Here is a 57,671-nt window from a genome sequence, read left to right as displayed (position 1 = left end):
TTCCGTGATCAACGCCGCCGTCTGGCGCGGGTATGTCAAATATTTGGCCGGTATGTCTATATTATCTACGCTTTGATTTTGCATGGATCTGTATTTTTGCTCGGTATCGCGGGTGTTTTTCTTGTCTGGATGCGGCGCAGGGCGCGCATCTCAGGTGGGTGTAGCCGCCTTGTCCATTTGCCCGCCATGGCAAAAACGGCAATCATGTCATGCTGCTGCAAGGCAGGGTGTGGCCGGGCGTCGCATGGGTGAGAGCGCATGGCGCCATGGAGCCGGCCGCCGCCGACAAAAGAACGTCAGGGAAGAAATACACATGGCTGCATTGCTGATTATTATTCTTCTTGGGGCGCTATCCGTCGTTTACGGCGCCGTCACCATCCGTTCCGTCATGGCTGCTGACGCGGGCAACGCCCGCATGCAGGAGATCGCAGACGCCATCAGGGAGGGCGCGCAGGCCTATCTGCGTCGCCAGTATCTGACCATCGCCGTGGTCGGCGTCATCCTGTTCGCCATTTTATGGTGGTTGCTGGGGCTGCCCGTCGCCATCGGCTTTGTCATTGGCGCGGTGCTGTCAGGCGTCGCCGGCTTCATCGGCATGAATGTCTCGGTGCGCGCCAACGTCCGCACCGCCCAGGCGGCGTCACGCTCGCTGGCAGACGGCCTCGACATCGCCTTCAAATCCGGCGCGGTCACCGGCATGCTGGTCGCCGGTCTCGCGCTGCTCGGGGTCGCCGGCTATTACGCGGTGCTGACCGGGCCGATGGGCGTCGCCCCTGGCGACCGCGTCATCATCGACGCATTGGTGGCGCTGGGCTTTGGCGCCTCGCTGATTTCGATTTTCGCCCGCCTTGGCGGCGGCATTTTCACCAAGGGCGCGGATGTGGGCGGCGACCTTGTCGGCAAGGTCGAGGCGGGAATCCCGGAGGATGATCCGCGTAACCCGGCCACCATCGCCGACAATGTCGGCGACAATGTCGGCGACTGCGCCGGCATGGCGGCAGACCTGTTCGAGACTTATGCGGTGACCGTGGTGGCCACCATGGTGCTTGCGGCGATCTTCTTCGCCGCGACCCCGGCGCTGGCCGCCATGATGCTGTATCCGCTGGCCATCTGCGGCGCCTGCATCGTCACCTCCATCGTCGGCGCCTATTTCGTCAAGCTGGGCGCCAATCAGTCGATCATGGGGGCGCTGTACAAGGGCCTGATCGCCACCTCGCTGCTATCCGTCGTGGGGCTCGCCATCGCCACCCATTTGCTGGTCGGCTGGGGCGACGTGGCCGGGGCCAATGGCCTGGTGCTGAATGGCGGCAAGCTGTTCATCTGCGGCGTGGTTGGCCTTGCGGTCACCGGGCTGATCGTCTGGATCACTGAATATTACACCGGCACCGGCTTCCGCCCGGTGACCTCGATCGCCCAGGCCTCGGTCACCGGTCATGGCACCAACGTCATCCAGGGCCTCGCCGTGTCGCTGGAGGCGACGGCGCTGCCGACCATCGTCATCGTCGCGGGCATCATCGTCACCTTCCAGCTGGCGGGCCTGTTCGGCATCGCCATCGCCGTCACCACCATGCTCGGCGTCGCCGGCATGATCGTGGCGCTCGACGCCTTCGGTCCGGTCACTGACAACGCCGGCGGCATCGCCGAAATGGCGGGCCTGCCGCCAGAGGTGCGCCGCTCGACCGACGCGCTGGACGCGGTGGGCAACACCACCAAGGCGGTGACCAAGGGCTACGCCATCGGCTCCGCCGGTCTTGGCGCGCTGGTGCTGTTCGCGGCCTATAATGAGGACCTGAAATACTTCACCGCCAACGCCGAGCGCTTCCCCTATTTCAAGGGCGTGGCGGTCGATTTCTCGCTGGCCAATCCCTATGTGGTCGTCGGCCTGTTGCTCGGCGGCCTGATCCCCTTCCTGTTCGGCGGCATCGCCATGACGGCGGTGGGTCGCGCGGCGGGCGCGGTGGTGGAAGAGGTGCGGCGGCAGTTCCGTGAGAAGCCCGGCATCATGGAAGGCCGCGACCGGCCGGACTACGCCCGCGCCGTCGACATGCTGACCAAGGCGGCGATCCGCGAAATGGTCGTGCCGTCGCTGCTGCCGGTGCTGGCGCCGGTGGTGCTGTACGTGGTCATCAACGCCGTGGCTGGCAAAAGCCAGGCCTTCGCCGCCGTGGGCGCCATGTTGCTGGGCGTTATCGTCACCGGGCTGTTCGTGGCGATCTCGATGACCTCGGGCGGCGGCGCCTGGGACAACGCCAAGAAGTCGTTTGAGGATGGCTTCACCGACAGTTCCGGCGTGACCCATCACAAGGGCTCGGAGGCCCATAAGGCGTCGGTGACCGGCGACACCGTCGGCGATCCCTACAAGGACACCGCGGGCCCCGCCGTCAATCCGGCGATCAAGATCACCAATATCGTGGCGCTGCTGCTGCTGGCGGTGCTGTCACACATGGCCTGAGGCCGTGGCGGGGCGTCTGGCCCCGCCCTGGCGCTTGCCGCTGCGCCTCCGTTCGCAAGGACGGGGGCGTTTTTTGTTTTGAGGATGTGGGGGCGGCGAAGGTCTGGGTGGGTTGTTGAACGCGTGGATGCCCGTGACGAGCACGGGCATGACGGCGGAAGGGGGGGGCTGGCTGGAGCGACATGGCTGGAGGGGGGCGGCGTCGCAGAGGACGGGACGGCGTTTGTGGGCAGGCTGCAAGCTCGAAATTCGCTTGGGGATACGGCGACGGACGCGCTTCTGGCCTCAACCGTCATGCCCGTGCTTGTCACGGGCATCCACGCGTTTGATGCGGCAGGCGGATGGTCTCGGCCCGATCGGCCAGGCTCGGGGGTGCGGCGTGGAAGACGTGGATGCCCGTGACGAGCACGGGCATGACGGCGGAAGGGGGGGCTGGCCGGAGCGACATGGCTGGAGGTGTGGCGGCGTCCCAGAGGACGGGACGGCTTTCGCGGGCAGGCTGCAAGCTCGAAATAGGCGGGCGCGCTTCTGGCCTCAACCGTCATGCCCGTGCTTGTCACGGGCACCCACGCGTTTGATGCGGCAGGCGGCTGGTCTCGGCCCGATCGGCCAGGCTCGGGGGCGCGGCGTGGAAGACGTGGATGCCCGTGACGAGCACGGGCATGACGGCAGAAGGGGGGCTGGCGTGAGCGACATGGCTGGAGGGGTGGCGGCGTCCCAGAGGACGGGACGGCTTTCGCGGGCAGGCTGCAAGCTCGAAATACGCTTGGGGATACGGCGGCGGGCGCGCTTCTGGCCTCAACCGTCATGCCCGTGCTCGTCACGGGCATCCACGCGTTTGATGCGGCAGGCGGATGGTCTCGGCCCGTTCGGCCAGGCTCGGGGGCGCGACGTGGAAGACGTGGATGCCCGTGACGAGCACGGGCATGACGGTGGGGTGGGGGCGAAGGGGGGTGGGGATGAAGGGGGGAGGGCCTATCGGCTGGCGTTGAGACGGTCAGCGGGTCGGGGCGCCATGGTTGGCGCGGCGTAATGAGACGGCGCATGGCGTGGCGCGGGAGAGTGGCCTTGGCCAGGCTTTAGGCGGTCGGCGTGTCGGGCGGCCATGAAAAAAGCCCGCGGTGGCCGCGGGCTTTGGCTGCTGTCGATGCTGAGTGCGGATCAGGTCGAGAACGGGTTCAGGTTGGAGGCGCCCAGGCCCTTGAACATCTGGCGGACGAAGGACCGTTCCTGGCCGCTGGTCGGGGTCGAGCGGGAGATGAAGTCGAAGACTTCGCCATCCTTCAGGCCATAGAGGGCGACGCGCTCAACCTTGAAAGCGTTGTTGAAATAGACGGCGGCGACGCGCTGGTCGGTGATCGACGGGTTCATGAACTGCACCCGGCGCTCACGCACCTGCGAGATATAATAGAACGTCTTGTTGCCGACGGTCGAGGTGGTGGTCGGCGTGCCCATCTCGGTCAGCACCGTCTCGACGCTCGTGCCCGGCCGGATCTTGGCCAGCGCGGTTTCGTCGATCATATGACCGTGAACAATGACCTCCTTGGCGCAGCCAGCGAGGACGATCGATGCGGTCGCGATGGCGGCGGCGGTCATGACGTTGCGGAGTATGGCCTTCGCCATTCTGTCACCCTTTGTCTTCTCGGCCTGCCAGGCCTGTCGCCATGTTATGGCGCAGGACGCGCAGGCGAGGCGCTGTCGTTCACCCAGAGCCGGCCCCCAGCACTTGAAGCCGCCATGCTTCCCCAGCGGGAAACCGGCGCCAGCGCTGACTGGCCACGCAACGACCTTGCATCATTGCTGCGGGAGGCGTACCCCGCACAAGTGTATTTGGCAAGAACGCGCCCCGCAACTGCGGCGGCGCTCCGTTGCGTTGACGCGCCGCGCGTGGCACCAGGCGAAGGCGCTGCGTCACAGCGCTCGCATGGCGCGGGCCTCGCCGCCGCAGGCCGCGAGCGCGTCGGGCGGGGGCGGCGCCAGGCGTATCTTGCAGGCGGCAGGCGTGGGTCCCAGTGTCCGTTGGGGCGCGCCGGGCGCACCATGCCGCTATGGCCGCAGCTTGGCCGGGAGTTGGATGAGATGGTCTTCAGTTTCCTCAGGAAGGATCCCTACCGACCGGTGATCGACCATCTGTTCGGTCGGGTGAACCAGGCCGCCCGCCAGCCTGAGTTTTATGAGCATTATGGCGTCGCCGACACCACCCAGGGGCGTCTGGAGTTGCTGGAGCTGCACGCCATCCTGACCATGCGGCGGCTGCGCGACCTGCCGGCTCCGGCCGAAGAAGTGTCGCAGCGATTCGTCGACACGGTGTTCGAGCAGATCGAGCACGCCCTGCGTGAAATCGGCATGGGCGACACCACCGTGCCCAAACGCATGAAGCAGATCGCCAAGGGCTATTACGGCCGCGCTGGCGCCTATGACGCGGCGCTCACCGCCGTCGGCGACGCGGATCTGGCCACAGCCGTGGCGCGTAACGTGCTCGATTCGGATATTCCCTCGCCCCTGCTCGCCCGCTATGTGCGCGCCGCCGAGGCCAGACTGGCCAGCCTGTCGCTGGCCGATATTGCGCCTGAGCCAGACGCCGCCGCCCCGGAGCTGTTTCCGGATGCGCGCGCCGTGCGTCTGGCGGCCTCAGGGAGGACCGAGCATGACTGATCGCAACGCAGCCCCGTTTCTCAGCCATGTGGTGCGGGTGTCGGATATGCCGCGTAGCGGGCTCCGGGTGAAGATCGAGGCAGATGAGGACGCGCGCGCGCGCATGGCCAGCGCCTATGATCTGCGCGCCATGCCGCGCATGACGGCGTCTTTCGCTTTGAGCGGCGACGCCCGCCGCCTCAAGCTGAAGGGCGAGGTGCGGGCCAGTATCCGCCAGACCTGCGTGGTGACGCTGGAGCCATTTGATTCCGAGGTGCATGAAAGCTTCGAGCTGACCTTCTCCGAAGATGTGCCAGAGGAGGGGGCCGCCATGCAGCATGAGGACGACGGCTTCAGCAAGCGCGAGGACCCGGAGCCGCTGATCAATGATCGCATCGATCTCGGCGAGCTGGCGGCGGAATATCTGTCGCTGGCTATCGATCCGTGGCCGCGCAAGCCCGACGCGGAATTCACCTGGAAAGACCCCAATGATGAGGTCTCGCCCTTCGCCAAACTGCGGGCGCTGCGCGGCGATACCGAAAGCTGAGGACGTCACGGGGGTGAGGCGAGCGGTTGGCGCGACGGTCCGGCCATGGCGGGGGCGCGATGGGGCCGACATGTTGGGCGCGAGGCCGCTGCAGGGGGGCAGGGGTGGGTGAGAGGCGGGTTAATGCCGCCCGCGCCTTGTTCCGGCCCTTTCTGAGCTGTTGGATGTCGCGTCGTCCCCCGATCCGCGCTTGCACAACCCAGGCCATGTTGTTTACAGCCTGAACACAGAGGTTACGGGGCGCAGGGCCGTGGTTGTGGCCCGCGAACACTGGACCGCCGGACCTGATCCCGGTCCACAACACAGGATACAAGCGCACTCCATGTCACGTACTGTTCGCATTGCGATTGACGCCATGGGCGGTGATCAGGGTCCCAGCGTGACCGTTCCAGGCGCCGCGCTGGCGCTGGAGCGTCGCCCGGACTTGCGCTTTGTCATGACTGGCGATGAGGCCGTGCTCGGCCCGTTGCTGGATCAGCATCCGGCGCTGAAGGCCGCGACCACGGTCCGCCACACCAATGTGGCGGTGGCCATGGACGCCAAGCCGAGCCAGGCCTTGCGCCAGGGCCGCTACCATTCGTCGATGTGGATGGCGCTGGAAGCGGTGAAAAAAGGCGAGGCTGACATTACCGTGTCCGCCGGTAATACCGGCGCGCTGATGGCCATGTCGAAATTTTGCCTGCGCACCCTGGGCGGCGTCGACCGCCCGGCCATCGCCGGCCTGTGGCCAACCCTGCGCGGCGAGAGCGTGGTGCTCGATGTCGGCGCCACCATCGGCGCTGACGCTGCGCATCTGGTCGACCTCGCCATCATGGGCGCGGCCATGGCGCAGATCGTGCTCGACATCGAACGCCCGACGGTCGGGCTGCTCAATGTCGGCGTCGAGGAGGTCAAGGGCCTCGAGGTGGTGAAGGAAGCCGGGCGCATGCTGCGCGAAGGCCAGTTCGCCCAGCTCGACTATCGCGGCTTTGTCGAAGGCGACGACATCGGCAAGGGCACGGTGGATGTGGTGGTCACCGAAGGCTTCACCGGCAATATCGCGCTGAAGACCGCCGAGGGCACCGCCAAACAGTTCGCCAGCCTGCTCAAGGACGCCATGTCGAGCTCGTGGATGAGCAAGCTGGGCTATCTGTTCGCCAAAAGCGCCTTTGACGCGCTGAAAGAGAAAATGGATCCGCGCCGCTCCAATGGCGGCGTGTTCCTGGGTCTTGAAGGAATCGTCATCAAGAGCCATGGGGGAACGGACGCGCTCGGGTTCGCCAGCGCGATCGAACTGGGATACGACATGGCGCGGTTCGACCTGCTGTCGAATATCCGCGGCATGGTGCTGGGAAAAGACGGGCCGTTAGCGGCTGACGGGCAAGCCTGAGGAGTATGGGCGCGTGACACGTTTGCGTTCGGTGGTACGTGGTTGCGGCGCTTATCTGCCCCCGCGTGTGGTGACTAACGCGGATCTGGCCGGTGTGGTCGATACGTCGGATGAGTGGATCGTGCAGCGCACTGGCATCAGCCAGCGCCATATCGCGGCTGATGACGAGACCACCTCGGTGCTCGGCCTGCGCGCCGCCGAGGCGGCGCTGGCCGACGCCGGCCTGACCGCGGCCGACATCGATCTGGTGATCTGCGCCACCGCCACACCGGATTTCACCTTTCCGGCGGTCGCCACGCAGATTCAGGCGGGTCTGGGCATGACCCATGGCGTCGCCTTTGACGTGGCCGCTGTGTGCTCGGGCTTCGTGTTTGGCGTCGCGACGGCTGACAAGTTTCTCACCTCCGGCTCGCACCGGCGCGCTTTGGTGATCGGCGCGGAGACCTTCTCGCGCCTGCTCGACTGGGAAGACCGCACCACGTGCGTGCTGTTCGGCGACGGCGCAGGGGCCATCGTGCTCGAAGCGCAGGAGCAGCCCGGCGAGGCCAGCGATCGCGGCGTGCTCACCTCGCACATCCGCTCCGATGGCCGACATCGCCAGAAGCTCTATGTGGACGGCGGACCAGGCTCGACCAAAACCGTCGGCCATTTGCGCATGGAGGGCAAGGAGGTGTTCCGCCATGCCGTCGGCATGATCACCGACGTGATCGAGGACGCCTTCGCCGCGACAGCGACAACGGCTGACGATCTCGACTGGTTCGTGCCGCACCAGGCCAACCGGCGCATCATTAACGCCAGCGCCGACAAGCTGGGCATCGCCCGCGACAAGGTGGTGGTGACCGTGGACCGCCATGGCAACACCTCCGCCGCCTCGATCCCGCTGGCGCTGGCCGAGGCCCGCGCCGATGGCCGCATCAAACAGGGCGATCTGGTGATGATTGAGGCCATGGGCGGCGGCTTCACCTGGGGCAGCGCGCTTATCCGCTGGTGATCGTCATGCGAGGGCGCGCCTGGGCTGTTGACCAGCACAGTTTGACGGTTTACGCGTAATTACAAAGAGATAGAGCAGTTTTTCAGAGGTGGGGCGAATATGGCGGGGCGCACGGTTACGCGCGCAGATCTTTGCGAAGCGGTTTACCAGAAGGTTGGACTGTCACGGACTGAGTCTGCAGAACTTGTCGAACAGGTTCTGAAAGAGATGTGTGATTGCCTGGCGGGCGGCGAAACAGTGAAACTGTCGTCGTTTGGATCATTCGTGGTGCGCGAAAAGGGTGAGCGGATCGGACGAAATCCAAAGACTGGCGTTGAGGTGCCAATCGAGCCGCGACGTGTCATGGTGTTCAAACCATCGAATGTGCTGAAGGCACGAATCAATGGCCAGGACGTTGCAGACGAGGATTGAGGTCGCCCTGAATTGAAGCGGCATCGGATTTGCGTGGCCAAAGATTCAGATTGGCAATGGTTTAGGTAGCCAAGGGTTTAGGTAGTCCAACGCCGGGCCCCTTGTCGGTTGATATCCGAGTTTGGCGCGGCCCAGCATCAGGGCCCCAACGTTGGGGGGGCTGATCCTTGCGGGCGCCAGGTTACGGGGCGTAGGGCTCGGGGAGCCCCGGCTGCTGAACCGGGCATGCGCCGTGGCGCGCGTGGTCTGGCGTGAGTGTGGGGCTGGCGTGCGTTTCCACTGTGCGACTTGCGCCATCGGCCGTGCGTTCAGACGTCGCGCGGCATGAGCAATGCGACGCCCCATTAACCCGACGAGGTTAATGTTGAGGGCGAGCGGCGGCAAAAAAAATTGGCCCCGGCGTCAGGTGCAGGCGATTTGCTCAGGCCTGTCGCCTGGGTCGAGGCGGCGGACGGGCTGCGCCGGCTCTGTCGGGGCGGCCAGTTTTCGCCAGGTCACCAACAGCAGGGACGCGGGCCATCGCTTTGACAGACCGGCAGATCATGGACAAGGAGCCTGGGGCTTTCAGGACCATCAGCGAAGTGGCTGATGAGCTTGATGTGCCACAACATGTCCTGCGCTTCTGGGAAACCCGCTTCAGCCAGATCAAGCCGCTAAAACGCGGCGGCGGCCGACGGTTTTACCGGCCTGAGGACGTGTTGCTCATCCGCGGCATCCGCCATCTGCTGTATGGCGAGGGCTACACCATCAAGGGCGTGCAGCGCATCCTCAAGGAAGAGGGCGTGCGCCATGTGCAGGAGATCGGCTTTGGCGCTGGTCCCCAGCAGCCTGCGCCGCCGTCAACGCCGCAGGTCGCCTGGCGCGAGCAGGCCGGCGATCCCGAAGAATTTCCAGCCATCGCCCGCCCCCAGCCTTACGCCGCGCCTTACCCAGGCGACCGGGTGGCGTCGCCGCCTGTTGCTTCCTGGTCGGAGGCGATGGGACAGCCGCAGGCGGATGCGTATCAGGACGATCATGCGACCGACGATGGCCAGTCCGGGGCCCAGGGTGCGCCTGGCGAACACGCTGTGCATGGCGGATACGACGCCTATGTCAATGAACCTGGGCCTGGTCGGTCAATGCCGGTGTCTCAGGCGACGTATGAGCCGTTAGCGCCGGGGCAAATGGCGGCTGGTCAAACAGCGCCGGGGCAGGGGGCGGGTGGACTGGACCACCCGGGCGCCGATGCAGACCAGCAGGGCTGGGCGCGCGATGATGCGTGGCCGTCGCATCAGCCCGGCGAAGCCGCTGGGGCTCATGCGGTATCCGGAACGATGGCTGCGAGCGAACCAGCGGACTGGCGTGAGGGAGCGGCAGCGAGCGGTCTGGCGGACGATTGGCGCCAGGGCGCCGGATTTGACGCGCCGCCACAAGCGCCGCTCCATGGTGATCTGCCCGGCGCGATCGGCAATTCCGCCCCTGCGGTGCAGGGGGCTGGCGCAGCGGGTGGCCGCTTGAGCGCCGCCCGGCGCCGGCAGCTGGAAGAGGCGCTGGCCGAATTGCACGAATGCCGTCGCCTGCTTTTGCTGGCGCGCGGCGAGGGTGTTGACGCGGCCTGAGGCGCGCCGCCACAGGCTGCGCGGCATGGTCGTCGCCCGGTGCGGTTCGCCCGGCGCCGCCGGGCTGTCCTCGCGGCGCCATCGGCACTGGCGATGACCGCTGCGCCGCTACCCACAGCTTGCACTTTGCGGGGCGTTGCTTTCGCCACGACGCTTCACTATAAGGCCAACAACGTCAGGTTTTACCTGCCGTTTGCGGGTTCGCCCGCGACGGTAACTGGCGGGCAGTAGCGCAGCCCGGTTAGCGCACTAGTCTGGGGGACTAGGGGTCGTGGGTTCGAATCCCGCCTGCCCGACCATTTCCGTTGGTGTTCGCACCGCAAAAAAGGCGCCGCAAGGCGTCTTTTTGCGTTTCTGGTGCGTTGCTGGAGCAGCTGCGGCGAGCGGCATCGGTATTTGGCCGGTCACTTCGTCGCCCGTCACGCGCTAGGCCTTGCCTGCGCCCTGATCTCCGGGCGTCTGGTCGCGACGCGCTGGCGCGGCAGGCGCTCCGGCGCGGGTGGACGTCCGTGATGGCCTCCGCGGGCGATTGGACGCGTCGCGCCACGCCCCGTCGCGGCGCGCTGGCGATCAATCTGGCGGCGCTGCAATATTTTCATGACTCGCGAATACCGGCGTGCGTGCGCGGCCGCGCTTGAGGCGTTGATGCGCGCCATGCGCCCATCCTCATGCGCGCATGATCTGTCGCCCGCACCCTTACGCTGCTACGGCGCGCCTGCGGCAGACGCGCGCACGGGGCTTGTTTCGGTATTCGGTAGACATGTCGTAGCGGCAAGTAAGGCGCATAAGGAATGAGTTGACCAAATGACAACGAGATGTCTATATGAATAAATTGGAATTTCATGTATTGTTAAAAATGGTTGTCTGATGACTCAAATTTCAAAGGAAGTTATGCGCTGTGCCGTGGATATCATCTGCGCCTATGTGTCAAACAATACACTGCAGCCCGCTGAACTGGCGGGGGTGATCGCTGAGGTGCACGGCGCGCTGGGGCGGATGGCGGCGGGCGAGGGCGCTGCCGCCCAGACCCAGGCGACGGCGCCGGCCCCGCTGACGGCGGCGCAGATCCGCAAGAGCATTACGCCCGATTACATTGTCTGTTTTGAGAACGGGCGGTCCTATCGGTCGCTGACCCGACACTTGCGGGCGGCTTACAATCTCTCCCCGGCCGAGTATCGCCTCAAATGGGGACTGGCGCCGGACTATCCGATGGTGGCGCCGAACTACGCCGCCATGCGCTCCGACCTGGCCCGCAAGATTGGTCTGGGTTCCGGGCGACCTGGCCCCGGAGGGGCCGCCAGCGCGCGTGGCCCCTGGAGGGAGCAGACGCGCGGGAGCGACATGGCCAGTGGCTGGCCCATGGCGCGCCGCAGGCTCTCGACGCCTGGCGACAAGGTCGCGATTTTGCTGTCGGCGCTCGTCACGGGGACGTTTGCGCGGCTGCCAGGACGTGTCAGGGGCGGCTGAACAGCCAGGCGTCGCCCTGGGCGCCGCTGGCGATGCGCGCAGGATCGGGTTGGGCCGCAACGGCGCCCGTCTCAGTAATCATCGCTGCGCCCCAGCCTGCAAGCGGCGCAAGAGCCGTGGCGATGGCGGCGGTGATCGCCGGCTCGCTGGCCCCGGTCTCGCGCAGGATGCCGGGGTGAAACGACGCCAGCAGCCGCGTGGCGACGGACGGCGCAGTTGGCCGCTGCAGCAGCGGCTGCATCTGCGGCAGCAGGGCGAATTCCCCGCCCTCGATATCCAGCTTGATGAACAGGTTGCGGTCGGGGTCAAGGTTATGGGCCAGCATCGCAGGGGTGATGGCGGCGCTACGCCAGACGGCGCCGGACCCGGCGCCGGTGGTGTCGCCCGTAGTCGAGGCCCCTGAAGCTTCGCCGGCCCGCTGTTCTGGTTCGTTGGGCTCCGCCTGCGCAGTCTGGCGACGGGCGGCGGCCAGCAGCACGCTCGACATTGAATCGCCAGGCTTGCGCCGGGCGGCCATCTCCACCGGGCTGGCGTCGGGGCTGACGGCGCGGTCGATCACCTGAACGCGGCTGGCCAGCGCGGGGTTGGCGGCCAGATTGGCGCGCAGCTCGCGCAACGCCTGCGGGTCGGCTTCGACGGCGGTGCAATCGGCGCCGAGCAAAGCGGCGAGCAGGGTGGTGGGCCCGACCCATGCGCCGAGATCGAGGAACTGGTCGCCCGGCCGCACATGAGCGCTGATGGCGGCGATGGCGCCGGGCTCCCAGCTGCCGGCGCTGACCCGCGCCCAGAACGTCGGCTTGTCATCGCGCACATGGATTGTCCGCCCGGCCAGCTTGACCTTGCGGTCGGGGGTTGCGATTGGAGCCGTCGGAACCTGCATTGTCACTCCGGTGCGGATGAGGATGGAGGCGGCGCTCGCGTCCGGGCGCCTGTGAAGCAAATATTCAGGGGAACACCAATGGACCTTGGCGCGCTCGTCAGCAACAAACATGTGTTCATCACCGGCGCCTCCGGCGGGCTGGGCGCACATTTCGCCAGGCTCTACGCCTCCTGTGGTTCCTCGGTGACCGTTGCGGCGCGCCGCGCTGACAAGCTGGCCGAGCTGGTGGGCGAATTGCAGGCCATGGGCGTCAAGGCCAACGCCGTGTCGCTGGACGTGACCGATGAGCAGTCAGTGGCCAAGGCGTTCGAGGCTGCGGAATCTGCGCTCGGGCCGATCGACATCGTCATCAACAACGCCGGCATCTCCCGCCCGGCCATGGCCATGGAGCTGACCGCGGCGGATTTCGACGAGGTCATCAACACCAATCTGCGCGGCGCCTGGCTGGTGTGCGCCCAAGCAGGTCGTAACTGGATGCAGGCGCAGCGCGGCGGCGCCATCGTCAATGTGGCGTCGATCCTCGGCTTCCGCGTCGCCCAGGCCATCGTGCCTTACGTCGCCTCCAAGGCCGCCGTGGTGCAGATGACCAAGGCGCTGGCGCTGGAGTGGGCGCGCTATGGCATCCGCGTCAACGCTCTGGCCCCGGGCTATATCCTGACCGACATCAACCGCGATTTCTTCGAGACCGAGCCGGGCCAGGCGATGATCCGCCGCGTGCCGATGCGGCGTCTCGGCAAGGAATCTGACCTCGACGGCGCCCTGCTGCTGATGTCGTCGGACGCCGGCAGCTGGATGACTGGCGAAACCATCGCCGTCGACGGCGGCCATCTGGTGTCGTCGCTGTAAGGCGCGTCAGGCCTGTCTGGCTTTGGGTGATGGGAAGGGTGGGGCATGGCCCCGCCCTTTGTCGTTTTTGGGGTGGTATGGCGGAGATGGGCGCAGCAGGTGTCGTCAGGATGACATCTGGGCCGTATAGGGGCGTGGCTTTCGCAAGATCAGGATGGATGTTTTCCAGTGTGATGTGTCATTTTACTTGATGAGTTTCGTAAAATACTGATCTGAGCTTTATTGACATGATGTGCGCCACGCGGCGCCGGGCCTGATGCCAGAACCCGATGAGCGTGATAGATCGGGTTCGGGACAAGCCATTGCGGCGCCTGAGCATTTCAGGATGCGGATGCGTCAGCATCTTCGCATCCTGGTATGGATGGTCGGGGGGTGAGGATGACGTGGCTGAAATGGATGGTCGCAGGGGTAGCGGGCGTCGCGGTGGCGGTCGTGCTGGTGCATTGGCATGCTCTCGCTGGGCGGGCCGAAGCAGCCAGCGGTGTTTCCCGGCCTGACGGAGGCGTTTCGCGGGGTTGATTACAGCGGCCTGCCGCCGCTGTCGCACTACAACGGCGATCGCGGCGCGCGGTTGGCCTATCGTTATTACCCGGCGGCGCCAGGCGCTGCGGGGCAGGGCGCCGGACAGGCGGCTCCGCGCGGCGCGGTGGTGCTGGCGCACGGGTCATCGGCGATGAGCGCCAGCATGCATCCTCTGGCCAGGGCGCTCGCGGCGGCTGGGCATCCGGCTTACACGCTCGACATCCGGGGCCATGGCGATAGCGGGTCGCGCGGGCACATCGACTATATCGGTCAGCTGGAGGCCGATCTCGTGGCCTTTATGGCCGAGGCGCGGCCCGTTGGACCGGCGACGCTGATCGGCTATTCATCTGGCGGCGGCTTCGCCCTGCGCGTGGCGGCCGGGCCGCAGGCCAGCCTGTTCCAGAGCTATCTGCTATTGGCGCCGTTCATCTCCAGCATGGCGCCGACCCAGCGCCCCGATGGCGGCGGCTGGGTCAGCGTCGGCGTGCCGCGCATCATCGCCCTCACCATGCTGAACAATCTTGGGGTGACGGCGGCCAATGGCCTGCCGGTGGCGCGCTTCGCCATCCACCCGGATAACCGCGCCCGTCTGACCGAGACCTATGACTACAATCTGCTGCGCAACTACAGCCCGGAATGGCGCTGGGAGGAGAGCATCAGGGCGCTGCGGCGGCCAGTGATGGTGCTGGCGGGCGTCGATGAAGACATTCTTATCGCCTCAGCCTATGACGCCGTGTTCAAGGAGGCGCCTGGCCTGCGCGGCGTCAAACTGCTGCCCGGGATCAACCACGCCATGTTGACGCTCGACCCCCGCGCCATCGCGGCGATCGTCGCCGCAACGGACAGCCTGCAGGCGCTTGCGCAGACCGGCACGGCCCGCTAGCGGGGAGTGCTGGCGGGAGGGGGCGCCTGGGCCTGCTGCGACGCCAGGAGGCCTCAGTTCAGGCCTGCGAGCTGGCAGATTTCCTCGGCGGCGACCGTCGCAGCCATTTCGCCGGCGCGGACCGAGCCTTCGATCTGCGGCACACGATCACGCACCATGGGGTCATTGCGCAGGCGGGCGTGCATGCGCTCCTCGACCAGCGTCCACATCCAGCGCACTTCCTGGGCCCGGCGCTTGGCGGTGAGTTCGCCGACCGCCTCCAGCCTGCGGCGATGGTCGAGCACGTTGTCCCACATCTTGTCGAGGCCGATATTGGCGAGGCCGGAAATCGTCACCACCGGCGGCGACCACACCTTGGAGGCCGGGGCGAGGATGTGCAACGCCGCCATATACTCGGCGGCGGCGGCGCGGGCGCGCGGCAGGCCGTCGCCTTCCGCCTTGTTGACGGCGATCATGTCGGCCAGTTCGATAATGCCCTTTTTGATGCCCTGCAGCTCATCGCCGGCGCCTGGCAGCATCAGCACCAGGAAGAAATCGGTGAGATCAGCCACCGTGGTCTCGGATTGGCCGACGCCGACGGTTTCGACGATCACCACGTCAAAGCCCGCCGCCTCGCACAGCAGCGTGGTCTCACGGGTTTTGGCGGCGACGCCGCCGAGCGTGCCGGCGCTGGGCGACGGACGGACGAAGGCGTGGGGATCGACCGCCAGCCGGGCCATGCGCGTCTTGTCGCCGAGGATCGAGCCGCCGGTGCGGGTCGAGGACGGATCAACCGCCAGCACCGCCACCTTGTGGCCAAGACCGGTCAGATTGGAACCAAGCGCGTCGATGGTGGTCGATTTGCCGACCCCGGGCACGCCGGTGACGCCGAGCCGGATGGAGCCGCCGGTCTTCGGCATCAGCAGCTGCAACATCTGGCGGGCGGCGGCGCGATGGTCCTCGCGGCGCGACTCAACGAGGGTGATGGCGCGGGCAAGCGCAGCGCGATCACCGGCAACCAGCCTCTCGGCAAGCTCCGCGACATTGGGAGCTTTGGGGCGCATGGCTGTCTGATCGGTCATCATCCGCAAATCCGGGCAGTGGCGCGGCCAGCGGGGCCGCTCCGCGCGCGGCGGGACACAATGTCTCGCCGCCACACTTAACTGACGCCAGCCATACCCTGCAGGAGTGATTCAGGCCAGCGAGGGCCGCCAGATGCGGCGCGGGAAGGGATTTGCTGACGCGTGCTGCGGGACAGGGGGGCAGAAGCTGCTGGGCGGGAGGGCGCTGGCGCGCCCTGGCTGGCGGGTGCGCGGGCCTCAAACCAGGATGCAAAGGTGCTGACACATCCGCATTGTGAAATGCTCAGGCGCCGCACGGGCTTGACCAGTCCCCGATGGGGCATGGTCATCGGGTTCTGGCGACAGCCTTTCGGCTTCGCCTTGTTGGCGCCCAGATGATGGCGCCATGTCGGCCGCGCCGGGCACAGCGCCCTTACGCCCAGTGAACCGATATGACCTCCACGCCCTTGATCAATCGCCGCTCAGTGTTGTCGCTGGCGGGCGGCCTTGTCGTCGCCGCCGCTGCGCCAGCCTTGCGCGCCCGCGCCACTGAAGCCGAGGCCCAGGCCACGCCCCAGGACGCTGCCCAGGGCCCTGCCCAGGCCACGCCCCAGGACGCCACAATAGACGGCACCCGGGGCGCCCCCCAGGCGCAGGCCGACGCTATCGTTTACGCATTGACCACGCGCAAGCCGGTGAATGGCGCGGCGAGCCGGCCATGGTTCAGCTCGGAGCGCTCTGGCGGCACCCGCGTCGTCCGGGCATTGCTGCGTGACGATGGCAAATCGCTGCTGGGCAAGGCGGTCTCAACCGTCGCCGGGCGCTGGACCATGACCGGCGTCGAGAGCCTTGGGCCCAATGATCCAGTGGCCTCGCTGACGGCGGCGGTGTCGGGCAAGGACGTGCTGTTTTATGTGCACGGCTACAAGACCTCGTTTGAGACCAGCGTGCTGGACGCGCACAAACTGGCCGATGGCATCGATTTTGACGGCGCGACGTTGGCCTTCTCCTGGCCGTCCAAGGATGCGCTGGTCGACTATGGCTACGACCGCGAGAGCGCCATGTGGTCGCGCGACGCCCTGCAGGATATTTTTGAGGCGCTGGCCCGCAACCCCTCCGGCGGCAAGCTCAACATCGTCGCCCATTCCATGGGCGGGCTGCTGACCATGGAGACGCTGCGGCAATTGTGGGCCTTGAGCGGGTCGATGGACATGGCCTCCCGCATCGGCGCCATTGTGCTGGCCTCGCCGGATATTGACGTCGATCTGTTCGCCACCTCGCTGAAGCGCATCGGCCCGCTGGCCACCCACATCACGGTGATCGGCTCGACCAAGGACCGGGCGCTCGCCATTTCGGAATCGGTGGCAGGCGGCGTGCCGCGCGTCGGGGCCGCGGTGCGCGAGCAGCTGGAGCCGCTGGGCGTCAAGGTGGTCGACGCCTCCGGTTATGGTTGGGGGGTGATCGGCCACGACACCTTCCTGTCGAACAAGGATGTGCGCGCCGTGGTGCGCAGGGCCATCGACCGCGGGGCCCGCGCCCAGGACTGAATATGACGCCAGGCTTCGCGTCTGCGCCGACCGGCGGCCATGGAGCGCCTTGTCATCCGGGCGTCGTGCGGCTGCGGCACATCGGCGGCATTCCAGGCCGCTGAGCCATTGGGGCGGCGGCGCAGAATGCAAGGTAATGGCCATGTTCAAGACATTTTCAGCCGCGCTCGCCCTGAGTGTGGCCGCCGCGCTGCCTGGGCTTGCCGCCGAGACCGGCAAGCCGGCCGCCGCCGCCGTGGACAATAGCGCCCTCGACAATGCGGACTTCCGCCCGCACCAGCGCACCTATGGTCTGGTGTTCGTGGTCCCCGACGACGTGCAGGCCGCCTTGCAGCGCACGGTCGCCGGCCCGATGAAGGAGGGGCTGCTCGGCCTGGGGCTGGAGACGGAGGCCATCCGTCAGAATATTCCGCACGTCACCTCGCTGCACATTCACAATCCGGACCCGGAGACCCCGCGCAAGATGCTGGCGGCGTTGCCCCAGACGCCAGGGCCAGTCACCGTGCAGCTGAAGGCTTTCACCCGGGTTGAGGCGGCCAAAGGCGCCGTGGCGCCGTGGTGGGCCGATGTGGGCGTCGTCAAGCAGGGCGAGGGCTACGAGACCCTGATGGCCTTTAACACCAAAGCCGTCGCCGCGCTGACGCCGCTGCGCGATGGGCCGTTGCCGCGCGTCACTGGCCCGGTCTACGCCTGCATGAATGACGCGCAGAAGCAACTGGTGCGTGACGTCGGCGTCAGCGGTCTGAATGTGGTGAAGGATGGCAAGGAGCTGCGCGCCCACAATCCGCATGTGACGCTGGTGTACAGCACCAGGCCAGCCACCGCCGACAGCAACCGCGGCATTGATGAGCTGATGGGCCATTTCAACGCCATCCTGCCAGACGGCGTGCCGATGACCTTCAACGACGTCTCAATTGTAGAGCTCGGCTTCGCCGGCAATGTGACCCGCGAAATCTATCGCATCAGTCTCAGGGATGGCTCGGTGCGTGATATCGCCAGCGGGGCGCTGATCAAGCGCTGACGCATGCCGGGCGAAGGGGGCAGGCGGTTGTAGCGCCTGCCGCCACTGCCTTGCGATCGCAAGCATGTACGCGGCGGCGGGCCCTGCGGCAGGCCAGCCGCTCGCACAATGGTTTATTTCGGCCGCGCGACGACTGCGTCGAGGCCGGCGGCGCGGCGCATGATGTGAAAGATCACGTGCTGGTCGATGACGCCCTGGAACAGATGCGCCCACGGCCCGCCAGCATAGACCGCGACCTCGTCGCCGCCATGGGTTTCCCCGAATAACTCGGTCGCCGCGCGCTGGCGGTAGTCGGGCGCTTGCGCCTCTGCTTCACTGAGCGGCGGCGCGGAGGGCCCGGCGGCCGTGGCCGCCTTGGCGGCTTTTGCCCCAGGGCCGTTCTGGTAGCCGAGCGTGGTATAGGGCTGGCCATGGGCGTCCTTGCCAGCGAAGCCCAGAATGGCTGCGCCGCGCGGCGGGTAGCCGGCCATGGTGAACACATGGCTGTGGTCGGCGGTGACCACCACGAGGGTGTCGTTCAGGTCCGCCTGCGCCAGCGCCGACCGGACGGCCTCATTGAGGGCGATGGTGTCGGTGAGGGCGCGGTAAGCGTTGCCATTGTGGTGGGCGTGGTCGATGCGGCCAGCCTCGAACATCAGCACATAGCCCTGCGGATTGTGTGACAGCACCTCGATGGCCTTGGCGGTCATGGCGGCGAGGGAGGGCTCGCCAGCCTGGTCCTCGGCGCGGTCAGCCTCGAACTGCATGTGGCTGGGCTGGAACAACCCGAGCAGCCGCCGTGTGTCTCTGGGCAGCGCCGCAAATTGCGCCTGGTTCCAGACATATGCGCGGTCGCCGGACTGCTGCAGCCATGCGTCGATCAGATTGCGGCCATCGGCGCGGGCGCCGTTGCGATTGGCATGTTCCGGATCACCCGCCTCCTTCGGCATGAAATTGGCGCGGCCGCCGCCGAGCATCACCTCGAAGCCATCGCCATTGCGCCATTGCATCAGCTGCAACGCGATGTCCTTGCACCCGGCCTGCCGGGCGGCGTCGGGCAGCGTCGTGTCGTTCTCCCAATTGCGATCGGCGGCTTTCGCGTAAGCGGCGGCAGGCGTCGCATGGGTGATGCGGGTGGTGGTGACGAGGCCAGTGGCCCGGCCAGCCTGTTTGGCCATGTCGAACAGGGTGGTGACGCCAGCGCCCTGCTGGCTTGCGCAATCGCCTCGGCGGGCGGCCTGGGTGAGGCCCACCGTGCCATTGGGCGCCTTGACGCCGGCGACCAGCGCCGTGGCGGTCGGCGCGGAATCCGCCACCTGGCCGTCATGGCTGAAGGTGCGCGACAGGGCGACATGGGGCAGGCGCTGTTCGAACGCCAGCCAGTTGCTCTCACCGTCGACGCCGCGCCGCTGCCCGTCCAGAATGCGCGTGGCGGTGACGGTGGGGATCGACATGCCGTCGCCGACGAACAGGATGACGTTGCGGGCCCGACCCTCGTTGGGCTTGCGGGCGAGGATGGCCTGCAGGTCGCGCTGCGCCTGCTGGAAATAGCTGTCGTTGTGTTGGGAGACGGTTGGGGCGGCCACGGCTTGTCCTGCCGCGACAGGGGCTGTCGGCGCATTGGGTTGCGCCGATAGCTGCTGAGGCGCGCCCAGGGTCAGGGCCAATGGGATGCACCAGGCGACCGGGGCGCCTGCGGCGGCGAGTTTCACCATGCACCCCTCCATGTGCGCCTGACCGGCATGTCACGCTGAGCGCAGCGCCCGTAGGGCCGCCACGATCCCACGATGCCGCGCCCACGACCCTTGCGTGGCGACAGCGAGCGCAGGGTGGCAGTATGGCATGACAGCCGTGTGGCTGTCGCGGTGGCTGTGGTGTGGCGGCCTTGTAGCTCAGGGGGCGGGGCGCAGGATCATCGGCATACCGCCGCGTGGGCGTAGGGTGATCTTCAGCTGGGGTTCTGGCGGCGTGGCTGCGGCCGGGACCGGCGCAAACGTCCGCGCCAGCGTCGCCAAAATGGCCGTGCCTTCCAGCAGCGCGAACATCATGCCGATGCAGATGCGCGGACCGGCGCCGAAGGGCATGAAGGCGTGGCGTGGCCGGGCCTTGACGGCGGCTGGCGCGAAATTCTCCGGATCGAAGCCGTCGGGATTGGCCCACAGCGTCTTGTGGCGATGGATGGCGTAGATCGGGATGATCAGCGAGGAGCGGGCGGCGATGGGCTCCGCGCCCAGCGTCGTGTCTTCGAGCGTCGTGCGCACCGTGGCCGCCGCCGGGGGATAGAGTCGCATCGCCTCCTGCAACACCTGGCGGGTGTAGACCAGCTGGTCGAGATTGGCCGGGGTGACGCCATCGGGGGCGACCGCATTGACCTCGGCGCGCAGCTTCGCCGCGATATCCGGGTGCTGGCTCAACAGCCACAGCGCCCAGGTCAGCGCCAGCGCCGTGGTCTCATGGCCGGCGGCGATAAAGGTCAGCAGATTGTCGATGATCTGCGCGTCGCTCATCTGCTGCCCGGTCTCCGGGTCGGCGGCGTTGAGCATCAGCGAGGTGAGGTCGGCGCCGTCGGCGGCGCCGGATCTGCGGCGGGCGTCGATGGCCGCCTGCATGCAGGCGCGCAGATAGGAGCGGCCCGCGGCGGCGCGGCGACTGCCGGGATAGGGCGTCCACTTCGGAGCGCGCAGCATCGACAGCGCGATCGGCCAGCCTGCGGTGTCGAGGGAATCGGTGATGGCCTGGGCGACGCGCTCGACGTCCATGTCAGGGGCGCCGTCGAGCATGGTGGCGACGATGACGTCGAAGGTGGCGCGCATCATCTCATGGGCAACGTCGACGGTGTCGCCGGTTTGATCGCGCCAGCGGGCGGCGGTGCTCTCGGCGGCGGCGATCATCGCCGGCACCATGGCCAGAATCTTCTCGTGGCGAAACACAGGCGCGGCCAGCCGGCGCTGCCAGCGCCAGTGCTCGCCATTGGCGGTGAGGATGCCCTTGCCGAGCGCCGGACCCAGAGCCCGGCGGGTGGCGCGATCCTTCACAAAGATGTCCGCCTTCTCGACCATGGCCTCATGCACCAGCGCCGGGGCCATGACGAACAGGGTCGGCGTGCCAAGCAGCGACGAGCGCACCAGCGGCGCCTCAAACACCTCGGGCGGAAAACCTTCTATGGGGTTGCGCACTAGATCGGCGATGGCGCGGATCGCGCCACGGCGCCGGGCGGGGCGAATGGCGCGGTAGCCGCGCTCGTCGCCAGCCGGGGCTGCAGGGGCCGGCGCATCCTGGGGGGGCGTGTGGCGGGCTGGCGCGGACGGTTCCGCCTCGCGGCGCACGGTAGCCTCAATGGTCAAAACCCATCTCCTTCCGGCCTGCAGGTCGCGCATGTTGCTGTGGCGGTCTGGCGGCTGCAAGCCTGGTATTTCGTATGGCGCCCCCGCGCCCCTCGCCAACGTCCCGGCCGCCGCGTCGAAACGGGCCGCTGCGCCTGTACACCAGGAGCGTATGTCGACTGATGAAATTCATCATTCATCAATGTTGGGATCCAAATGTGGCGCGACAAGGTTCTGGGCATGGATATGCTGATATGCGCGCTGTTGGGGAGGGTTTGGTTTTGAAAGGCGCATTATAACAATGGCCTACATGCATTGATTGAATCGGGATGGCGCCAGGCCGCTGCTCCATCGGCGTCATGCCCGTGCTTGTCACGGGCATCCACGTCTTGCGACAGCCCCGCCGGGCGAACTGACGGAACGCTATGTAAGAAAACGCGCGGATGCCCGTGACGAGCACGGGCATGACGGTGGTTGGGTCGGGTGAATGTGTTTGTGATGCAGAGCGTTGTCTGGATTTGGTGAATCGGTGTCCTGGCGGCGCGGTGTCCTGGCGGCGCGGTGTCCTGGCGGCGCGGTATCCTGGCGGCGCGGTGGCCTGGCGGGTTAGCTTGTTGACCAAGACGGGTGATGGCGTGTTGTGCGTCGGGCAAATAAAAACGCCGCGGTCGGGGGACCGCGGCGTCGTCGTTCTCGTGTCTGGTCTGGCTTTTATTCGGCGGCCTTGCCGGGCAAATAGCCGAGGCGCTGGCGCAGCTCGTTGATCAGCTTCTCGGCGGCGGTGGCGATCACCGTGCCGGGCGGGAAGATGGCCGAGGCGCCGGCGGCGTAGAGGGCGTCGAAGTCCTGGGGCGGGATCACGCCGCCGACGACGATCATGATGTCCGGGCGGCCCTGGGCGGTCAGCGCCGCCTTCAGCTCCGGCACCAAAGTGAGGTGGCCGGCGGCCAGCGACGAGACGCCGACGATGTGCACGTCGTTCTCGATGGCCTGGCGGGCGGCCTCTTCAGGCGTGGCGAACAGGGGGCCGATGTCGACGTCGAAGCCGAGGTCGGCGAAGGCCGAGGCGATGACCTTCTGGCCACGATCGTGACCGTCCTGGCCCATCTTGGCCACCAGGATGCGCGGACGGCGACCGTCCTCGTCCTGGAAGGTCTCCACCAGATCCTGCACGCGCTGCACTTCGCTCATGGCGGCGGCCTCCCGCTTGTAGACGCCCGAGATCGAGCGGATCTCGGCCTGGTGACGACCGAAAACATTCTCCAGCGCCAGCGAGATCTCGCCGACCGTGGCCTTGGCGCGGGCGGCGTCGATGGCCAGCGCCAGCAGATTGCCGTCGCCACGGGCGCCGTCTTCCAGCGCCTTCAGCGCGGCGGCGACGTCGGCCTGGTTACGCTCGGCGCGCAGGCGCTTGAGCTTGTCGAGCTGGGCGGCGCGCACGGCGGAATTGTCCACCTTGAGCACGTCGATCGGCTTCTCATTCTCAGGCTTGAACTTGTTGACGCCGATCACCGACTGGGCGCCCGAGTCAATGCGGGCCTGGGTGCGGGCGGCGGCTTCCTCGATGCGCAACTTGGGGATGCCGGCCTCGATCGCCTTGGCCATGCCGCCAAGCTTCTTGACTTCCTCGATGTGCTCCCACGCCTTCTTGGCCAGCTCGGCGGTAAGGCGCTCGACGTAATAGGAGCCGCCCCACGGATCGATGACCTTGGTGGTGCCGCTCTCCTGCTGCAGGAACAGCTGGGTGTTGCGGGCGATGCGGGCCGAGAAGTCGGTGGGCAGCGCCAGCGCCTCGTCGAGGGCGTTGGTGTGCAGCGACTGGGTGTGGCCCTGGGTGGCGGCCATCGCCTCAATGGCGGTGCGCGAGACGTTGTTGAACACGTCCTGCGCCGTCAGCGACCAGCCCGAGGTCTGCGAGTGGGTGCGCAGCGGCAGCGACTTGTCGTTCTTGGGCTCGAATTCCTTCACCAGGCGGGCCCACAGCAGGCGCGCGGCGCGCAGCTTGGCCACTTCCATGAAGAAGTTCATGCCGATCGCCCAGAAGAACGACAGGCGCGGCGCGAACTGGTCGACGGTGAGGCCGGCGGCGAGGCCTGCGCGGATATACTCGACGCCGTCCGCCAGGGTGTAGGCCAGCTCGAGGTCCTGCGTCGCCCCGGCTTCCTGCATGTGATAGCCGGAGATCGAGATCGAGTTGAACTTCGGCATGTTGGCCGAGGTGTAGGCGAAGATGTCGCCGATGATCCGCATCGAAGGCGCTGGCGGATAAATGTAGGTGTTGCGGACCATGAACTCCTTGAGGATGTCGTTCTGGATCGTGCCCGCCAGCTTGTCGGGGGTCACGCCCTGCTCCTCGGCAGCGACGACATAAAGCGCAAGGATCGGCAGCACCGCGCCGTTCATGGTCATCGACACGGACATCTGGTCGAGCGGGATGCCGCTGAACAGGGTGCGCATGTCGTAGATCGAGTCGATGGCGACGCCCGCCATGCCCACGTCGCCGGAGACGCGCGGATGGTCGCTGTCATACCCACGGTGGGTGGCGAGGTCGAAGGCCACCGACAGACCCTTCTGACCGGCCGCCAGGTTGCGGCGGTAGAAGGCGTTGGAGTCTTCCGCCGTCGAAAAGCCGGCGTACTGGCGCACGGTCCACGGCTGGTTGACGTACATGGTCGGGTAGGGGCCGCGCACGAACGGGGCGAGGCCCGGCAGCGTGTCGACGAAGGCGAGGCCATCGCGGTCAGCGGCGGTGTAGGCGGACTTGACGTCGATGCCTTCCGGCGTGGTCCAGGCCTCGCCCGAGGCGTCGGGAGCCGCAGTCTGCGGCGCGGTCCAGCTGATGGACGTGAAGTCAGGAATAGTCGTCATGTGACTGGCCATTTCTCGGTCTGCCAGAGCCCTGAGGCGTTGCGACGCCGGCGCCCCATTCTCATCCCCAAACTTTTGGGATGCAGCCGCAGCAGTCTAAACCTGTGCGGCCTGCGGGGCTACCGGCGCCCTGGCGTCTGTTTTCACCAGATGGCGGGGCAAGGCCGCCATCACATCCAATCGGCTCAGGCCAGGTTGATGGCCTCGGCGAGCACGGCGATCAAATCGGCGCCCATATAGGCGAAGCGCGTCACGCCGGCGTCTTTCAGGGCGGCTTCCAGCTCGGCCGAGGGGCGGCCTGCGAGGAAGATGGCGCCAGCGCCAGCCGCCGTCAGCGCCTGCGCCGCCGTCACCGCCTGCTCATCATAGAGCGCGTCGGACGAGCACAGGCAGGCGATGCGGGCGCCTGACGCCTTGTAAGCCGCGACCAGCGCGTCGAGCGACGGGAAGCCGTCATTGCCCAGGGCTTCAATGCCGCCAGCCTCGAAGAAATTCTTGGCGAAGGTGGCGCGGGCGGTGAATGCGGAGATCGGGCCGAGGTTGGCGAGGAACACCGCCGGACGCTTGCCGCTGTCGGCGAGGCGTTTGTCGGCGCGGTCGCGCAGCGCCTCGAAGCCTTCGGCGTCGCGATGCACCGGCAGGGCGTCGGCGACGACCGACGCCACACGGGCCAGGCCGTCGGGCAGCGCGGCGCCGGCGCGGGCCTGGTCGACCAGCTCTTCGAAGCTGGCCGCCACGTCCATGCGGCGGGCGCCGTCGGCGAGCGGGGCGACCGGGGCCGGGGTCAGCACCTCAACCTCGGCCTCGTGCACGTTGGGGAACTCGCTGGCACCGGTGATCGGCAGCTGGCGACGGGCGATCTGCTTCTCGCGGGCGGCGCGCACGCTGGCGACCTCACCCTGGATCAGGCCAGACTTCAGCGCCTCGATGACGCCGCCGGCAGCCTCGATCTTCTGGAACTGGGCCCAGGCCAGCTCGCACAGCTCGCGGGTCAGGGTCTCGACGCCGCCGACGCCTGCCGCCGGATCGGCGACGCGCCACAAATTGGACTCTTCGAGCAGGATTAGCTGGGTGTTGCGCGCCTGGCGACGGGCGAAGGCGTCGGGCAGGCCGAGCGCTGCGGTGAGCGGCAGCACGGTGATGTTGTCAGCCCCGCCGACGCCAGCGGCGAACACCGCCACGGTGGCCCGCAGCATGTTGACCCAAGGGTCGCGACGGGTGGTCATGCGCCACGAGGTTTCCGCCGACAGATACAGCGGCGCAGGCGCGACGCCGCACAGCTCCTGAACCCGGGCCCACAGCAGGCGGGCGGCGCGGAACTTGGCGAGCGTCATGAACTGGTCGGCGTCGGCCGGCAGCAGCACCGAGATGGCGTCGCGGGCTGCTTCCAGCGACTGGCCGCGGGCGTTGAGCGCGCGCAGGTAGAACACGGCGGCGGCCAGCATATAGGCCAGCTCATTGACCTGCGAACCGCCAGCCTCATGCACCGGACGGGCGTCGACGCGCACCAGGTTGCGCCTGTAGCCACGGGCGCTGAGGTCGCGGACGGTGTCGGCGAGGCGGTCGAGCTGGGCGTCGACCGGCATCGGCGAGGCGCCGGTGCGGACAATGTCGCCAACCGGGTCGAGGCCGAAATCGACGGCGACGTCTGCGGCCTTGAGCTTGCGGGCCTCGACGAGCGCGGCGACCAGGGCTGCGGTGTGGCGGCCCAGATAGGGCGCGGCCTCGATGCGCAGCGGGATCAGGTCGAGCATCACCTTGTCGAGGGTCTTCTCGAGGTCGGCGAGGGTATTGATGGCGACGCCAGCGCCACGCGCGGCGGGCGCGCCGGCAAAGCGCAGGGCGAGGCCGCTGGCGCCGCCGTCAAGATCGGTGAGCGCAAGGTGATTGGCCTCGGCTGCTTCCGGGTGGTCCACCAGCTGGGTGACGGCCCAGGCGCCAGGGGTCGCGCGGACAGCGCGCGGCACGTCGCCTTCGGCCTTGTCATACAGCGGCTGGATCGCAATGCCTTCGCCCGTGCGGGTCACGAGCTTCTTGTCGAAGTCGGCGCCCTTCAGCACCTTGTCAACGAGCTTGCGCCAGTCGTCGCGGTTGAAGTCTGGAAAGGCGGGGGCGAGACAGGTTTCGTCCATGGGAACTGGCCGGCTTTCGATAACGGTGGGCTGTGGACGGCGACGCAAGGCGCCCAACGTCCGGTTTTGTCAATCGTCGGCCTTAGTCCCCATATGGGACGCCGTCAAATGTTAAAGCGGTTCAAATCACCGGGTTTGCGCGGCGTTGGATGGAAGAGGCCAGCGTTTGCAAGGGGTTTTGTGGCCATACAAGCGTTTGGTTGATGGATTGCGACTTGGCCGCGCGCGAGGGCGTGCGCGTGTGTGAAGGCGGGGGTGGTGCCAGGTGGGTCGGGCGCGGCTGGCTTGGCTTGTCGTCTTCGGCGCGGCGGCGTGGGAAGACGTGGATGCCCGTGACGAGCACGGGCATGACGGCTGGGGGGTGGGATGGGGTGGGCGCCATCGGGAGACGGGGGGAGGGCGGCGGGGTGGCGGTGAGGTTGGGTTGAGAGGCGACGACGGCGCGGGCGGCGTGCTATCGGGGTGTGAGGGATAGCGTACGTGGGAATCAGCCGGGCTGGGCGCAGATGGTCCCGGCGGGCGCACTGTTTGGCAGCAAGGGAGCACCGGCATGGCGGAGAGCGGCTATGTGTTGATCGGCCTGAGCAATGGGCCTGATCCAGAACCGCAGTCGCTGAGCCTGAAGCTGGCGAACCGCCATGGCCTGGTGGCCGGGGCTACTGGCACCGGCAAGACCGTGACCCTGCAGGTGCTGGCCGAAGGGCTGTCGCGCGAGGGCGTGGCGGTGTTCGCTTCCGACATCAAGGGCGATCTGTCCGGCGTGTCGCAGATGGGCGACGGCCAGCCGCATTTCGTCAAACGCGCCGAAGAGTTCGGTTTCGCTTATACGCCGGAGCGCTTCCCGGTGGTGTTCTGGGACCTGTTCGGCGAGCAGGGCCATCCGGTGCGCGCCTCTTTGACCGATATGGGGCCGCTGCTGGTATCGCGGCTGCTGGAGCTGAACGACACCCAGGAGGGCGTGCTCAACATCGCCTTCCGCGTGGCGCAGGAGGAGCAGATTCCGCTGGTCGACCTGGCCGATCTGCGGGCGCTGCTGGTCTATGTCGGCAAGAACGCCAAAACCCTCGCCCAGACCTATGGCAATGTCGCCAGCCAGTCGGTGGGGGCGATCCAGCGCCAGCTGCTGGTGCTGGAGAACCAGGGGGCGGATAAATTCTTCGGCGCCCCAGGCCTCGACATCAATGATTTGCTGCACGTCGATCCGGCCAGCGGCAAGGGCGTCATCAATATTCTCGCCGCCGACAAATTGATGAACAGCCCACGGCTCTACGCCACCTTCCTTTTGTGGATGCTGTCGTCGCTGTTCGACCGGCTGCCGGAGATCGGTGATCCGGTGAAGCCCAAGCTCGCCTTCTTCTTCGATGAGGCGCATCTGCTGTTCGCCGACGCGCCTAGGGCGCTGCTTGAGCAGATCGAGCGGGTGGTGCGGCTGATCCGCTCCAAGGGCGTCGGCGTGTATTTCGTCACCCAGAACCCGCTCGACGTGCCGGAGACGGTGCTGGCGCAGCTCGGCAATCGCGTGCAGCACGCCCTGCGCGCCTTTACCCCCCGCGACCAGAAGGCGGTGCGCTCCGCCGCCGACACCTTCCGCCAGAACCCGGAGTTCGACGCCTCCCAGGTCATCACCGAGCTGGCGGTGGGCGAGGCGCTGGTCTCCGTGCTGGAGGGCAAGGGCACGCCGTCGGTGGTGCAGCGCACCCTGGTGGCGCCGCCCTGCGCCCGGGTGGGGGCGATCACGCCGCAGGAGCGCCAGGCGGTGATCGCGGCCAGCCCGTGGCCGGCGTCACATTTCGCGCCGCAGCCGCGCCAGACCGCGAAGGAGCGGATCGCCGTCCTCGACGCCGGGGAGGCGCAGGAGGCGGACGCTGCGGAGGCCAAGGCTGGCGAAGGCAGTGTGCTCGACAGCGTGCTCGGCGGCGTCCTCGGCGGGGGATCGACCAAAGGGCGCAAGGGACAGAGCATCACCGAAAAGGTGATCTCCAACGCCGCGTCATCGGCGGCGCGCACCATCGGCACAAAGCTGGGCAACGCCATTCTCAAGGGGCTGTTCGGCATCGGCAAGCGCTGACGCCGGGCTGCTGCCGCATCGGGCGCAGCACGGCGTGGGAAAGCAGCAGGACGACAGGGGCGGCGGCTGCGGTTGCGGCGGCGGCCGTTTGAGTAAACGCAGGCGCCGGCCCAACGCCGCGCCGGAGGACAGACGAGATGACCGAACATAATCCGAAGCTTGACGCCGTTCTCGCCAATCTTGACGCCGAACTTGACGCCTCGCTGCAGCGCCTGTCGTCCTGGCTGCGGATTCCGTCGATCTCCACCGATCCGGCGCGGGCCCAGGACTGCCGCGCCGCCGCCGACTGGCTGAAGGGCGCGCTGGAGCCGCTGGGCTTCGCCGCTGAGGTGCGCGACACGCCAGGTCACCCCATCGTGCTGGGCAAGACGCCAGATACCGGCAAGCAGCGCGTGCTGTTCTACGGCCATTACGACGTGCAGCCGCCGGAGCCGCTGGAGCTGTGGAACAGCCCGCCGTTCGAGCCTGAGATCGTCACTGGCCCCGATGGCCGCAAGGCGATCGTGGCGCGCGGCGCCGCCGACGACAAGGGCCAGGTGATGACCTTCATCGAGGCCTGCCGCGCCTGGAAAGTGGTGCACGGCGAACTGCCTGTCGACGTCACCATCATGGTGGAAGGCGAGGAGGAGGTTGGCTCGAAAAACACGCCGGCCTTCGTCGCGGCTAATAAGGACGAACTGGCCGCCGATGTGGCGCTGGTCTGCGACACCAGCATGTGGGACGCCCGCACCCCGGCGATCACCACCGGCCTGCGTGGTCTGGTCTATGAGGAAGTGACCATTCGCGCCGCCGACCGCGACCTGCATTCCGGCCTGTTCGGCGGCGCGGCGCAGAACCCGATCCGGGTGCTGTCGCGCATCATCGCCGGCCTGCATGACGCCGACGGCCGGGTGACGTTGCCTGGGTTTTATGACGGCGTGCCGGAGACACCGGCTGAGGTGCTGGCGCAATGGCGCGGGCTTGGTCTCGACGCGGCGCGGTTCCTCGGCCCGGTGGGACTGTCTGAGCCGGCGGGCGAACGCGACCGCATGGTGATCGAGCAGATCCAGTCGCGCCCGACCTGCGACGTCAATGGCATTTTCGGCGGCTATACCGGTCCTGGGGCCAAGACGGTGATCGCGGCGGAAGCCACCGCCAAGCTGTCGTTCCGCCTGGTGGGCGAGCAGGACCCGCTCAAGGTGCGCGCCGCCTTCCGCGCCTATGTGACGGCGCAACTGCCGAAGGATTGCACGGCGGGTTTCGGCGATCACGGCGCCAGCCACGCCATTGCGCTGCCCTTCGACCTGCCGGAATTGCGCAAGGCCGCAACAGCGCTGCAGCAGGAATGGGGCGTGCCGGCTGTGACCATCGGCTCTGGCGGTTCAATCCCGATTGTCGGCGATTTCCGCCGGCTGCTCGGCATGGACACGCTGCTGATCGGCTTCGGGCTCGACGACGACCGTATCCATTCGCCGAACGAGAAATACGACCTGACCAGCTTCCATAAGGGCGCCCGGTCGTGGGCGCGGATTCTGGCGGCGCTGGCCTGAGGCCGGGGTCCGCCTGTCAGGGTTTTCTGGGCAGGCCTTCTGACCCGTTGGTGGGGGCGGAGGCGCGCGCGTTCCCTGCGTGAACGTCGCTGGGTGAGGCGTGCGCATCGGGGGATGTCGCTGCGATGGGTTTGTGCACAAAAAGCGGCGTCGCCGACACGCATTAGTGAAGGCGAGGCCGCGCTGTTGTGCATAACAATCGGTGGGCGGCGTGGGTAATTTGCCCTGCGCCGACGGGATGCGGCAGGGCGCGGGCAACGCGCCGGATGGGGATGGGAACATGACGCGAGGCACGGCCCTGATGGCGGCGGTGGTGGGCATTGGGACGGCGCTGGCCGCGCTGACGCCGCTGGGCGGCGCTTATGCCACCGACAAGCCGCCGGCTGGCGTCACCGGGACGCCCGTGGGCGCCGCCACCGGGCGCAATGGCGTGATCGCCGATGTGCGCACGGGCGATGTCACCGAGCAGATTATGGCGCTGCGGCGCAAGGTGCGCGAGGCGGTGCAGCGCAAGGACCGGGCGACGCTGGAAAAGCTGTATCACGACCGCTTCACGCATCTGCGTGAGACTGGGCGCGCTGAAACCCGCAAGGAACGCATCGACTTTCTGCTGTCCGGCCAGAACGGCATCGAACTGGCCTCGGCTGATCAGGCGCTGATCGAGACCTACGCGCCAGATACCGCGGTGCTCAGCGGCGTCAGCATCATTAGCAACAAGGACCGGAGCAAGGCCGGAGCCTTCCAATGGCTTGTGCTCTATGTGCGCGACGCCCAGGGCCAGTGGCGCATCGCCCTGAGCCAGGCCAATCGGGTGCCCAAGCCTGAGTGACGTGTCTGCGAGAGCTGGCAGAGTGAAGCGCCAGAGTGGACCGCCAGAGTGAAGCGCGGGAGTGAACTGGTTCAGGGGGGTGCCGGCGTGACCATCTGGGTTTGATCCTGGCCTCGCCGCCAGATGACGGCGGCGGAGCAGGGCGGGGCTGTCGCTCGGGCTGACCGGGCGTGACTTATACCAGGATGCGAAGATGCTGATGCATCCGCATCCTGAAATGCTCAGGCGCCGCACGGACTTAACCAGAACCCGATGAGTCATACTCATCGGGCTCTGGTATTACGGTGCGTCGGCGGATTGGGGATGCTGTGCCGCTGCGGGCTCAGGCGCGCTGGTTGCTGGGCGCGTTTTGTCTCCGCCTGCTTTGTCTCCGCCTGCTTTGGCCGCGGCGGTTTTGGCGGCGGCGGCGGCCAGCATGGCGTGAACGGCGTCCTGGCTGAGGCCCTGTGTTGCGCCGGAGGCTGGCGCCGAAGCGACGTCCGGCGCAGGGTAGAGCGTCTGCGACGGGAAGGCGAAATCGGCGCCGTGGCCGTGGACGATGCGGATCAACTGCAGATACACATCCTGCTGGACATTGAGCCACTCCGCCCAATCGGTGGTGCGGGTGAAGCAATAGACCATGATGTTGAGCGAGGAATCGGCGAATTCATTGAAATTCACCAGGATGATCTGGTCCTGGGCGATGGCGGGGTGGGCGTGCAGCATGGCGCGGATATCGCGCACCACAGGCGCCAGCACCGCTGCATCCTCATAGCGCAGGCCGATGCTGGTCTCGATACGCCGGTTGGTCATGCGGCCAGGGTTTTCGACGCTGATCGAGGAGAAGAGCGAATTGGGCACGTAAAGCGGGCGATGGTCGAAGGTCAGGATCCGCGTCATGCGCCAGCCGATCTCCTGCACCGTGCCCTCGATCTTGCGATCCGGCGAGGACACCCAGTCGCCGATGTTAAACGGCCGGTCGAAGAACAGCATGATGCCTGAGAAGACATTGCCGAGCATGTCCTTGCTGGCGAGGCCGATGGCGATGCCGCCGATGCCGCCAAAGGCCAACAGGCCAGAGAAGCCGACGCCAAAATGCTCGCCGAACATCAGCAGCACCGCCAGCACGATGCCGAGTTTGAGAATGCGGGCGATGGCGCGGGCGGTGGTCGGGTCGCTGCCCTTGTTGATCTGGTCGTGTGTGAGGCGGTTGATCAGCGCGAACAGTTCGCGACCGATGATCAGCGACGCCGCGATGCCTGTGCCGGTGATGTAGACTTCCGGATTGAGCGGCGGCAGCTGCAGCCAGACCAGGCCGGACGCCACCGTGGCGCGCAGGGCGTAGACCATGGCGATCAGCAGGACGACGCGCAGGATGTGATCAACGAAGCTGCGGGCGTGTTTGCGCTGGCGCCGCATGGTCATGGACAGCACGAAAGCGGCGACGCCCAGCGCCGCTGAGGCGGATGCTGACAGGATCAACTGGCTGAGTGGGTCGAGGGTCACAGTCATTCGTCCATGGCTGGCGCCAAATGGCGCAACGGGCGGCGTGGCGACAGCGCGCCGGTGGGGCGCGCGCCAGGTTGCGGCGCTGGCCGGAGCTTGCGGCGGCCAGCGCCCATGTTCCGCTGTCAGGCCCTGGCGCGGGGCTTGTGCGCCAGGCGATCAGACAGCAGCGGCTGATCGATCAGCAGGCGCTGCCCGCTAAGGGACAGTCAGTGATCGCCGGTGCTGATTGAGCGCGATCTGCGCTAGCGCAGGCCGCGCAGGCGGGCGCCGCTGAGCCGCAGGGCGGCCAGCAAGGATCCTGCGTAGACAATCAGGCCGATGAGCGCCAGCGCTCCCAGATGGGATTCCTTGCGCCATGCGGGCAATTGGTTGGCGAGGGCGCCGATATGGGGATCAAGGGCCCAGGCGGCGGCGACGAGGGCGCAGGCCGCAAGCGCCACCGAAGCGAGGGTCAGCAGGAAGGGCCGGTCGGCGCCTATCCAGCCCCGTCGGGCGGCGAGCAGGATCAGCAGGCCGAGATTGACCCAGGCGCCGACGCTGGTGGCCAGCGCGAGGCCCGGCGCGCCATAGCGATTGGTCAGCACGATCTTCAGCAGCACATTGACGGCGACGGCGGTGAGCGAGGCGATGAGCGGCGTCACCGTATCGCGGCGGCCATAGAAGCTGGAGACGGCGGAGCGGATCAGCACGATGGCGGGCAGGCCGACGGCGTAAGCGGCCAGCACCTGGCCTGCCGCCTGGGCGTCGGCGGCGGTGAAGGCGCCGCGCGCGAACAGCGCCTCCATGATCAGCCCCGGCGCGACCAGGAAGGCGCCGGCGAAGGGCGCCGCCGCCACCAGCGTCAGCGCCATGGCGCGGTTTTGGGCCCGGTGGGCGCCGGCCTCGTCGCCAGCGGCGAGGCGGCGGCTCATCTCCGACATGATCACCGTGCCGACGGCGATGCCAATGACGCCGATCGGCAATTGGTAGATGCGGTCGGCGAAATAGATCGCCGAGACAGCGCCAGTGGGCAGCAGGGTGGCGATGATGGTGTCGGCGAACATGGCGATCTGCACGCCCGCCGAGCCGATCACCGCCGGAACCAGGGTGCGGAAGAACTTGCTCATCTGGGCGTTCCAGACGAAGGCGCGCAGGCGCGGCGCAAGGCCCGCCCGCCAGGCGTCGAACAGCACCAGCGCCAGCTGCAGGGCGCCGGAGACGCTGACCGCCCACGCCACCGCATGGCCGGCGCTGGGGAACAGGAAGGCGATGGCGAGGCCGCCGATCATCGCCAGATTGAGCAGCACCGGGGCCGCGGCGCCGGCGGCAAAGCGGTCGCGGGCGTTGAGGATGCCAGTGACCAGCGTGACCAGCGTGACAAACAGCAGATAAGGGAAGGTGATGCGGGTGAGGGTGATGGCGAGGGCGTATTTGTCCGGCTCGGTGACAAAGCCTGGGGCCAACAGCGCCACCAATTGCGGCATGAACACCAGCGCCACGGCCAGCACCAGCAATTGCACCACGAGCATCGCGGTGAACAGCCGGTCGGCGAAGAGGCGCGCCGCTTCGGCGCCGCCCGCTTCGCGCTCGTGGGCGTAGCTCGGCACAAAGGCATTGTTGAAGGCGCCTTCGCCGAAGATGGCGCGGAAATGGTTGGGTAGTTTGAAGGCCAACACAAAGGCGTCGGTGATCGGGCCTGCGCCCATCACCGCCGCCATCATCACATCGCGCGCAAAGCCGGTCAGTCGCGACAGCAAGGTGAAACCGCTAAACGACAGGATCTTGCGCAACATGCGGCGGGCGTCCTCATTGCAGATGTAGCGCGCGCCGCCCGGCGGGGCGGTGCACGGGCGCACGCTGTTGGTGAGCGCGCGGACCCTGGGCGTAGCGACCAGGAGCGCAGGCGCCTGGCGCAGGACCTGTGCGCGCGGGGAGCAAACAGCGCGGGGGTGAATATCTGGCTAAGAAGGCCACATTCAGCGCCCTGTCAAAGGCGGCGTAAACGCAAAAACGGCCGCCGGCGGCGACCGTTTGTAGCTTTAATCAGGCAAGCCACGCGGCCGCGAGCGGACCAATGGCCTCGCATCGCCCGGTTGGCGCGAAGGGCTAACCGGGCTTGCCAGACTGTCGAGGCTTACCTCGCTCTCATACCAGGATGCGAAGATGCTGACGCATCCGCATCCCTAAATGCTCAGGCGCCGCACGGGCTTGGCCAGACCCCGATCAGTCATGCTCATCGGGTTCTGGCGCCAGCCCTTACTTGGCTTCGTTGAACAGCTTCTCAACATATTCCCAGTTGACGAGGCTCTCGACGAAGGCCTTGAGGTAGTCGGCGCGGCGGTTGCGGTAGTCGATGTAATAGGAGTGCTCCCACACGTCGACGCCGAGGATCGGGGTCGCGCCGTTGACCAGCGGGCTCTCGCCGTTCGGGGTCTTCTGGATCTCGAGCTTGCCGTCCTTGACGGCGAGCCAGGCCCAGCCCGAACCGAACTGGCCGACGCCAGCGGCGATGAAGTCTTCCTTGAACTTCGCGACCGAGCCAAGATCTTCGATGATCTTCTTCTCGAGCGCGCCCGGGATGGCGCCGCCGCCATTGGGCTTCATCCAGTTCCAGAAGTGCAGGTGATTGTAATGCTGGCCGGCGTTGTTGAACAGCGCCTGGTTTTTGCCATAGGAGCCCTTCACGATCTCCTCAAGGCTCTTGCCTTCGAGATCCGTGCCGGCGAGCAGCTTGTTGCCGTTGTCGACATAAGCGAGATGGTGCTTGTCGTGATGGTACTCCAGCGTCTCCTTCGACATGAAGGGCTGAAGCGCGTCGTAGGCGTACGGAAGTTCAGGCAGCTTGAAGGTCATGTGTTCTTTCCTTCTGGAATCCACCCGCCGCAGCAGGCAGTGATAGCCGATGGCAACTTGTTAAGCCCCGCAGACGACACGGGCAAGTCAGCCGCAGTGCAGACATAGGCGACCGAAGGCGCTGCGACCAGTCGCCTGGCGGCTTTGTGGATGGCGGCCGGGCGAGCCTGAACGAGCGCCTCGCCGAGGTTCGCCGGGTGCGCAGCGGCCCCGGGGCGGGCGTGATGCGGGGGTGGTGGCGGTTGTCCGCAGAAAATCGGCCATCTGCCTGAAGAAGTTGCAGGCATTTGGCTTATGTTCACTATTTTCCGCGAGGGCGTTGACAGCGGTCTGCGGCGCGGCGTCAAGGTTATCGCCAGTTTGTGACCGCACATACGCCGGATTTGCGCGCTTTTGCACGGATGGGGCCGTTGCAGTCAGGCGTGAGCTCTGGCGCAGATAGATGAGGATGATCCCGGGACGGCTGTCCGCTTGCGGACGAGGGTCGCCGGGGTGCGCCGGACAGGCGGACACAGAGCGGGCGCAGCGCCCGCGCGTGGCCGCCGCTGGCAACCGGATGAGGTTGGTATGCTGCTGATACTCTATGTCCTTGCCCTCGTGCTCGCGCTCAGCGGCGCCTGGGCGCTCGCCTGGGGCATACCTATGATCGTGCTGGAGCGCGGCTGGACCTGGGTGATCTCTGGCAGCATGTATCTGACCGGATCGGCCATTGTGTTCGCGCTGGCCATGGTGGTGCGCACGCTGAAGCAGCTGCCGGATCTGTTGGAAGCCGGCATTGTCGAGGAGGCGCCCCGGGATGTGGCGGCGGTCGCGTCTGCGACGGCGCCAGCTGCGGCCAGCCCGGATGGTTTGCAACCGGCGCCCGGCACGACGGCGTCTAGTGGACGGGACACGCCAGCTGCGCTGAAGCCGGAACCGGGCGCGGCGGCCATCGCGCCAGCGATCACGTCAGCCCAGCGGCGCGTCGCGGCGCCGACGCCTGCCGCCGAACGGGGGGCGTCGATCGCTGCCGTTACCGCTGCTGACGCAAGCGCTGGGGCGACGCCGACTGCGCCTGGAGTGGCTGCGCCCGAGGGCGCGGCGGGCCAGCCTGCTGCGTCCAGGCCGCCTTTGTCCGACCTGAGCATGCCAGGGGCGATGGCGACGCCACAGACTGCGCCGCGCGACCAGATGCCCGACCGCAGCGGGCAGACGCGCGCGCCGGAGCCCGGCGCCGTCGGGGCACAGCTGGCGCAGCCCGCCGCCAAACCTGCTGGCGCGCCCATTGGCGCTCCTGTGAGCAAGCCTTTGACCGCGCCCACGGCCAGGCCCGTTGAGCAGCCGTCTTCCAAAACGTCTGGCCTCGACCGCGCCGCGCCTGCGCTGGCGACGCCCGCGGCTGGCCCGCGTGCAGCAGCGAGCGGCGACGCGCCCGCAGGGCTGCAGCCCGGCTCCGGGCCCAGCGAGGTCGCTGGTCAGGATGCGCCTGCCGCCCAGCCGGCGTCGAAGGCCGCATCGATCCCTGCGGCGGTTGAGGGGCGCCTCAATGATCTGCTGCGTCCGGGCGGCGTCACCAGCGGGCTGGCAGGGCTGGGGGCTGGCCGGGCGGCTGCGCCTCATGCTGACGCGACCCCGTCTGCGGTTGGTCCGTCAACGGGCGAGACAGACGCTGGCCTGAAGCAGGACGCGACGCCTGTGGCGGACGCTCCGGCGGCGCAGCCTGGAAAGCCGCTGTCAGATCTGGCGCGGCCGCTATCAGATTTGGCTCGGCCGCTGTCTGGCCTCGCGACCCGGCCGACGCCGGCCTCGCCGCTGGATCATCCTTTGGCCTCGCGGCCCCTGCGGCGCAGCGAGCCGACTTTGCGTGGTCCGGCGGCGCTAGCGCCAGGCGGCGAGCAGCAGGCCAAACCAACGCCCGCAGCGCCACTGGCTGGCGCCGCTGGGGGATTGGCGCCCTCCGGGGCGACTGCGGCGACTGGGGCGGCGTCGCGCGGCGTTGACGCGGGCAAGCCGCTGGGACCGGCGGCGACGCCGATGACAACGACGCCTGCGGCTGCGGCCTCGCCGGGCGCAGGCTCTCCGGGCGCAGCCCTGTCGACGCCCGTGGTGACGACCGCAGCTGCCGGGCGCTCCGCCGGAGAGCCTGCGCCAAAGGCCGATCTGGCGGCGCGGATCGGCTCGCTGTTTGGCCGGCGGGCCAGCAAAGCCGCCGAGCCGGCTGAGGGCGCAACGGGGACCGAGGGGGCGTCGACGGCCAGGCCGTCAGACGCCGCCCCGGCAGGCGGGCCGCTGTTTCCGCAGCGCCCTGCGCCGCGCCCAGCCGCCATACCAACGTCGCAACTGGCGGGGCTCGCCGCTGCAGGTCCCTCTGCCGCCGCCACCGGCGCCGCATCCGTAGAGCCCACGAATACGTCGGGCCTCGCCCCGGCGAGGCCGTCGGCGGCCCCATCGGCGGCGAGCGGCGTGGTGTTTCCAGAGCGACCGGCTGCGCGGGCGCCGGCGTCTGCGCTGGCCGGCGCATCGTCCGGAGCGGGAGCGGCCAAAGTGCCTGGCTCCCTATCGGGGAGCGCTAGCGAGGCGACGTCCGGCGCGACGGAGCGTCCGAAGGATGCCGCTGAGGCACCGCCTGACGCGCCTGCGTCGCCCGCCAGCGCTGCGCCCGCCGGGCCGCCCGGCGTGGTCGGCAGCTATACGGCTGGCGGCGTTCACTATGTGATGTATGCGGATGGGTCGATTGAGGCGCAGACGCCGGAGGGCGTGTTGCACTTCGCCTCGCTCGACGCGCTCAAGGCGCATATGGGCGGCGGCGGTCGCAGCTGACCTGCGCCGCCAAGGGGCAAGGGGCGTGGCGCAGCTGAGACGCCCTTCCTGGACGCTCATCCCGGACGCTCCCGATCGATGCAGAGCGCTGGCAGATTGAGGCGCAGGCGGGCCATGGGCCCAGATGCAGAAAAGGGCTCCTTGCGGGGCCCTTTTTGTATGTCGGCGCTATTCTGTCAGGGTCAGCTGGCGGCTGGCCGGTCAAATCCCCGGACGGCCTGCAGGGCGAAGGCATACATCAGCGCGACCTCCTTCAGGGTGTCGAAGCGGCCCGAGGCGCCGCCGTGGCCGGCCTCCATATTGATCTTGCACAGGATGGGGCCGCCGCCGGTCATGGCGGCGCGCAGGCGGGCGACCCATTTGGCCGGCTCCCAATAGGTGACGCGCGGGTCGGTGAGGCCGCCGAGCGCCAGGATGGCGGGATAGGCCTGGGCGCGGACCTGCTCATAGGGGGCGTAGGAGCGGATCAGGGCGAAGGCGTCTGCGCTCTCGCCCGGATTGCCCCACTCCGGCCATTCCGGCGGGGTGAGGGGCAGGCTGTCGTCGAGCATGGTGTTGAGCACGTCGACGAAGGGCACGTCGGCGATGATGCCGGCGAACAGCTCCGGCGCCAGATTGGCGATCGCTCCCATCAGCATGCCGCCGGCGCTGCCGCCATGGGCGACGATGCGGCCTGGCGCCGTATAGCCGGCCTCGGCCAGCGCGTGGCAGACCGCGATGAAATCGGTGAAGGTGTTGGTCTTGTGTTCGCGCTTGCCGTTGAGGTACCAGGCCCAGCCTTTCTCCGTGCCGCCACGGACATGGGCGATGGCGTAGACGAAGCCGCGATTGACCAGCGACAGCGGATTGGTGCGGAACGCCGCCGACATGGCGCTGCCATAGGCGCCATAGCCATAGACCAGGGCCGGCGCCGATCCGTCGATCGGCGTATCCTTGTGGTGCAGCAGCGACACGGGCACCAGCGCGCCATCCGGCGCCGTGGCGAAGATGCGGCGGGTGACATAATCCTGCGGGTCGTGCCCCGACGGCACCTCCTGCTGCTTGAGCAGGGTGCGGCTGCGGCTCGCCATGTCATAGGCGTAGGTCGCGGCGGGGGTGGTCAGCGAGGCGTAAGTGAAGCGGACCTCATTGGTGTCGAACTCAAGCCCGCTGTCGAGGCCAAGGCCATAGGCCTCTTCATCGAAGCTGATGGCGTGCTCCTCGCCGCTGGCCAGGTCGCGGATGATGATGCGCGGCCGGGCGTCCTCGCGCTCCATGCGGGCCAGATGGCGGGCGAAGGCCACATGCGACAGGATCATCACGCCGGGGCGGTAGGGCATGAGATCGCGCCAGTTGCTCCGGTCTGGGGCGCTGAGCGGCGCGGTGACCAGCTTGAAGTCTTCGGCGCCATCGGCGTTGGTGCAGATGATCAGCGCGTCGCCGTGGTGGTCGACGTCATACATCACCTGCGGCGTGCGGGCGGCGACCAGCTGGGGCGTGGCCTCGGCTGAGTGCAGGTCAACCAGCCAGGTCTCGCTGGTCTCATGGTCGCCGGCGCCGATCAGCAGGTAGCGGCCTGACTGGGTCTGGTCGAGATTGACGAACCAGCCGGCGTCGGCTTCCTCATAGATCAGCCGGTCGGATGCTTGCGGCTGGTCAAGGCGGTGCAGGAACACCTTGCTGGGCCGGTGATTGTCGTCGTTCATCACGTAGAAGAAGCCGGCGCTGTCGGCCTGCCAGACCAGCTCGCCGGTGGTGTCGACCACCACATCGTCAAGATCGGTGAAGCTGCCGTCGTCGCTCATCCGGCGCACGCGGATCGTGTAATATTCCGATCCCTTGTCGTCGAGGCTCCAGCCGATGTGGCTGAAATCGGGGGCGTGATCGGCGGCGGCGAGATCGAAGAACGGCTTGCCCTCGGCCAGGGCGTTGGCGTCGATGAGCACCTGTTCGGCGCCGCCAGCGCGGGGACGCCTGCAGACCAGGCCGTGCTCGGCCCCGGTTTCATAGCGCTCGTACCACAGCCATGGCCCATCGGGGGCCGGAACCTCGGCGTCGTCCTCGCGGATGCGGGCCCGCATTTCCTTGACCAGCTGCTTGCGCAGGGTGGCGACAGGGGCGAGCACCGCTTCGCAATAGGTGTTCTCGGCCTCGAGCACAGCGCGGATATCGGCGGGGAGCTTTTTCGGCTTCTTCAGCACCTCCTGCCAGTTGTCGGCCTTGAGCCAGGCGTAGTCGTCGCGCAGCTCATCCCCATGGATCAACCGGGTGGTGGGGCGCGCAGGGGTGACCGGGGCGACTGGCGGATTGGCGGGGCGGCTGGCGGACATGTGAAACCTGTTGCGAAGAGGGAGCGGACGACAGGAGCGGCTGGCGGCGGCTGGGGGGATCGCCAGCGGGGGCCGCGCGCCCAGGTTGGGGCGATGCTGACGCGGCTGGATGGCGAACCCTCGCCGCTGCGTGGCGAACAGCGCCTCAGCCTTGCATGACATGCGCCGCGCCTGTGGCGCAATCAAGATCGCCGCAGCAGGCTGGCAAGGCGCGGTGGGGGCGAGCGGCGAACAGGACGCTTGACTTGGATGTAGGATAAAGGAATAAATACCTATTAATGCTACGGGGCTGGCTCCGGGTCGCCCGGTTGGGGCTTTGGTGGTCGGCCAGACGAGGACATGAGGCTCAGGGCCATCCGCCATCCGCCAGGCGGCCTCGTCGCCAGGGTCGCCAAGGTCGCCAAGGTCGCCAAGGTCGCCAAGGTCGCCAAGGTCGCCAGGGTTGCGAGGCGCGATTGCGGCGCGCGGCGTGAGGCCAGGCTACCTTTTACGACGCCTCATTCCCCCTGCTTCTCCTGAGCATTGCCTCGCCATCACGGGCGCTACATCAGCATGAGAGGATAGCGAACATGGAACAAAAAGTGAACAACATCTGGGCCGGAGGGTCAGGCGATGCGGCGACGGGCGCCAGAGGCGGGGGGGCGCAGGGCGATCGAGGCGGCGTACGACGCAGCACGACGGCGGGGCGCGCCGGCGCTCAGGGCGCCGCCATGCTGGCCATGTTGCGCCGGCTGGCGCGCGCCCCAGCCACGCTGGCCCCGGCGCCGGACGGCGGCGGAGACTGGATGGTCTGCGTGGCGGCGAAGGCGGGCGGCGAGGCCGGGGCTGGGGTGAGCCTCGGCGGTGGGCTGGCGCCGGGGCGGCTGGTCAGCGCCATGCTGTCCGCCGGGCTACTGGAAGAGACAGGCGGCGCGCGGCGGCGTCTGGCGCTGTCGGACGCGGGGCGCGCGCATCTGGCGCGGGCGGAGGCGCCAGCACAGCCCTTCGCCGCGCAGCATCAGGACATTGGCATGGCCGGGATGTTCGTGGACGGGGCGCGCGTGCAGGTGGCGGTGAACCACAAGGAGAGCCCGCTGGCCTGGTTGCGGCGACGGCGTAGCCGCGATGGCGTGGCGTTGATCGATGAGGCGGCGTTTGTGGCGGGCGAGCGGCTGCGCGCCGATATGGAGCGGGCGCAGATGACGCCGCGCATGACGGTGGACTGGCTGCGACCTGGCCGGGGCGGCGGAGCGGGGGCGTTTGATCTTGGGGCCTCGGACCTCGCCATCGCCGCGCGCGTGCGGGTGCGACGGGCGCTTGACGCGGTGGGCCCGGAATTCGCCGGCTTGCTGGTCGACGTCTGCGGCTTCCTTAAGGGGCTGGAGCAGGTCGAACGCGAGCGTCGCTGGCCGGCGCGGGCCGGCAAGGTGGTGCTGGGCCTGGCGCTGGGGCGGCTGGCCAGCCATTACGGGCTCAGCAACCCGCGCGGCCGTGGCGCGCCGGGCGCATGAGCGCGACCAGCCGCTGGCCGCGACCGCCTCAGGCGCCGGCGAGGGCTGCGGCGGCGTCGGCCTTGATGCGGTTGACCATGGAATTGAGGCCGTTGGAGCGCTGCGGCGTCAAATGTTCGGCGAGGCCCAATTGCCGGAACAGCGCCTGGGCGTCGGCGCTGACGATCTCGCTGGCCGGGCGGCCAGAGAAGAAGGCGAGGGCCACGGCCACGAGGCCACGCACAATATGGGCGTCGCTGTCGCCGACGAAATGCAGCACGGCGCCGGACGGGGTCTGCTCGATGCGGCTCTCCAGCCACACCTGGCTGGCGCAGCCGCGCACCTTGTTGGCCTCGTTATGGGCTGCCTCAGGCAGCGGCGCCAGATCGCGACCGAGTTCGATCAGATAGCGGTAGCGGTCCTCCCAGTCGTCGAGAAAGGCGAAGTCATCGGTGATGGTCTGGATATCTGTCGCCATGAAGCTCTCGCACGCGCATGAGTTTGGGTCACGGCATCATTGGTCGGATGCAGTAACGATCGGGCGGGGCGCTCCGCGCGGACCGTGGTTGTGGTGCGACGCGGACGCGGCTCTTGCCCTGCTCCGGCCCTTTTACAGCTCGGGGGCGGGGCTGGCCATGGCTGATGTGGCCATGGCTGGCGCGCCTCAACTGGTATCAAGGGGCGCGGAGGGCGGCGCCTCGCGGCTCAGCTGTATCGGGCTTGGCGGTGGTGGACCTGGTGGCGCCGGGCCTGGCGACGGCGGGCGACGACGTGGGCCGGGGGCGCTCGGGCGGCGTCAGGCGCTGCGTCGCTGGCTGCGCGGGTTGGCTGTAAAGATCGCCGGAGCCGCCTTTGGCCGGGGGCGGCGATACGGTGACCTTGTCTGTCGTCGCTTCGTGGCGTGGGGATGATGGGCTCGTGGCTGGCAGCAGGGCCAGCAGCATCGGCAAGGCCGCCGCCAGCTGGCGCAGCATGCCGCTGTCGGAGGCGGGCGCGTGGTCGGTTGGGCGGGACGCGGATATCGCCCTGGCCGCCTCGGGCGCCAGCGTCTGGGCGCCGATGGCCAGCCTTGCCACGCCATCAAGCGTCTCACGCTCGCTCAGACCGTTGAGCGGCGACAGCAGATAGACGAGGGCGATGCACAGGGCGCATTTGATCAGGCGCATCATGGCGTGCTCCGTCGTTCTGGCCGGGCTGGCGGCCCGGGGTGGGCGGGGTCTGGCTGCGCTCGCCCCTGATCACCTTGCGGCAATGGCCGGGATGGCGCGGCGTCGACTGTGGATGGCTGACGCGAGGGCTACTGTTTCGCAAGCGCTTTAGCATTGCGTAAACGGGCCCGTGCCATTGTCCGGGAGCGTCGCGGTGCAAGCCGCAACGGAAGCGACGGCGACCACAGCGTGGCTGGGTCATGTTGAAGGAGCGGCGGGAGTGCGCACGCTTGCAGCAGCCAGGGTCCTGCGGGCCATGAGCTTGTTTTTCGGGGGTGCGGGCGCGCATGCGGCGCCGGCGGCCGCCGCGCGTGGCGACGAGGCGCATGCCCCGCACAACGACGCCATGGCCGTGCTCGGTCATGAATTACGCACGCCGCTGTCGGCTCTGATGGGCTACACGGAAATGCTGGCCGGGGCGGGCGATCTGACCGAGGCGCAGCGCCGCGCCTGGTCGGCCAACGCCCATGAAGCCGCCTGCCACCTCAATGCGCTGATCGCCGCCGCGCTCGACAGCGGCGCCCACGGCCTCGCCGCACCGTCCAGCGTGCGTGACGTGCTCGACGTCAACGCGCTGGCGCGGCTGTGCTGCGAGTTTGTCCGGCCTGACGCCGCCGCCCGTGGCGTCACCCTGTGCCCACCGCCGCCGGTGATCGGTCTCGATATGTATTGTGACCCGCGCGCGGTGCGGCAGATCCTGCTCAATCTTCTGTCCAACGCCATCAAATTCACCCCGCCTGGCGGCGAGGTGCGGGTGTGGATCAGCCGCAATGACGGCGATCTTTTGCTGTATGTCGCCGATACCGGCATTGGCCTTGAGGAATCCCGGCGGCGCGAGCAGACTGGCCTCGGGCTCGGCCTGACGCTGGTGCGCTCGCTCGCCAGCCTGCAGGGCGGCGGCCTCAGCATCGGGCCTGGCGACGGCGGCGGCACGCTCGCCTGCGTCACGCTGCCAGATGGCCTCACGCCCGCGACCAATGACACCAGCGCCGGAGCAACGGTCGCGACACAGATGATGGTGCCCTGCCTTGCGTGAAGCCCTCGCCAGTTCAAGAAATGACTTCATGCGCGCCGAGCGTCGTGATCCCCGCGCCTCCCAGCCGGCGGCTGGCTTTTCTGGTCAGCAAGGCGGCCATGCGGCGCGGCGGCATGGCGGCGAATTTGCCGGCGGGCGTCGTGGCGGGCGGGCCGGACTGATGTCCAGCGTCAGCTGGCTGGCGCCGATCCGCACCGGACGCCTGGCCCTGGGTGTGGTGGCGCTGACCGTGACGCTCGGCGTGATGATCAATGCGCTGGCGCTGCAGGATGGCGACCACCCCAATCCATTGTTTGGCTCGTTCAGCGGCGCCCAGCCGACCAGCGTCGGCCCCAGGGCCGCCGCCGTTCGCCCGGCTGAGGCGGTGGTGGCGCGTCCACCGGCGGCGCCTGTTGCGCGGTCACAGGCCAGCGCCGCCGCCAGCGCGCCAGCGAATGCTCCAACGAACGCATCTGCCAGCGGAACCGACCTGATCGCCGCGCAGCTGGCGGGGGGCGCCGCGACCGGTTCCGTCGCGCCGGCGCCCGTAGCGGCGGCGCGCAATCAGGATGCCATCGGCGATCTGCTGCGCGCCGGCGGCGCGCCGATGCCGCCGCAGCGGCCGGCGGCCAATGCAGGGGCCGGTGGCGCCGTCGCGAACAGTGCGCAGCCAGTTGCGGCGTCGGTCGCGGCTCAGGCAGGGGCGGTCGCCGCGCCCCTGGCCCCGTCGCCACAGGTTATGACGGCGCAAAAGCAGCTGGCGAGGCTCGGTTTTGGTCAGCTGGCCGCTGACGGCAAGATGGGGCCGGGGACCCGGGCGGCTATTGAGCGCTTCCAGAAGGCCAAGGGACTGCCGGTGACTGGCGAGCTGGGCCCGGCGACGTTGAAGGCGCTGTCGGCCAGCGGCGGCGTGGCGGCCCCGGCGGCCCGGGTGACGGCCTCTACGGCTGCGTCGGCCAGTGCGCCGCTGCCGCCGACGCGCTGACGGGAGAGGCGATGTCGGCACGCTTGCGCTCTGATTTCTGGGTGTCCGCCCATCTCCGTCGCTGTGCGGCAGCGGGGGTCGCCGCCACGCTGTTGCGGCGTGGCGCGGCGGAGGCCGGGGCGATCTTCGTGCGGCTCGACCTGATGGATGGCGCGGCCAGGCTGTTTGGACCGGCGCCGCAGGTGTTCGCCGCAGACGCCGATGATGGCGAACGGCTGTTCTCCGAGATCGCCCTGGCGGAGCCGACGCCGGCGGGCGCCTGGGAGAAATTGCAGCGTGAGCTGCGCTTCGATCCGGATCTATGGATTATCGATATTGACGACCGCGAGGGGCGGCATTTCCTGCCGCTGGCGCGCGAGCCAGGCGGGGCGGATAGCTGACGCCAGGATGCGAAGATACTGACGTATCCGCATGCTGAAATGCTCAGGCGCCGCAAGGGCTTAACCGGACCCCCGATGAGCCATGCTCATCGGGGGTCTGGTATGAAGCGGCCAAAGGGCGTCAGCCCTCGGGCAGGCAGGTGACGCTGGTCGTCGCCTCAACCGCTCGCTCCCGCCAGGCGGGCGAGGGCGGGATCGCCCGCGCCACCGCCAGCCCACGGTCGGTGGCCGAGACCACCTCGATCACCGCGTCATCGCTGTCCTCCTGCGCAATCAGCTGGCGCTCGTCGCGCTGCGCCGCCGTCATCACCAGCAAGGACAGCATGCCGCGCACCGCCGCCCGGTCGCTCAGCGAATAGATCACCCGACCGCCGCGGTCGTGGATCGACAGCGTCTGGGCTACGCCGGCGGCGGGCATGGTGATGCGCACCGGGCCATCAGCGAGCGAAAAGGCGCAGGCGGCGCGCGGCGTCAGCGGATCATCGCCCATCGCCCCTGGCCGGCCAAATTGCGCCGGGACGGGGGTGGCCTCGCCTTCTGCGCCGGCCAGCGCCAGTTGTGCGTACGCGTCGTGGCGGGCGACCAATGGTATGCGCAGCACCATCGTCAGATGGACGATGGCCCCCAGCAGCAGGCCGGCGATCACCGAGGCGAGCACATCAGACCAGCGTAGCGTCATGAGCAATGCTTTCGCCGGATCTCCGGCATCAGCCTGGCCGAGGCGCCGGGCCGGCTGGCGAAGCCCGTGGGGCTATCGTAGAGGCGCAGGGTCAGGCGGAAGGGGCTGCCTGCGGGCGTGGCCAGCCAGTCGCCGGGTTGCGGCGTGGCGGCGGCGGTGACGCGCACGCCGCCAGCGGCGTCACGCAGCAGGCCTTCCGAAGTCAACGCCATGGGTTGGGCCAGCGGGTCGCTCTGGGTGATGCGTCGGCTGCGACCGCTGGCCGACAGCCGGGTGACCGCAAGCGTCCATGTGCGGGCTTCCGGCGTACGACCGAGAATTTCATAGATGCAGCCGCCGCTGAGCCTTTCGCCGTCGCTGTCGGTCTCGGCGATCAGCTCAATGCCTTCGCCAGCGCCGAGCGGCAAAGCGGCGGTGCGGGCGATGACAGCCCGCATATAGGGATCGGGAGTTGGCGCGCCCGAGCCGGGCCAGGCCCGCCATGGCCCCAGCGTGATGGCTCCGGTGAGAGGGCGCTCGGCCAGCGCCAGCCAGGTTGCGCCGAAGCCGCTCGCCGCCGCCACCAGCAGTGTGATCAAGGTCATCAGGGCTAGCCGCACGGCGCATGGCTCCTGGCGGGCGGGCGCCTGCCTGACGTGTCACCTGGCGAGCGGAGCATGCCCTAGCCCTCCTTCGCCTGCAGCGGTCCCTCAGACCTGGGCGGCTGTGGGGGCAGCGCGTCGTGGCGCATGGTGACAGCGCCGTGGGGGTCGGCGGCGCCGCTGCGGCGTGGCGCGACGGCGCCGGAGGGTTCAGGACGGGTTGGGCGCGGGGCGACGGCTTCTGGCCCGCTGTGGCTGCGCGCGGCGTCCCGGAACAGTGCGCCGATGGCGGCAAGCGCCGCCGCGCTCTGGCTGGAGATGATCTCGGCGCCAAGCCGGCTGTCGGGCGCGGCGGCCACTGCGGCGGGTGTGGCGGCGGCGGGCGGCGGCGCTGGCTCGACGCCTGGCAGGGTGACCAGCTTCGCCGAACGGTGCAGCGGCTCCATGATCTCGCGCCAGGTTTGGGCTGGCAATGTGCCGCCGGTCATGCGGTTGGTGGAGGCGTAATCGTCGTTGCCCATCCAGATGACGCCGACGTAATTGCCGGTGTAGCCGGCGAACCAGGCGTCGCGATAGGCGTTGGTGGTGCCGGTCTTGCCGGCGACCCGCACGCCGTCGATGCGGGCGCGGCGGCCTGTGCCTTCCTCCACCGCCTTGGTCAGCATCTGGTTGATCTCCTGGGCGACTTTCTCGGGCAGGACGCGCTCGGGTTTGGCGGCGTCGCGCGCTTGCGACCACAGGACCTCATCATGGCTGTTGCGGATCTCGGCGGCGCTGAAGGCGTCGGCGCGGAAGCCGCCATTGGCGAATGTCGCCATGCCGGAGGTGTGCTCGATGATCTTCACCTCGGCCGAGCCGATGGGCAGGGAGGTGCTGTCGCGCAGCTCGTGCCTGAGCCCCATGGCTTTGGCCTGGGCGATGATGCGGGCGCGGCCGATGCGGGCGTTGCCCTTGCCGAGCAGGATCGACAGCTTCACCGGGATCGAATTGATCGATTTGACCAGCGCCGTAGTCAGCGGCATGGCGCCCGAGAAGGAGCGGCCATAATTGGCCGGGCACCAGTTGCCGATGCACACCGGGCTGTCGATGACCGTGCTGGTGGGGGTGACCACCCCCGCCAGCAACGCCGTGGCGTAGACATAGGGCTTGAACGACGAGCCTGGCTGGCGCAGCGAGTCGGTGGCGCGGTTGAACTGGCTGGCGCCGTAGTCACGGCCGCCGACCAGCGCCCGCACCGCGCCATCTGGCTCCATCACCACGATGCCGGCCTGGCTTGCGCCCCATTGCGCCCCAAACTGGCGCAAACTGTTTTCAACGGCGGCTTCGGCGCTGCGTTGCGCCAGCGGGTCGAGGGTGGTGCGCACGGTGAGCACGCGTTCATCGCCCAGCTTGCCCGCCTCGGCCATGGCGCGAACCTGGTCATAGGCCCAGTCGAGGAAATAATCCGGGCTGAAATCGCGCTTGCGCTCCAGCGCGGTGGCGGGATTGCGGCGCGCCGACGCCACCTGGCCGGCGGTCAGCATGCCGGCGTCGACCATGGCGTCGAGCACGTCATTGGCGCGGGCGCGGGCCGCCGGCAGATTGACGTGCGGGGCGTAGCGTGACGGCGCCTTGAACAGGCCGGCGAGGATGGCGGACTCCGCCAGCGTCAGGTCCCGCGCCGATTTGCCGAAGTAGAAGTCGGCGGCGGCGGCGGCGCCGAAATTGCCAGCGCCCATGTAGACGCGGTCGAGATACAGTTTGAGGATCTGCTGCTTGCTGAGGCGCGCCTCGAGAAACAGCGCCAGGAACGCCTCATTGATCTTGCGCTCCAGCGAGCGCTCATTGCTGAGGAAGATGTTTTTGGCCAGCTGCTGGGTGATGGTCGAGCCGCCCTGGACGACGCCGGATGAATTGGCGTTGACGCTGAGCGCCCGTGCGGTGCCGACCGGGTCAACGCCATAATGGTCGAAGAAGCGACGGTCTTCGGTCGCCAGCACGGCGCTGATGAAATGGTCGGGGTAGTCGCCGAGCTCAAGCGCGTCATTCTGACGGATGCCGCGACGCCCGACCTCTTCGCCATAGCGATCAAGGAAGGTGACGGCGAGTTCGCTCTGCTTCAGCCATTTGTCGTTCTGCGTCATGCGGAAGGCTGGCTGGGCCAGCGCCGCCAGCACGATGCCTGCGCCGACGCTGAGGGTGAGGGTCTCGCAGGCGATCTCGGTCATGACGCGGGCGCCGCCGCGCACCGCGAGGCGATCGGTGATATCGCGCCAGCCGCGCCACGCTTCGCCAATAGCGGCGCCCAGCGCATAGAGGCCGGAATCAAGACGCGCGTCGAGGGCCAGCGCCGCGCGCCGTATCCTAGCGGTCAGTGATCCCCTTTGTGGCGTCACCTGATGCGATCCTCCGGGCTGCCTGGGCCGCGCGTCGCGGTCCTGCATGTCCCTGGTTGAGTATAGCAGGGCGCCGGAAGGGGCGTCAGTCGCAACACCGGCCGATGGCGTGCTTTGGTTAAGGACGTTGCATTCCGGCAAGGGGTGCGGCACTAGACCCGGTTCCGGCAGGGCGCCAGCCATGGCGGGGCGGAAGCCGAATGACGGGACAGGACAACATGAGCACAGACAGCGCAGCGCCGCCCTTCTGGCGCACCACGTCGCTGGAGGACATGTCGGACCAGCAATGGGAGAGCCTGTGCGACGGCTGTGGCCGCTGCTGCCTGATCAAGCTTGAGGATGAGGACAGCGGCCGCATCTATTACACCGATGTCGGCTGCCGCCTGCTCGATGGCGACAGCTGCCGCTGCCGCGACTATCCCAACCGCCAGGCCCAGGTGCCCGACTGCGTCCGGCTGACGCCGGAGACCGTGCGCAGCCTGAGCTGGTTGCCGCCGACCTGCGCCTACCGGCTGGTGCGTGAGGGTCAGGATCTGCCGTGGTGGCACCCGCTGGTGTCGGGCGACCCGGAGACGGTGGTCGCCGCCGGGGTGTCGGTGCGCGGCAGGCTGTCAGGCTCGGAGCAGGAGATGGAGCCGGACGAGCTTATCGAGCGCATCGTGCAATGGCCGGACCGGGTCCCGCGCCGGTCGCGGGCACCAGCCGGCGGAGCGACGCCGCCAGGGGTGGTGGCGGCGCGGATGGGGCGCAAGGCGCGGCGGCGCTGATTTGCAGGACGGCGACGCGGATAGCGTCGCCGTTGTTGTGTGGGCGGGCGCCAGTGCCAGCCCAGGCTCTGGACGAGACGCCTCAGTATCGGTGGGCGCCGCTGGCACGGATGGCGATGGAGGCCTCCGCCCCTGGCAGGCGCTTATCCGGTCGGCTGGCTGTGTGCGGCCGCCGTTTGTCCCCGGGGACGGCGCGGACGTGCTGCGGCGCCAGGCTGGGTCATGCCATTGTGACCAGGGCCGCTGAGCACCACCACTTTGGCACCCACCGGGGTGCGGCGGTAGAGATCGATAATGTCCTGATTGACGAGGCGAATACAGCCGGAGGACACGCGCGTGCCGATGGTGTGCGGCTCGGTGGTGCCGTGAATGCGGAACAGCGTGTCCCTGCCGTTCTGCCACAGATACAGGGCGCGGGCGCCCAAAGGGTTGCGCAGGCCGCCGGGGACGCCGACGCCGCTCGGCAATTTGGTGACGATGCGCTTCAGCTCGGGCTGCCGCTCGATCATCTCCTTTGGCGGATACCAGTCCGGCCACTCCTGCTTGCTGTTGATGGTGGCCTCGCCCGACCAGCCAAAGCCTTCGCGGCCGACGCCGACGCCATAACGGATAGCCTTGCCGCCTTGTTCAACCAGATAGAGATAGCGCCGGGCCGGATCGACGACCAATGTGCCAGGCGCTTCCGGCCCGGCGTAGCTCACCCGACGGCGCAGGAACTCCGGCTTGATGACGCCCGCGCGGACGCCGGGGATGGGGAAGCGGTCGGTGTCGATGGGCGCATACATCGCCTCATAATCGGCCGGCGTCGGATCGCTGAGCATGGGGTCGGCGGGGACAGGCGGCGGCGCGGCCGGCCCTGCGCCTTTGCCAAGTTCGCTCTCGAGGCTGCCGCGCGACCTGGTCTGGCAGGCGGCGAGGGCGAGCGTGGACGCTGCGACAACAAACAGACGACGGGAAACAACCTGCATGACAGCTCCGGCGGACGGAACGCCCGGCGAAGGGCGGGCGTTCCGGATTCTGGCGCGCGCCGCGCCGGTGAGGGCGGCGATATGCGGCGCATGTGCTTGCGATACCATGGGGTTTGTGTCGGGAGCGCCGACTGGGGTGACGATGGCGTATTCAACTACGCGTCGCAACGTATCCTGGCCATATTTGGCGGCATCTGCTGCGAAAACCCGCTGTCACCATACGCAGGTTGACGACCTGGTTGGCCCTTGTGACATTCTGGCGTCACTGACAGGGAGAGAAATGCATGATCGAGGACGAATTCCGGCTGTGGACCGCGCCGGGCGACTATGTTGATTCGGATCATCCGGAGGTCATTGCTTTCGCCGAACGGGTGGTGAGCGGCGCCGATACGCCGAAGGCGAAGGCCCAGGCGCTGTATTTCGCCGTGCGTGATCTGTTTTACGACCCCTATGTCACCTGGGGGCCGGAGGTGTTTCGCGCGTCCGCCGTGCTGGCCGCCGGCCGCGGCTATTGCGTCGGCAAGGCGTCCCTGCTGGCGGCGGCCTGCCGGGCGGTGGGCGTGCCGGCGCGTGTCGCCTTCGCTGACGTGACCAACCATCTGGCGACGCCGCAGCTGATTGAACGCATGGGAACCGACCAGTTTTACTGGCATGGCTTCACGGAAGTTGCGCCAGAGGGACGCTGGATCAAGGTGAGCCCGACCTTCAACGCCTCGCTCTGCGCCAGACTCGGCGTGCAGACGCTGGATTTTGACGGTGAGAACGATGCGCTGCTGCAGCCGTTTGATGGCGCTGGCAATGCGTTCATGGGCTATCTCGGCCAGCATGGCGCGTTTCATGACGTGCCGATCAAGCACATCATGCGCGAGATGGCGTTGCGCTATCCGAAGCCGATGACCCGCGATGGCGGGGCGAAGCCGGACATGGAAGCGGAAGCCGCCGCCATGGCGTTGGGGTAAGGCGGAAAGGGGCGCACACAGGGGACGCCTGATGGGGCGCATACCGGGGCGGAAGCGTGCGCCGGCGCGCCGCAATCGCCCGATCTGCATCGCAAAAGGCGCCGTCTGTTTACTTTTCTGTCACCCTGTTTCTGATTTGATGGCGTCTGAGCGGGACAGACGCACGCTGCCCCGGAACCTGCCGCTGCCTGGCGCAGTTGAGCAGGGGGCTTGGCGAAGGCCACAGGGAACTGGAGCGGCAGATGAACGGCGCAAGGACATTCGTGATGACGGCGATCGCCGGAGCGGCGCTCGCTCTGGCGGTCAGCGGCGCTCAGGCGGCGCAGTGCGGCAATGGCCCGGAGGGTTACGGCCAGTGGTTGGCGGAGTTCAAGCGCGAGGCCGCCGCCGCTGGCATCAGGCCGCAGGTCATCAACGCCGCGCTGTCTGACGTCGCCTATGACCGCCGTATCATCGGCCTTGACCGTAACCAGAAGCACTTCAGGGTCAGCTTCGAACAGTTCATCAAAAACCGGGTGAGCAGCGGGCGCATCAACAAGGGCAAGCAGATGATGCGGGTCCACGCCAACACCTTGCGCCGGATTGAGCAGCAGTTTGGCGTGCCGGGCGAGATCGTCGTGGCGATCTGGGGCATGGAGACTGACTATGGGGCGGTGCGCGGCAATACGCCCGCCTTCCGGGCGCTGACCACGCTGGCCTACGACTGCCGCCGCACTGACTTCTTTACGCGCCAGCTGATGGACGCCCTGCGGGTGGTGCAACGTGGTGATCTCACGCCGCAGCAGATGCGCGGCGCCTGGGCGGGCGAGGTCGGCCAGGCCCAGTTCATGCCGTCGGCCTATTATCGCTACGCGGTCGATTTTGACGGCAACGGCCACGCTGATCTCATCAACAGCTCGACCGATACGTTGGGTTCGATCGCCAATTACCTGAAGGGGCACGGCTGGGCGCGGGGGGCTGGATATCATCCGGGCCAGCCGAATTTCTCGGTGATGCGTGAATGGAACCGGGCGGAGGTTTATGCCCGGGCGCTTGGGTATTTCGCTGACAAGCTCAAGGACTGAGTGGCGGCGGGCGCGGTCGCCGTGGTCGCCGCGGGCGCTGCAGGAGAGCAGGTGACGGGGCCGCAATAGCTGCGGCTTCTGAGCCAGCGCGGCGGCGCGACGTGCTTGACAGCGTGACGATGTTCTGCTAATGTTCTCATACGCTCCGGAATTGTAGCTGGAGGGCGCGGCTGCAGGTTTCTGTGGCTGGCGTTGCGGGTTCTTGTGGTGTTGGCTTTGGCTTTGGCCTTTGGCGACGGGAGCCTCCGTGGCTTTCGCCCGCGTGAATTGTGCCGAGTGATTTGTGCCAAGTCACTTGTGCTGAGTGATTTGCCCGCTTGTGCGGACGCCGTGAGCGCCCCAAGCTGTTTGGCGACTTTAGTGGAACTGCTTGGCGTTGTTTGGTGGGGCGTCTGCCGGTCCAACGGGGCTGGAGTTCCCGTTTTCATGGGTATGGTTGTTGGGGGCTTTGGCGGGTTGAGGATGCGTGAACTTGGGGCGGTGGGGGCCTGAACAGGTGCGGGCCGGATGCTCGCCTCGCTCGGTTCTGGCGCGCTAGCTTGGTTTTCAAGCATTTGCTCGTCTATTGTTGGTTGAAGGACCCCTTGGCCAGCTTCTGGCTGGCCCCCGTTTGGGCCCCCGTTTCGGCCCCCCGCTTGTCCGCCCCGCTTGCCCCCCACTTGGGCACCAGCGTGGGGGCGTTCCTTTGGGCGCGCGATTGGCGTGGTTACGGGCGGGTCAGGGCGGATGGCGGCTTTGAGTCAGGGCGGGCGGCGTAGGCGATGTTCCGTTAGGCTTGACCTGCATGGGGCGGCTCTGGGGATTGGCGTCTTTGGCTCGGCCGCGTGGTGGACTTGTGAGCTTGAGGGCTTGAGGGCTTGAGGGCTTGGGGGCTCGCGTTGGTTGAATGTGATTGTGGATGGGCTGCATCGGTTGATGCGGCCTTTTTTGTTGCCTGTCTGGCGGGGCGATGGTCGGCGCTGGGGCGTTGTTCTGGCTTGCGCGCTGACGCCGCCGGTTTGCGCCGCAGGGCTTTTCGGTAACTCGGAAACGTTTGCTTGCTCAGGATGTCCGCTCTGCATGGAGGCGGCGTGCATGGAGACGGCGTGCCTGGGGCGAGGCTGACAACTCGGAACATGCCGTGACGTGCCTGAGTGGTGGCTGATTGGCGTGCTGGCGCATGGGCGGTTCGGCGATGTTTGCTGTGACGGGCGGGGCTGGTCTGTCTGGCTTGGCCTGGTCTGGTCTGGACTGGTCGGGCAGGGCGGGCGCCGCTGGGTGGCGGGCGGCGCGTTGTTCGGGGCGCTGCTACGCGGCGTCGTGCCTGGCGAGGGGAGGCTGGCGATGGTTGGCCACGGGACGGGGCGTCGTCAGGCGACGGGCGGCAGGGCGGCGGGGCGTGTGGCTGGGTGTGGCGACGCTGACGGGGTGACAGTGGCGGCGCTCATGCGGGCGCGGCGACGGTTTGAATGCGGGGCCGCGACGTTGGCTGAGCTGGCGCAAGCGCTTGGTGTGTCGCGTCGGCGCATGACGACGATCCGTCGGCAGCAAGCATGGCGGCGTACCGGCGAAGCAGCGCCGGTTGGCGCTGAGGCGGTAGTTTTTGAGGCGCAGGGCGCTGAGGCGGGGTTAGCTGGGGCGGTGGGCGCTGAGGCGGCCTGCGCTGGAGCAAAGAGTGCTTCGCTGGATGGGATAGACCGTCGTCGTTCGCGATCCTTCGTGGCCAGCGCCGTTGAGGTGGCGGCTGGCGGTTGCAGCGAAGGCGATGGTGGGCTGGGCGTTGACGGGCAGAAGGCGACGCGAGGGCGCCCCGGCAGGGTGCGACGGCGTACGGGAACGGAGCCGTCAGGCTTGACGCAGCTTGGCGCGTCGGCGGCGGACGCGGCGGCGCTGACGGGCGGAGATGTGTCGGTTGCTGATGATGGCGGGATGCTGGCGGCTGGGGCTGGGCTTCGGCGGCGAACAGCCCGGAAGGCTTCGGGGCTGGCTGCGAGCACGCCTGCGGCGCGGCGGCAATTGGTGGCGCGGCTGTGGGCGGCTGCGGATCGCCATATGACAGAGATCGAGACGGCGCTGGCCAATGCGCCGGGCGATGGCGCAGCGCGGGAGCGGGAGGCGCGGCTGATGGCCATGCTGGTGCGCGTCGCTGCAGGATTGTCGGCGCTGGAGCGGAGCGGCGGCGCAGGCGGCGCTGGTGGCGCGGCGGGCGCGAGCCCGGCTGGCGCTGGGGATGGGACTTTGGCTGCGGAGCCGGTGGCGGGCATGGAGGGCGCGGGCGATGCAGCCGACGCAGGATTGCCCGACGACATCGACAGCTTCCGCCGCGAGCTTGAAGGCCGCATTGCTGCGCTGCGCGGCGGACGGATTGCTGACGGCCTTTCTGAATGAGCTGTCGCCGCAGGCCCTGGCGCGGCTGGCGGCCGACTGGCCGCTGTTCGCCCGGCCTGACCAATTGCCGCCGGCTGGCGACTGGACCATCTGGCTGATGATCGGCGGTCGTGGGGCCGGCAAGACCCGGGCCGGCGCCGAATGGGTGCGCGGCATGGCGCTCGGTCTGCCGCCATTCGCCGGCGAGCCGCATGGGCGCATTGCACTGGTGGGCGAGACCTATGCCGATGTGCGTGACGTGATGATTGAGGGTGTCTCGGGCCTGTTGTCGCTGGGTGGCGGCGAGCGACCGCTGTGGTCGCCGACGCGGCGGCGGCTGCAATGGCCCAATGGCGCCATCGCCCAGGCCTTCTCGGCGGAAGATCCGCAAGGTTTGCGCGGGCCGCAGTTTGCGGCGGCCTGGTGTGATGAGTTGTGCAAATGGCGCAACGCCCAGCAGGCGTGGGACATGCTGCAGTTCGGCTTGCGGCTCGGGCGCCGCCCGCGTCAGCTGGTCACCACGACGCCGCGACCGATGCCGTTGCTACGCGCCCTGCTCGGTGATCCGCGCGCGGTGGTGAGCCGGGCGCGGACGCGCGACAACGCCGCCAATCTGGCGCCTGCATTTTTGCAGGCTGTGGTGGGGCGCTATGCCGGCACCCGGCTCGGGTTGCAGGAGCTCGATGGTGAGATGGTGGAGGAGCGCGCCGACGCCTTGTGGTCGCGCGCCGGGATCGAGGCGGCGCGCGCTGCTGCGCCGCCGCCGCTGGCGCGGCTGGTGGTGGCGGTCGATCCGCCCGCCAGCGCGGGCAGCCGCGCTGACCGCTGTGGCGTCGTCGCCGCCGGCGTCGACAGCGCCGGCATCGTCTATGTGCTTGAGGACGCGACCATTGAGCGGGCTTCGCCCGCCGCCTGGGCCGCCCGCGCCATCGCCGTCTATCACCGGCTGGAAGCAGATGCGCTGGTGGTGGAGGTGAACCAGGGCGGCGACATGGCGATCGCGGTGTTGCGTCAGTGCGACGCCGGCGTGCCGGTGACGCCGGTGCGGGCGACGCGCGGCAAATATATCCGCGCAGAGCCGGTGGCGGCGCTCGGGGAACAGGGGCGGCTCAAGTTCTGCGGCCAGTTCACTGCGCTTGAGGATGAATTGTGTGACTTCGGCCCGGACGGGCTCTCTGGCGGGCGCTCTCCGGACCGGCTCGACGCCATGGTGTGGGCGGTGACTGCGCTGTTGGGCGGGGCGACGCCACGCATCAGGTCGTTGTGAGGCTGCGCTGGCGGTCGGCTGGTTGTCGGCCTGCGCCGGCTGTGACGGCAGATTTCGTTTCACCACGCAGGAGAATTCGCCATGGCGGGATTGTTGGCGCGGTTATTCGGGCGCCTGGGGCCAGGCGTAGCTGCGGGACCGACGCCCGCTTCGCCTGGCGCAGGCCCCGATGAGCGTCGTGCGCTGCCGCTCGCCGCCATGAGCGGCTGGCTGGGGCATGGGACGTTCGCGCCGCGCCCCAGGGATTTTGGCGCGCTGGCGCGCGAGGGCTATCAGGCCAACGCCATCGCCCATCGCTGCGTGCGGCTGATCAGCGAGGCGGCGGCGGCGACGCCTCTGTTGTTGTACAAGGGCGACCGGGAGCTGGCGACGCATCCGCTGCTCGATCTGCTGGCCCGACCAAATCCGCAGCACAGCGGCGCCACCTTGCTGGAGACGGTGTTCGGGCACTTGATGGTGGCGGGCAACGCTTATCTTCATGTGACTGAGGTCGACGGGACGCCGCGCGAGATGCATGCGTTGCGGCCCGATCGTATGCAGGTGGTGGTGGGCGACGACGGCTGGCCGGCCGGCTGGGATTATCGCGCCGGGGCGCGGACCACGCGGTTTGTGGCGCAGCCGGGCCAGTTGAGCCCGGTGCTGCACCTCAAACAGTTTCATCCGACGGATGACCATTATGGCTTTTCGCCCATGCAGGCGGCGGCGCAGGCGCTCGATTTGCACAATGCCGCCGCCCACTGGAACACGGCGTTGCTGGAGAATGCGGCGCGCCCCTCTGGCGCGCTGGTCTATGCCGGACCGCAAGGCGCCAGCCTGACCGACGCCCAGTTCCAACGGCTGCGTGGCGAGATGGAGGCGCAGTATCAGGGCGCGGCCAATGCCGGCCGGCCTTTGTTGCTGGACGGCGGGCTTGACTGGAAGCCGCTGTCGCTGACGCCACGGGATATGGATTTTACCGAGGCGCGCGCCGCGGCGGCGCGCGAGATCGCTCTGGCGCTGGGGACGCCGCCGCTGGTGCTCGGGCTGCCAGGCGACAGCACCTACAGCAATTACGCCGAAGCCAACCGCGCCTTCTGGCGGCAGACAATCCTGCCGCTGGTCCAGCGCAGCGCCGCCAGCATCACCCATTGGCTGTCGCCGGCGTTTGGCGAGGATCTGCGGCTCGCGCCTGATCTCGACGCCATTGAGGCGCTGGCGCTGGAGCGGGAGTCGCTGTGGCGTCGGGTGAGCGCCGCCAGCTTTCT

At 68.0% G+C, this 57,671-nt stretch carries 42 protein-coding genes, 1 tRNA gene and 2 pseudogenes; 28 read left to right on the top strand and 17 right to left on the bottom strand.

From position 1 onward, the window contains the following. The first annotated feature begins 313 nt into the window (after positions 1 to 313). Positions 314 to 2,452: a sodium-translocating pyrophosphatase gene (locus AC6A67_RS02235; protein ID WP_498034898.1), complete on the top strand. Its 2,139-nt coding sequence runs from the start codon at positions 314 to 316 to the stop codon at positions 2,450 to 2,452. A 1,161-nt stretch (positions 2,453 to 3,613) separates the two neighbouring features. Here AC6A67_RS02235 and AC6A67_RS02230 read toward each other — a convergent pair. Continuing rightward, positions 3,614 to 4,075 (bottom strand): outer membrane protein assembly factor BamE, encoded by a 462-nt coding sequence (locus AC6A67_RS02230; protein ID WP_498034897.1) that lies wholly within the window; start codon positions 4,073 to 4,075, stop codon positions 3,614 to 3,616. A gap of 456 nt (positions 4,076 to 4,531) precedes the next feature. Between AC6A67_RS02230 and AC6A67_RS02225 the strand changes: the two genes are divergently transcribed. The 8 genes and pseudogenes from AC6A67_RS02225 to AC6A67_RS02190 all read left to right on the top strand — a co-directional run. Further along, positions 4,532 to 5,107: a ubiquinol-cytochrome C chaperone family protein gene (locus AC6A67_RS02225; RefSeq protein WP_498034896.1), complete on the top strand. Its 576-nt coding sequence runs from the start codon at positions 4,532 to 4,534 to the stop codon at positions 5,105 to 5,107. Beyond that, entirely contained in the window at positions 5,100 to 5,633 is a 534-nt protein-coding gene (locus AC6A67_RS02220) for a YceD family protein (protein ID WP_498034895.1), read from the top strand. Before AC6A67_RS02225 ends, AC6A67_RS02220 begins: the two co-directional genes overlap by 8 nt. 322 nt (positions 5,634 to 5,955) lie before the next feature. Then, the gene (gene plsX, locus AC6A67_RS02215; RefSeq protein ID WP_498034894.1) at positions 5,956 to 7,002 is read left to right on the top strand and encodes a phosphate acyltransferase PlsX; all 1,047 of its coding nucleotides are present in this window, start codon (positions 5,956 to 5,958) and stop codon (positions 7,000 to 7,002) included. A gap of 13 nt (positions 7,003 to 7,015) precedes the next feature. Beyond that, positions 7,016 to 7,993: a beta-ketoacyl-ACP synthase III gene (locus tag AC6A67_RS02210; RefSeq protein ID WP_498034893.1), complete on the top strand. Its 978-nt coding sequence runs from the start codon at positions 7,016 to 7,018 to the stop codon at positions 7,991 to 7,993. 99 nt (positions 7,994 to 8,092) lie between these two features. Beyond that, complete coding sequence (locus tag AC6A67_RS02205) at positions 8,093 to 8,404, top strand: integration host factor subunit alpha (RefSeq protein WP_498034892.1); 312 nt, start codon at positions 8,093 to 8,095, stop codon at positions 8,402 to 8,404. A 542-nt stretch (positions 8,405 to 8,946) separates the two neighbouring features. Beyond that, positions 8,947 to 9,202: pseudogene (locus AC6A67_RS02200) on the top strand (MerR family transcriptional regulator); the annotation flags it as partial. A gap of 1,021 nt (positions 9,203 to 10,223) precedes the next feature. Next, positions 10,224 to 10,301, top strand: a tRNA-Pro gene (locus AC6A67_RS02195). Between the two features lie 568 nt (positions 10,302 to 10,869). After that, positions 10,870 to 11,295, top strand: a pseudogene (locus AC6A67_RS02190) (Ros/MucR family transcriptional regulator); the annotation flags it as partial. Positions 11,296 to 11,455: 160 nt separating this feature from the next. Here AC6A67_RS02190 and AC6A67_RS02185 read toward each other — a convergent pair. Further along, positions 11,456 to 12,349 carry an FkbM family methyltransferase gene (locus AC6A67_RS02185; protein WP_498034891.1) on the bottom strand — a complete coding sequence of 298 codons (894 nt, stop codon included), beginning with the start codon at positions 12,347 to 12,349 and terminating at the stop codon, positions 11,456 to 11,458. Positions 12,350 to 12,427: 78 nt separating this feature from the next. Here AC6A67_RS02185 and AC6A67_RS02180 point away from each other — a divergent pair, with 78 nt between their 5' ends. Both AC6A67_RS02180 and AC6A67_RS02175 read left to right on the top strand, forming a co-directional pair. Continuing rightward, positions 12,428 to 13,195: an SDR family NAD(P)-dependent oxidoreductase gene (locus AC6A67_RS02180; protein WP_498034889.1), complete on the top strand. Its 768-nt coding sequence runs from the start codon at positions 12,428 to 12,430 to the stop codon at positions 13,193 to 13,195. Positions 13,196 to 13,643: 448 nt separating this feature from the next. Next, positions 13,644 to 14,600: an alpha/beta hydrolase gene (locus AC6A67_RS02175; protein WP_498034888.1), complete on the top strand. Its 957-nt coding sequence runs from the start codon at positions 13,644 to 13,646 to the stop codon at positions 14,598 to 14,600. A 53-nt stretch (positions 14,601 to 14,653) separates the two neighbouring features. On the opposite strand, the gene meaB is transcribed toward AC6A67_RS02175, so the two are convergent. Then, complete coding sequence (gene meaB, locus AC6A67_RS02170) at positions 14,654 to 15,643, bottom strand: methylmalonyl Co-A mutase-associated GTPase MeaB (protein ID WP_498034916.1); 990 nt, start codon at positions 15,641 to 15,643, stop codon at positions 14,654 to 14,656. A 449-nt stretch (positions 15,644 to 16,092) separates the two neighbouring features. On the opposite strand from meaB, the gene AC6A67_RS02165 reads away from it, so the two are divergent. Continuing rightward, positions 16,093 to 17,187 (top strand): alpha/beta hydrolase, encoded by a 1,095-nt coding sequence (locus AC6A67_RS02165; protein ID WP_498034887.1) that lies wholly within the window; start codon positions 16,093 to 16,095, stop codon positions 17,185 to 17,187. 142 nt (positions 17,188 to 17,329) lie between these two features. Then, positions 17,330 to 18,208 carry a hypothetical protein gene (locus AC6A67_RS02160; RefSeq protein WP_498034886.1) on the top strand — a complete coding sequence of 293 codons (879 nt, stop codon included), beginning with the start codon at positions 17,330 to 17,332 and terminating at the stop codon, positions 18,206 to 18,208. A 113-nt stretch (positions 18,209 to 18,321) separates the two neighbouring features. Here AC6A67_RS02160 and AC6A67_RS02155 read toward each other — a convergent pair whose 3' ends face one another. The 4 genes from AC6A67_RS02155 to AC6A67_RS02140 form a co-directional block, all read right to left on the bottom strand. After that, the gene (locus AC6A67_RS02155; protein ID WP_498034885.1) at positions 18,322 to 19,902 is read right to left on the bottom strand and encodes an alkaline phosphatase; all 1,581 of its coding nucleotides are present in this window, start codon (positions 19,900 to 19,902) and stop codon (positions 18,322 to 18,324) included. A gap of 177 nt (positions 19,903 to 20,079) precedes the next feature. Beyond that, on the bottom strand, positions 20,080 to 21,531 hold the full coding sequence (locus tag AC6A67_RS02150; protein ID WP_498034884.1) for a cytochrome P450: 1,452 nt from the start codon (positions 21,529 to 21,531) through the stop codon (positions 20,080 to 20,082). A 690-nt stretch (positions 21,532 to 22,221) separates the two neighbouring features. Then, a complete protein-coding gene (scpA, locus tag AC6A67_RS02145) occupies positions 22,222 to 24,378 on the bottom strand; it encodes a methylmalonyl-CoA mutase (RefSeq protein WP_498034883.1) in 2,157 nt (718 codons plus the stop codon). A 185-nt stretch (positions 24,379 to 24,563) separates the two neighbouring features. Continuing rightward, positions 24,564 to 26,510, bottom strand: coding sequence for a methylmalonyl-CoA mutase family protein (locus AC6A67_RS02140; RefSeq protein ID WP_498034882.1), 1,947 nt, complete (start codon positions 26,508 to 26,510; stop codon positions 24,564 to 24,566). A 550-nt stretch (positions 26,511 to 27,060) separates the two neighbouring features. On the opposite strand from AC6A67_RS02140, the gene AC6A67_RS02135 reads away from it, so the two are divergent. The 3 genes from AC6A67_RS02135 (at position 27,061) to AC6A67_RS02125 (ending at position 30,936) form a co-directional block, all read left to right on the top strand. Beyond that, positions 27,061 to 28,578, top strand: a complete 1,518-nt coding sequence (locus AC6A67_RS02135) for a helicase HerA-like domain-containing protein (RefSeq protein WP_498034881.1) — start codon at positions 27,061 to 27,063, stop codon at positions 28,576 to 28,578. A gap of 137 nt (positions 28,579 to 28,715) precedes the next feature. Beyond that, positions 28,716 to 30,107, top strand: a complete 1,392-nt coding sequence (locus tag AC6A67_RS02130) for a M20/M25/M40 family metallo-hydrolase (RefSeq protein WP_498034880.1) — start codon at positions 28,716 to 28,718, stop codon at positions 30,105 to 30,107. 280 nt (positions 30,108 to 30,387) lie between these two features. Then, a complete protein-coding gene (locus AC6A67_RS02125; RefSeq protein ID WP_498034879.1) occupies positions 30,388 to 30,936 on the top strand; it encodes a nuclear transport factor 2 family protein in 549 nt (182 codons plus the stop codon). Positions 30,937 to 31,215: 279 nt separating this feature from the next. Here AC6A67_RS02125 and AC6A67_RS02120 read toward each other — a convergent pair whose 3' ends face one another. The 3 genes from AC6A67_RS02120 to AC6A67_RS02110 form a co-directional block, all read right to left on the bottom strand. Then, on the bottom strand, positions 31,216 to 32,421 hold the full coding sequence (locus tag AC6A67_RS02120; RefSeq protein ID WP_498034878.1) for a mechanosensitive ion channel family protein: 1,206 nt from the start codon (positions 32,419 to 32,421) through the stop codon (positions 31,216 to 31,218). Between the two features lie 245 nt (positions 32,422 to 32,666). Beyond that, entirely contained in the window at positions 32,667 to 34,196 is a 1,530-nt protein-coding gene (murJ, locus tag AC6A67_RS02115) for a murein biosynthesis integral membrane protein MurJ (protein WP_498034877.1), read from the bottom strand. Positions 34,197 to 34,659: 463 nt separating this feature from the next. Further along, entirely contained in the window at positions 34,660 to 35,256 is a 597-nt protein-coding gene (locus AC6A67_RS02110) for a superoxide dismutase (protein ID WP_498034876.1), read from the bottom strand. A gap of 567 nt (positions 35,257 to 35,823) precedes the next feature. Here AC6A67_RS02110 and AC6A67_RS02105 point away from each other — a divergent pair. Then, positions 35,824 to 38,055, top strand: coding sequence for a hypothetical protein (locus tag AC6A67_RS02105; protein WP_498034875.1), 2,232 nt, complete (start codon positions 35,824 to 35,826; stop codon positions 38,053 to 38,055). A gap of 182 nt (positions 38,056 to 38,237) precedes the next feature. Here AC6A67_RS02105 and AC6A67_RS02100 read toward each other — a convergent pair whose 3' ends face one another. Further along, the gene (locus tag AC6A67_RS02100; protein WP_498034874.1) at positions 38,238 to 40,364 is read right to left on the bottom strand and encodes a S9 family peptidase; all 2,127 of its coding nucleotides are present in this window, start codon (positions 40,362 to 40,364) and stop codon (positions 38,238 to 38,240) included. A gap of 339 nt (positions 40,365 to 40,703) precedes the next feature. Between AC6A67_RS02100 and AC6A67_RS02095 the strand changes: the two genes are divergently transcribed. Together AC6A67_RS02095 and AC6A67_RS02090 are read left to right on the top strand one after the other, a co-directional pair. Beyond that, positions 40,704 to 40,883: a hypothetical protein gene (locus tag AC6A67_RS02095; RefSeq protein ID WP_498034873.1), complete on the top strand. Its 180-nt coding sequence runs from the start codon at positions 40,704 to 40,706 to the stop codon at positions 40,881 to 40,883. Positions 40,884 to 40,933: 50 nt separating this feature from the next. Beyond that, complete coding sequence (locus tag AC6A67_RS02090; RefSeq protein ID WP_498034872.1) at positions 40,934 to 41,854, top strand: DUF6456 domain-containing protein; 921 nt, start codon at positions 40,934 to 40,936, stop codon at positions 41,852 to 41,854. A gap of 28 nt (positions 41,855 to 41,882) precedes the next feature. Here AC6A67_RS02090 and AC6A67_RS02085 read toward each other — a convergent pair whose 3' ends face one another. Together AC6A67_RS02085 and AC6A67_RS02080 are read right to left on the bottom strand one after the other, a co-directional pair. Next, the gene (locus AC6A67_RS02085; RefSeq protein WP_498034871.1) at positions 41,883 to 42,311 is read right to left on the bottom strand and encodes a SufE family protein; all 429 of its coding nucleotides are present in this window, start codon (positions 42,309 to 42,311) and stop codon (positions 41,883 to 41,885) included. A gap of 196 nt (positions 42,312 to 42,507) precedes the next feature. After that, entirely contained in the window at positions 42,508 to 43,002 is a 495-nt protein-coding gene (locus AC6A67_RS02080; protein ID WP_498034870.1) for a hypothetical protein, read from the bottom strand. Positions 43,003 to 43,297: 295 nt separating this feature from the next. Between AC6A67_RS02080 and AC6A67_RS02075 the strand changes: the two genes are divergently transcribed. Genes AC6A67_RS02075 through AC6A67_RS02065 form a run of 3 tightly spaced genes read left to right on the top strand, consistent with a single transcriptional unit; the run spans position 43,298 to position 45,421 of the window. Beyond that, positions 43,298 to 44,077, top strand: a complete 780-nt coding sequence (locus AC6A67_RS02075) for a sensor histidine kinase (protein ID WP_498034869.1) — start codon at positions 43,298 to 43,300, stop codon at positions 44,075 to 44,077. After that, positions 44,070 to 45,041: a peptidoglycan-binding domain-containing protein gene (locus AC6A67_RS02070; RefSeq protein ID WP_498034868.1), complete on the top strand. Its 972-nt coding sequence runs from the start codon at positions 44,070 to 44,072 to the stop codon at positions 45,039 to 45,041. The genes AC6A67_RS02075 and AC6A67_RS02070 overlap by 8 nt, the downstream gene beginning before the upstream one ends. 11 nt (positions 45,042 to 45,052) lie before the next feature. Further along, positions 45,053 to 45,421: a DUF1491 family protein gene (locus AC6A67_RS02065; RefSeq protein ID WP_498034867.1), complete on the top strand. Its 369-nt coding sequence runs from the start codon at positions 45,053 to 45,055 to the stop codon at positions 45,419 to 45,421. Between the two features lie 121 nt (positions 45,422 to 45,542). Here AC6A67_RS02065 and AC6A67_RS02060 read toward each other — a convergent pair whose 3' ends face one another. The 3 genes from AC6A67_RS02060 to AC6A67_RS02050 form a co-directional block, all read right to left on the bottom strand. After that, a complete protein-coding gene (locus AC6A67_RS02060) occupies positions 45,543 to 46,100 on the bottom strand; it encodes a DUF1254 domain-containing protein (protein WP_498034866.1) in 558 nt (185 codons plus the stop codon). Further along, positions 46,097 to 46,684 carry a DUF1214 domain-containing protein gene (locus tag AC6A67_RS02055; protein ID WP_498034865.1) on the bottom strand — a complete coding sequence of 196 codons (588 nt, stop codon included), beginning with the start codon at positions 46,682 to 46,684 and terminating at the stop codon, positions 46,097 to 46,099. The genes AC6A67_RS02060 and AC6A67_RS02055 overlap by 4 nt, the downstream gene beginning before the upstream one ends. A 77-nt stretch (positions 46,685 to 46,761) precedes the next feature. Then, on the bottom strand, positions 46,762 to 49,056 hold the full coding sequence (locus tag AC6A67_RS02050; RefSeq protein ID WP_498034864.1) for a transglycosylase domain-containing protein: 2,295 nt from the start codon (positions 49,054 to 49,056) through the stop codon (positions 46,762 to 46,764). Between the two features lie 218 nt (positions 49,057 to 49,274). On the opposite strand from AC6A67_RS02050, the gene AC6A67_RS02045 reads away from it, so the two are divergent. Continuing rightward, on the top strand, positions 49,275 to 49,823 hold the full coding sequence (locus AC6A67_RS02045) for a YcgN family cysteine cluster protein (RefSeq protein WP_498034863.1): 549 nt from the start codon (positions 49,275 to 49,277) through the stop codon (positions 49,821 to 49,823). 143 nt (positions 49,824 to 49,966) lie between these two features. Here the strand turns inward: AC6A67_RS02045 and AC6A67_RS02040 are convergent, their stop codons facing one another. Continuing rightward, positions 49,967 to 50,791, bottom strand: a complete 825-nt coding sequence (locus tag AC6A67_RS02040; RefSeq protein ID WP_498034862.1) for a L,D-transpeptidase — start codon at positions 50,789 to 50,791, stop codon at positions 49,967 to 49,969. A gap of 284 nt (positions 50,792 to 51,075) precedes the next feature. Here AC6A67_RS02040 and AC6A67_RS02035 point away from each other — a divergent pair, with 284 nt between their 5' ends. The 5 genes from AC6A67_RS02035 to AC6A67_RS02015 all read left to right on the top strand — a co-directional run. Next, positions 51,076 to 51,750 carry a transglutaminase-like domain-containing protein gene (locus AC6A67_RS02035; RefSeq protein WP_498034861.1) on the top strand — a complete coding sequence of 225 codons (675 nt, stop codon included), beginning with the start codon at positions 51,076 to 51,078 and terminating at the stop codon, positions 51,748 to 51,750. Positions 51,751 to 51,992: 242 nt separating this feature from the next. Then, entirely contained in the window at positions 51,993 to 52,814 is an 822-nt protein-coding gene (locus AC6A67_RS02030; protein ID WP_498034860.1) for a lytic murein transglycosylase, read from the top strand. Between the two features lie 2,031 nt (positions 52,815 to 54,845). Next, complete coding sequence (locus AC6A67_RS02025; RefSeq protein WP_498034859.1) at positions 54,846 to 55,181, top strand: hypothetical protein; 336 nt, start codon at positions 54,846 to 54,848, stop codon at positions 55,179 to 55,181. Next, the gene (locus AC6A67_RS02020) at positions 55,162 to 56,427 is read left to right on the top strand and encodes a DNA-packaging protein (protein WP_498034915.1); all 1,266 of its coding nucleotides are present in this window, start codon (positions 55,162 to 55,164) and stop codon (positions 56,425 to 56,427) included. Before AC6A67_RS02025 ends, AC6A67_RS02020 begins: the two co-directional genes overlap by 20 nt. 81 nt (positions 56,428 to 56,508) lie before the next feature. Next, positions 56,509 to 57,671 (top strand): phage portal protein (locus AC6A67_RS02015; RefSeq protein ID WP_498034858.1); only part of this gene is annotated, 1,163 nt, incomplete at its 3' end.

Source organism: Camelimonas sp. FR25, assembly GCF_059740505.1.
The sequence above is the reverse complement of the archived record's forward strand: the minus strand, read 5'-3'. Positions and strand labels throughout refer to the sequence as shown.

Bases quoted from the DNA above. Each gene is read 5' to 3' on its own strand.
- AC6A67_RS02235 (WP_498034898.1), top strand. From the start codon at position 314: ATGGCTGCATTGCTGATTATTATTCTTCTTGGGGCGCTATCCGTCGTT.
- AC6A67_RS02230 (WP_498034897.1), bottom strand. From the start codon at position 4,075: ATGGCGAAGGCCATACTCCGCAACGTCATGACCGCCGCCGCCATCGCG.
- AC6A67_RS02225 (WP_498034896.1), top strand. From the start codon at position 4,532: ATGGTCTTCAGTTTCCTCAGGAAGGATCCCTACCGACCGGTGATCGAC.
- AC6A67_RS02220 (WP_498034895.1), top strand. From the start codon at position 5,100: ATGACTGATCGCAACGCAGCCCCGTTTCTCAGCCATGTGGTGCGGGTG.
- plsX (WP_498034894.1), top strand. From the start codon at position 5,956: ATGTCACGTACTGTTCGCATTGCGATTGACGCCATGGGCGGTGATCAG.
- AC6A67_RS02205 (WP_498034892.1), top strand. From the start codon at position 8,093: ATGGCGGGGCGCACGGTTACGCGCGCAGATCTTTGCGAAGCGGTTTAC.
- AC6A67_RS02185 (WP_498034891.1), bottom strand. From the start codon at position 12,349: ATGCAGGTTCCGACGGCTCCAATCGCAACCCCCGACCGCAAGGTCAAG.
- AC6A67_RS02180 (WP_498034889.1), top strand. From the start codon at position 12,428: ATGGACCTTGGCGCGCTCGTCAGCAACAAACATGTGTTCATCACCGGC.
- AC6A67_RS02175 (WP_498034888.1), top strand. From the start codon at position 13,644: ATGCTCTCGCTGGGCGGGCCGAAGCAGCCAGCGGTGTTTCCCGGCCTG.
- meaB (WP_498034916.1), bottom strand. From the start codon at position 15,643: ATGCGCCCCAAAGCTCCCAATGTCGCGGAGCTTGCCGAGAGGCTGGTT.
- AC6A67_RS02165 (WP_498034887.1), top strand. From the start codon at position 16,093: ATGACCTCCACGCCCTTGATCAATCGCCGCTCAGTGTTGTCGCTGGCG.
- AC6A67_RS02160 (WP_498034886.1), top strand. From the start codon at position 17,330: ATGTTCAAGACATTTTCAGCCGCGCTCGCCCTGAGTGTGGCCGCCGCG.
- AC6A67_RS02155 (WP_498034885.1), bottom strand. From the start codon at position 19,902: ATGGTGAAACTCGCCGCCGCAGGCGCCCCGGTCGCCTGGTGCATCCCA.
- scpA (WP_498034883.1), bottom strand. From the start codon at position 24,378: ATGACGACTATTCCTGACTTCACGTCCATCAGCTGGACCGCGCCGCAG.
- AC6A67_RS02140 (WP_498034882.1), bottom strand. From the start codon at position 26,510: ATGGACGAAACCTGTCTCGCCCCCGCCTTTCCAGACTTCAACCGCGAC.
- AC6A67_RS02135 (WP_498034881.1), top strand. From the start codon at position 27,061: ATGGCGGAGAGCGGCTATGTGTTGATCGGCCTGAGCAATGGGCCTGAT.
- AC6A67_RS02130 (WP_498034880.1), top strand. From the start codon at position 28,716: ATGACCGAACATAATCCGAAGCTTGACGCCGTTCTCGCCAATCTTGAC.
- AC6A67_RS02125 (WP_498034879.1), top strand. From the start codon at position 30,388: ATGACGCGAGGCACGGCCCTGATGGCGGCGGTGGTGGGCATTGGGACG.
- murJ (WP_498034877.1), bottom strand. From the start codon at position 34,196: ATGTTGCGCAAGATCCTGTCGTTTAGCGGTTTCACCTTGCTGTCGCGA.
- AC6A67_RS02110 (WP_498034876.1), bottom strand. From the start codon at position 35,256: ATGACCTTCAAGCTGCCTGAACTTCCGTACGCCTACGACGCGCTTCAG.
- AC6A67_RS02105 (WP_498034875.1), top strand. From the start codon at position 35,824: ATGCTGCTGATACTCTATGTCCTTGCCCTCGTGCTCGCGCTCAGCGGC.
- AC6A67_RS02100 (WP_498034874.1), bottom strand. From the start codon at position 40,364: ATGTCCGCCAGCCGCCCCGCCAATCCGCCAGTCGCCCCGGTCACCCCT.
- AC6A67_RS02095 (WP_498034873.1), top strand. From the start codon at position 40,704: ATGAGGCTCAGGGCCATCCGCCATCCGCCAGGCGGCCTCGTCGCCAGG.
- AC6A67_RS02090 (WP_498034872.1), top strand. From the start codon at position 40,934: ATGGAACAAAAAGTGAACAACATCTGGGCCGGAGGGTCAGGCGATGCG.
- AC6A67_RS02085 (WP_498034871.1), bottom strand. From the start codon at position 42,311: ATGGCGACAGATATCCAGACCATCACCGATGACTTCGCCTTTCTCGAC.
- AC6A67_RS02080 (WP_498034870.1), bottom strand. From the start codon at position 43,002: ATGATGCGCCTGATCAAATGCGCCCTGTGCATCGCCCTCGTCTATCTG.
- AC6A67_RS02075 (WP_498034869.1), top strand. From the start codon at position 43,298: ATGAGCTTGTTTTTCGGGGGTGCGGGCGCGCATGCGGCGCCGGCGGCC.
- AC6A67_RS02065 (WP_498034867.1), top strand. From the start codon at position 45,053: ATGTCGGCACGCTTGCGCTCTGATTTCTGGGTGTCCGCCCATCTCCGT.
- AC6A67_RS02060 (WP_498034866.1), bottom strand. From the start codon at position 46,100: ATGACGCTACGCTGGTCTGATGTGCTCGCCTCGGTGATCGCCGGCCTG.
- AC6A67_RS02055 (WP_498034865.1), bottom strand. From the start codon at position 46,684: ATGACCTTGATCACACTGCTGGTGGCGGCGGCGAGCGGCTTCGGCGCA.
- AC6A67_RS02045 (WP_498034863.1), top strand. From the start codon at position 49,275: ATGAGCACAGACAGCGCAGCGCCGCCCTTCTGGCGCACCACGTCGCTG.
- AC6A67_RS02040 (WP_498034862.1), bottom strand. From the start codon at position 50,791: ATGCAGGTTGTTTCCCGTCGTCTGTTTGTTGTCGCAGCGTCCACGCTC.
- AC6A67_RS02035 (WP_498034861.1), top strand. From the start codon at position 51,076: ATGATCGAGGACGAATTCCGGCTGTGGACCGCGCCGGGCGACTATGTT.
- AC6A67_RS02030 (WP_498034860.1), top strand. From the start codon at position 51,993: ATGAACGGCGCAAGGACATTCGTGATGACGGCGATCGCCGGAGCGGCG.
- AC6A67_RS02025 (WP_498034859.1), top strand. From the start codon at position 54,846: ATGACAGAGATCGAGACGGCGCTGGCCAATGCGCCGGGCGATGGCGCA.